51 protein-coding genes (2 of these 51 cut by a window edge) are annotated in these 57,671 nt (G+C 52.4%); 16 read left to right on the top strand and 35 right to left on the bottom strand.

Annotated elements, in window-relative coordinates; genetic code table 11:
• The 5 genes in view from D7Z26_RS16505 to D7Z26_RS16485 are tightly spaced (at most 29 nt apart) and all read left to right on the top strand, a layout consistent with a single transcriptional unit that may run on beyond the window.
• On the top strand, positions 1 to 896 hold the 3' portion of the coding sequence (locus D7Z26_RS16505; protein ID WP_120978094.1) for a dihydrodipicolinate synthase family protein. Its footprint begins 178 nt before the window's first position; 896 of the gene's 1,074 nt are visible here — the last part of the coding sequence; the start codon falls outside the window, past its left edge; the stop codon is at positions 894 to 896.
• A gap of 29 nt (positions 897 to 925) precedes the next feature.
• Entirely contained in the window at positions 926 to 1,606 is a 681-nt protein-coding gene (gene sdaAB / locus D7Z26_RS16500; RefSeq protein WP_120978093.1) for an L-serine ammonia-lyase, iron-sulfur-dependent subunit beta, read from the top strand.
• Positions 1,603 to 2,496, top strand: a complete 894-nt coding sequence (gene sdaAA / locus D7Z26_RS16495) for an L-serine ammonia-lyase, iron-sulfur-dependent, subunit alpha (protein WP_120978092.1) — start codon at positions 1,603 to 1,605, stop codon at positions 2,494 to 2,496. Before sdaAB ends, sdaAA begins: the two co-directional genes overlap by 4 nt.
• Positions 2,489 to 3,682: a M20 metallopeptidase family protein gene (locus D7Z26_RS16490; RefSeq protein WP_120978091.1), complete on the top strand. Its 1,194-nt coding sequence runs from the start codon at positions 2,489 to 2,491 to the stop codon at positions 3,680 to 3,682. Before sdaAA ends, D7Z26_RS16490 begins: the two co-directional genes overlap by 8 nt.
• An 18-nt stretch (positions 3,683 to 3,700) precedes the next feature.
• Positions 3,701 to 5,050 carry a GTP cyclohydrolase IIa gene (locus D7Z26_RS16485; protein WP_120978090.1) on the top strand — a complete coding sequence of 450 codons (1,350 nt, stop codon included), beginning with the start codon at positions 3,701 to 3,703 and terminating at the stop codon, positions 5,048 to 5,050.
• A gap of 60 nt (positions 5,051 to 5,110) precedes the next feature.
• Here D7Z26_RS16485 and D7Z26_RS16480 read toward each other — a convergent pair whose 3' ends face one another.
• Together D7Z26_RS16480 and D7Z26_RS16475 are read right to left on the bottom strand one after the other, a co-directional pair.
• Positions 5,111 to 6,283 carry an MFS transporter gene (locus D7Z26_RS16480; protein WP_233566983.1) on the bottom strand — a complete coding sequence of 391 codons (1,173 nt, stop codon included), beginning with the start codon at positions 6,281 to 6,283 and terminating at the stop codon, positions 5,111 to 5,113.
• 80 nt (positions 6,284 to 6,363) lie between these two features.
• On the bottom strand, positions 6,364 to 7,488 hold the full coding sequence (locus D7Z26_RS16475; protein WP_120978438.1) for a serine hydrolase domain-containing protein: 1,125 nt from the start codon (positions 7,486 to 7,488) through the stop codon (positions 6,364 to 6,366).
• A gap of 196 nt (positions 7,489 to 7,684) precedes the next feature.
• Here D7Z26_RS16475 and D7Z26_RS16470 point away from each other — a divergent pair, with 196 nt between their 5' ends.
• Entirely contained in the window at positions 7,685 to 8,146 is a 462-nt protein-coding gene (locus D7Z26_RS16470; protein WP_120978089.1) for an Lrp/AsnC family transcriptional regulator, read from the top strand.
• A gap of 330 nt (positions 8,147 to 8,476) precedes the next feature.
• On the opposite strand, the gene D7Z26_RS16465 is transcribed toward D7Z26_RS16470, so the two are convergent.
• Positions 8,477 to 9,421 (bottom strand): helix-turn-helix transcriptional regulator, encoded by a 945-nt coding sequence (locus tag D7Z26_RS16465; RefSeq protein ID WP_120978088.1) that lies wholly within the window; start codon positions 9,419 to 9,421, stop codon positions 8,477 to 8,479.
• 102 nt (positions 9,422 to 9,523) lie between these two features.
• Between D7Z26_RS16465 and D7Z26_RS16460 the strand changes: the two genes are divergently transcribed.
• Positions 9,524 to 10,714, top strand: coding sequence for an MFS transporter (locus tag D7Z26_RS16460; protein WP_120978087.1), 1,191 nt, complete (start codon positions 9,524 to 9,526; stop codon positions 10,712 to 10,714).
• Positions 10,715 to 11,007: 293 nt separating this feature from the next.
• Here D7Z26_RS16460 and D7Z26_RS16455 read toward each other — a convergent pair whose 3' ends face one another.
• Both D7Z26_RS16455 and D7Z26_RS16450 read right to left on the bottom strand, forming a co-directional pair.
• Positions 11,008 to 12,213: a DUF6575 domain-containing protein gene (locus D7Z26_RS16455; protein ID WP_120978086.1), complete on the bottom strand. Its 1,206-nt coding sequence runs from the start codon at positions 12,211 to 12,213 to the stop codon at positions 11,008 to 11,010.
• Positions 12,214 to 12,633 carry a hypothetical protein gene (locus D7Z26_RS16450; RefSeq protein ID WP_120978085.1) on the bottom strand — a complete coding sequence of 140 codons (420 nt, stop codon included), beginning with the start codon at positions 12,631 to 12,633 and terminating at the stop codon, positions 12,214 to 12,216.
• Positions 12,634 to 13,140: 507 nt separating this feature from the next.
• Here D7Z26_RS16450 and D7Z26_RS16440 point away from each other — a divergent pair.
• Positions 13,141 to 13,335: a hypothetical protein gene (locus D7Z26_RS16440; protein ID WP_120978083.1), complete on the top strand. Its 195-nt coding sequence runs from the start codon at positions 13,141 to 13,143 to the stop codon at positions 13,333 to 13,335.
• Positions 13,336 to 13,970: 635 nt separating this feature from the next.
• Here the strand turns inward: D7Z26_RS16440 and D7Z26_RS16430 are convergent.
• Both D7Z26_RS16430 and D7Z26_RS16425 read right to left on the bottom strand, forming a co-directional pair.
• Positions 13,971 to 14,909: a hypothetical protein gene (locus tag D7Z26_RS16430; protein ID WP_120978081.1), complete on the bottom strand. Its 939-nt coding sequence runs from the start codon at positions 14,907 to 14,909 to the stop codon at positions 13,971 to 13,973.
• Positions 14,910 to 15,090: 181 nt separating this feature from the next.
• Positions 15,091 to 15,801 (bottom strand): hypothetical protein, encoded by a 711-nt coding sequence (locus tag D7Z26_RS16425; protein ID WP_120978080.1) that lies wholly within the window; start codon positions 15,799 to 15,801, stop codon positions 15,091 to 15,093.
• 691 nt (positions 15,802 to 16,492) lie between these two features.
• On the opposite strand from D7Z26_RS16425, the gene D7Z26_RS16420 reads away from it, so the two are divergent.
• Positions 16,493 to 17,077 carry a hypothetical protein gene (locus D7Z26_RS16420; RefSeq protein WP_120978079.1) on the top strand — a complete coding sequence of 195 codons (585 nt, stop codon included), beginning with the start codon at positions 16,493 to 16,495 and terminating at the stop codon, positions 17,075 to 17,077.
• A gap of 18 nt (positions 17,078 to 17,095) precedes the next feature.
• On the opposite strand, the gene rlmH is transcribed toward D7Z26_RS16420, so the two are convergent.
• From rlmH to D7Z26_RS16405, 3 genes are all read right to left on the bottom strand, one after another.
• A complete protein-coding gene (rlmH, locus tag D7Z26_RS16415) occupies positions 17,096 to 17,575 on the bottom strand; it encodes a 23S rRNA (pseudouridine(1915)-N(3))-methyltransferase RlmH (RefSeq protein ID WP_120978078.1) in 480 nt (159 codons plus the stop codon).
• Between the two features lie 169 nt (positions 17,576 to 17,744).
• Positions 17,745 to 17,957, bottom strand: a complete 213-nt coding sequence (locus tag D7Z26_RS16410; RefSeq protein ID WP_120978077.1) for a YwbE family protein — start codon at positions 17,955 to 17,957, stop codon at positions 17,745 to 17,747.
• Positions 17,958 to 18,073: 116 nt separating this feature from the next.
• Positions 18,074 to 19,276, bottom strand: a complete 1,203-nt coding sequence (locus D7Z26_RS16405; RefSeq protein ID WP_120978437.1) for a YhgE/Pip domain-containing protein — start codon at positions 19,274 to 19,276, stop codon at positions 18,074 to 18,076.
• Positions 19,277 to 19,453: 177 nt separating this feature from the next.
• Between D7Z26_RS16405 and D7Z26_RS16400 the strand changes: the two genes are divergently transcribed.
• Complete coding sequence (locus D7Z26_RS16400; RefSeq protein ID WP_120978076.1) at positions 19,454 to 20,077, top strand: TetR/AcrR family transcriptional regulator; 624 nt, start codon at positions 19,454 to 19,456, stop codon at positions 20,075 to 20,077.
• Positions 20,078 to 20,175: 98 nt separating this feature from the next.
• Here the strand turns inward: D7Z26_RS16400 and D7Z26_RS16395 are convergent, their stop codons facing one another.
• The 3 genes from D7Z26_RS16395 to D7Z26_RS16385 form a co-directional block, all read right to left on the bottom strand.
• Positions 20,176 to 22,077, bottom strand: coding sequence for a DEAD/DEAH box helicase (locus D7Z26_RS16395; protein WP_120978075.1), 1,902 nt, complete (start codon positions 22,075 to 22,077; stop codon positions 20,176 to 20,178).
• A 314-nt stretch (positions 22,078 to 22,391) separates the two neighbouring features.
• Positions 22,392 to 22,826: a hypothetical protein gene (locus D7Z26_RS16390; RefSeq protein WP_120978074.1), complete on the bottom strand. Its 435-nt coding sequence runs from the start codon at positions 22,824 to 22,826 to the stop codon at positions 22,392 to 22,394.
• Between the two features lie 10 nt (positions 22,827 to 22,836).
• On the bottom strand, positions 22,837 to 22,941 hold the full coding sequence (locus D7Z26_RS16385) for a hypothetical protein (RefSeq protein WP_267901012.1): 105 nt from the start codon (positions 22,939 to 22,941) through the stop codon (positions 22,837 to 22,839).
• Positions 22,942 to 23,131: 190 nt separating this feature from the next.
• On the opposite strand from D7Z26_RS16385, the gene D7Z26_RS16380 reads away from it, so the two are divergent.
• Positions 23,132 to 23,287: a DUF1540 domain-containing protein gene (locus D7Z26_RS16380; RefSeq protein WP_120978073.1), complete on the top strand. Its 156-nt coding sequence runs from the start codon at positions 23,132 to 23,134 to the stop codon at positions 23,285 to 23,287.
• Positions 23,288 to 23,414: 127 nt separating this feature from the next.
• Here D7Z26_RS16380 and D7Z26_RS27320 read toward each other — a convergent pair whose 3' ends face one another.
• The 8 genes from D7Z26_RS27320 to D7Z26_RS16340 all read right to left on the bottom strand — a co-directional run bounded on the left by D7Z26_RS27320 (position 23,415) and on the right by D7Z26_RS16340 (position 32,749).
• Positions 23,415 to 23,591: a hypothetical protein gene (locus tag D7Z26_RS27320; protein ID WP_158602346.1), complete on the bottom strand. Its 177-nt coding sequence runs from the start codon at positions 23,589 to 23,591 to the stop codon at positions 23,415 to 23,417.
• Positions 23,592 to 24,574: 983 nt separating this feature from the next.
• On the bottom strand, positions 24,575 to 25,648 hold the full coding sequence (locus tag D7Z26_RS16370; protein ID WP_120978071.1) for an ABC transporter substrate-binding protein: 1,074 nt from the start codon (positions 25,646 to 25,648) through the stop codon (positions 24,575 to 24,577).
• On the bottom strand, positions 25,645 to 26,451 hold the full coding sequence (locus tag D7Z26_RS16365; protein ID WP_120978070.1) for an ABC transporter permease: 807 nt from the start codon (positions 26,449 to 26,451) through the stop codon (positions 25,645 to 25,647). Before D7Z26_RS16365 ends, D7Z26_RS16370 begins: the two co-directional genes overlap by 4 nt.
• Entirely contained in the window at positions 26,448 to 27,254 is an 807-nt protein-coding gene (locus tag D7Z26_RS16360) for an ABC transporter permease (protein WP_120978069.1), read from the bottom strand. Before D7Z26_RS16360 ends, D7Z26_RS16365 begins: the two co-directional genes overlap by 4 nt.
• Positions 27,247 to 28,392, bottom strand: a complete 1,146-nt coding sequence (locus tag D7Z26_RS16355) for an ABC transporter ATP-binding protein (RefSeq protein WP_120978068.1) — start codon at positions 28,390 to 28,392, stop codon at positions 27,247 to 27,249. Before D7Z26_RS16355 ends, D7Z26_RS16360 begins: the two co-directional genes overlap by 8 nt.
• A 113-nt stretch (positions 28,393 to 28,505) precedes the next feature.
• The gene (locus D7Z26_RS16350; protein WP_120978067.1) at positions 28,506 to 30,530 is read right to left on the bottom strand and encodes an ABC transporter ATP-binding protein; all 2,025 of its coding nucleotides are present in this window, start codon (positions 30,528 to 30,530) and stop codon (positions 28,506 to 28,508) included.
• Positions 30,531 to 30,608: 78 nt separating this feature from the next.
• Complete coding sequence (locus D7Z26_RS16345; protein WP_120978066.1) at positions 30,609 to 32,360, bottom strand: ABC transporter ATP-binding protein; 1,752 nt, start codon at positions 32,358 to 32,360, stop codon at positions 30,609 to 30,611.
• 203 nt (positions 32,361 to 32,563) lie between these two features.
• Entirely contained in the window at positions 32,564 to 32,749 is a 186-nt protein-coding gene (locus tag D7Z26_RS16340) for a hypothetical protein (protein ID WP_120978065.1), read from the bottom strand.
• A gap of 165 nt (positions 32,750 to 32,914) precedes the next feature.
• On the opposite strand from D7Z26_RS16340, the gene D7Z26_RS16335 reads away from it, so the two are divergent.
• Positions 32,915 to 33,640: a TrkA C-terminal domain-containing protein gene (locus tag D7Z26_RS16335; RefSeq protein ID WP_120978064.1), complete on the top strand. Its 726-nt coding sequence runs from the start codon at positions 32,915 to 32,917 to the stop codon at positions 33,638 to 33,640.
• Between the two features lies 1 nt (position 33,641).
• Positions 33,642 to 35,081 (top strand): hypothetical protein, encoded by a 1,440-nt coding sequence (locus D7Z26_RS16330; protein WP_233566981.1) that lies wholly within the window; start codon positions 33,642 to 33,644, stop codon positions 35,079 to 35,081.
• A gap of 399 nt (positions 35,082 to 35,480) precedes the next feature.
• Here the strand turns inward: D7Z26_RS16330 and D7Z26_RS16325 are convergent, their stop codons facing one another.
• The 8 genes from D7Z26_RS16325 to D7Z26_RS16290 all read right to left on the bottom strand — a co-directional run bounded on the left by D7Z26_RS16325 (position 35,481) and on the right by D7Z26_RS16290 (position 48,524).
• Entirely contained in the window at positions 35,481 to 37,322 is a 1,842-nt protein-coding gene (locus tag D7Z26_RS16325; RefSeq protein WP_120978063.1) for a beta-galactosidase, read from the bottom strand.
• 22 nt (positions 37,323 to 37,344) lie between these two features.
• The gene (locus D7Z26_RS16320) at positions 37,345 to 39,330 is read right to left on the bottom strand and encodes a beta-galactosidase (protein ID WP_120978062.1); all 1,986 of its coding nucleotides are present in this window, start codon (positions 39,328 to 39,330) and stop codon (positions 37,345 to 37,347) included.
• 126 nt (positions 39,331 to 39,456) lie between these two features.
• Positions 39,457 to 42,147: a carbohydrate binding domain-containing protein gene (locus tag D7Z26_RS16315; protein WP_120978061.1), complete on the bottom strand. Its 2,691-nt coding sequence runs from the start codon at positions 42,145 to 42,147 to the stop codon at positions 39,457 to 39,459.
• A gap of 23 nt (positions 42,148 to 42,170) precedes the next feature.
• The gene (locus tag D7Z26_RS16310; RefSeq protein ID WP_120978060.1) at positions 42,171 to 43,862 is read right to left on the bottom strand and encodes a GxGYxYP domain-containing protein; all 1,692 of its coding nucleotides are present in this window, start codon (positions 43,860 to 43,862) and stop codon (positions 42,171 to 42,173) included.
• 49 nt (positions 43,863 to 43,911) lie between these two features.
• Positions 43,912 to 44,751 (bottom strand): carbohydrate ABC transporter permease, encoded by an 840-nt coding sequence (locus tag D7Z26_RS16305; RefSeq protein ID WP_120978059.1) that lies wholly within the window; start codon positions 44,749 to 44,751, stop codon positions 43,912 to 43,914.
• Entirely contained in the window at positions 44,751 to 45,656 is a 906-nt protein-coding gene (locus D7Z26_RS16300; protein WP_120978058.1) for a carbohydrate ABC transporter permease, read from the bottom strand. Before D7Z26_RS16300 ends, D7Z26_RS16305 begins: the two co-directional genes overlap by 1 nt.
• Before the next feature lie 72 nt (positions 45,657 to 45,728).
• Positions 45,729 to 47,084: an ABC transporter substrate-binding protein gene (locus tag D7Z26_RS16295; RefSeq protein WP_158602345.1), complete on the bottom strand. Its 1,356-nt coding sequence runs from the start codon at positions 47,082 to 47,084 to the stop codon at positions 45,729 to 45,731.
• A gap of 159 nt (positions 47,085 to 47,243) precedes the next feature.
• The gene (locus D7Z26_RS16290; protein ID WP_120978056.1) at positions 47,244 to 48,524 is read right to left on the bottom strand and encodes an ABC transporter substrate-binding protein; all 1,281 of its coding nucleotides are present in this window, start codon (positions 48,522 to 48,524) and stop codon (positions 47,244 to 47,246) included.
• A 97-nt stretch (positions 48,525 to 48,621) separates the two neighbouring features.
• Here D7Z26_RS16290 and D7Z26_RS16285 point away from each other — a divergent pair, with 97 nt between their 5' ends.
• Complete coding sequence (locus D7Z26_RS16285; RefSeq protein ID WP_120978055.1) at positions 48,622 to 50,409, top strand: sensor histidine kinase; 1,788 nt, start codon at positions 48,622 to 48,624, stop codon at positions 50,407 to 50,409.
• Positions 50,410 to 50,427: 18 nt separating this feature from the next.
• On the top strand, positions 50,428 to 52,041 hold the full coding sequence (locus D7Z26_RS16280) for a response regulator (protein WP_120978054.1): 1,614 nt from the start codon (positions 50,428 to 50,430) through the stop codon (positions 52,039 to 52,041).
• Between the two features lie 67 nt (positions 52,042 to 52,108).
• Here the strand turns inward: D7Z26_RS16280 and D7Z26_RS16275 are convergent, their stop codons facing one another.
• Both D7Z26_RS16275 and D7Z26_RS16270 read right to left on the bottom strand, forming a co-directional pair.
• Positions 52,109 to 52,276, bottom strand: coding sequence for a CxxH/CxxC protein (locus D7Z26_RS16275; RefSeq protein WP_120978053.1), 168 nt, complete (start codon positions 52,274 to 52,276; stop codon positions 52,109 to 52,111).
• Positions 52,277 to 52,322: 46 nt separating this feature from the next.
• Positions 52,323 to 53,648 (bottom strand): S1C family serine protease, encoded by a 1,326-nt coding sequence (locus D7Z26_RS16270; RefSeq protein ID WP_120978052.1) that lies wholly within the window; start codon positions 53,646 to 53,648, stop codon positions 52,323 to 52,325.
• A 235-nt stretch (positions 53,649 to 53,883) separates the two neighbouring features.
• Here D7Z26_RS16270 and D7Z26_RS16265 point away from each other — a divergent pair, with 235 nt between their 5' ends.
• Complete coding sequence (locus D7Z26_RS16265) at positions 53,884 to 54,084, top strand: hypothetical protein (protein ID WP_120978051.1); 201 nt, start codon at positions 53,884 to 53,886, stop codon at positions 54,082 to 54,084.
• Between the two features lie 17 nt (positions 54,085 to 54,101).
• On the opposite strand, the gene D7Z26_RS16260 is transcribed toward D7Z26_RS16265, so the two are convergent.
• The 4 genes in view from D7Z26_RS16260 to walK are tightly spaced (at most 58 nt apart) and all read right to left on the bottom strand, a layout consistent with a single transcriptional unit that may run on beyond the window.
• Positions 54,102 to 54,908 (bottom strand): MBL fold metallo-hydrolase, encoded by an 807-nt coding sequence (locus D7Z26_RS16260; protein WP_120978050.1) that lies wholly within the window; start codon positions 54,906 to 54,908, stop codon positions 54,102 to 54,104.
• A gap of 58 nt (positions 54,909 to 54,966) precedes the next feature.
• Positions 54,967 to 55,734, bottom strand: coding sequence for a two-component system regulatory protein YycI (gene yycI / locus D7Z26_RS16255; RefSeq protein WP_120978049.1), 768 nt, complete (start codon positions 55,732 to 55,734; stop codon positions 54,967 to 54,969).
• Between the two features lie 27 nt (positions 55,735 to 55,761).
• The gene (locus tag D7Z26_RS16250) at positions 55,762 to 57,105 is read right to left on the bottom strand and encodes a YycH family regulatory protein (protein WP_120978048.1); all 1,344 of its coding nucleotides are present in this window, start codon (positions 57,103 to 57,105) and stop codon (positions 55,762 to 55,764) included.
• Positions 57,102 to 57,671, bottom strand: partial view of a cell wall metabolism sensor histidine kinase WalK gene (walK, locus tag D7Z26_RS16245; RefSeq protein ID WP_120978047.1) — the 3' end only. The gene runs 1,260 nt beyond the window's last position; the window shows 570 of its 1,830 coding nt (coding positions 1,261–1,830); its start codon lies off the right edge, out of view; its stop codon occupies positions 57,102 to 57,104. Before walK ends, D7Z26_RS16250 begins: the two co-directional genes overlap by 4 nt.

The raw sequence follows: 57,671 nt of genomic DNA, 5'->3' as shown, positions 1-57,671 counted from the left end.
ATTCGACGCAATTCGAAATCCGGGAACCCGATATCGGGCTGTACGAGCCCGTATTGCGCTTGGCAGCCGAAGAAGTCGACCGAGCTCGCTTGACCCGGCCTTTTTTGAAGATCGCGGGCGTATGCGGACCGACGGAGCAAGCGATTGCCGAGACCGAATTGGCCGCGGGGCTCGGTTACGATGCCGTGCTTCTCAGCATGGGCGGTTTGTCCGATTGGTCGGAAGATAGGCATTTGGAACGCGTTCGCGCAATCGCGAGCCGCGTCCCCGTCATCGGGTTTTATCTGCAGCCTTCCGTAGGCGGACGCGCGTTCAGCTATGCATTCTGGCGCGCTTTCGCCGAAATCCCGGGCGTCGTAGCGATCAAGATCGCTCCGTTTAATCGTTACCAAACGATCGATGTGTTACGTGCGGTATGCAACTCCTCCCGTGCGGACGACATCGCGGTGTATACCGGCAACGACGACAACATCGTCAACGATCTGCTCACCGTGTACCGGTTCCCGGTCGGAGATCGGATCGTGGAAAAACGGATCGTCGGCGGTTTGCTCGGTCATTGGGCGGTTTGGACACAGAAGGCCGTCGAGCTGCTGGATCAGATTAAACAGATTCGCAACGGCGCGCGCATCGAGGCTTCCTGGCTTACCCGCAATATCGAGGTGACGGATTCGAACGCGGCGTTCTTCGACCCTAGCCATCAGTTTCACGGGTGTATTCCCGGCATTCATGAAGTGCTGAGAAGACAAGGGCTCCTGGAGGGCACTTGGTGTCTAAATCCGAACGAGCAGCTTTCCGAAGGCCAATCGGAAGAAATCGACCGCGTTTACGAAGCTTATCCTCATTTGAACGACGATGCTTTCGTAAGGGCAAGCCTGGAGACATGGCTATCCGAGTAAAGCATGGTATTCCTGAAAGGGGAATGCGCATGAGGTTTAAAGACGTATTTTCGATTATGGGGCCGATCATGATCGGCCCGTCCAGTTCCCACACAGCTGGCGCCGTCCGCATCGGGCGCGTTGCGCGCCAAGCATTGGCCGACGATCCTCGTTTGGCGGAAATCGTTTTTTACGGCTCTTTCGCCGAGACTTATGAAGGTCACGGCACGAATCTGGCGCTGCTGGGCGGCCTATTAGGCTTCGATACCGATGACCTTCGGATTAGGGAATCATTTGCGATCGCCGCCCAAGCCGGTTTGGCGTACGCTTTTACGAAAGGCAAAGGAGCCGCCCCTCATCCGAACACGGCAGTCGTGCGGTTGACATCGGCATCCCGCCAAATCGAAATCGTCGGTTGCTCCATCGGCGGCGGAAACATCGAGATCGTGCAGGTGGACGGCTTTCAAGTGAAATTCACCGGGGCTTACCCCGCGCTTTTGATTACCCATCAAGACCGACGCGGCCTGTTGGCACAAATTACGCAGACGCTGTCGCAAGCGGGGAGCAACATCGTTTCGATGCAGGTCGAACGCAAAAGCCGCATGGGAGATGCGATGTCGGTCATCGAGACCGATCATCCCCTGCCGGGAGCCGTCATTGAAGAAGTCTCTCGGATTACGAACGTTCACGTCGTTACAAAAATAGACCTGCTGGCGGAGGTTTCGAAATGAGATTCCACACGCTTGCCGAATTAGCGGCTCTGGCCGAAGCCGAGAAGAAAACGATCGGAATTCTAATGTTGGAAGACCAGGCCGAGGAATCCGAGATGCCGCCGGATGAAGTGTTCGCGAAGATGGCTGAATATTACCAGGTCATGAAAGAGGCGATCCGCAAAGGGTTAACGGAAGATACGAACTCTCGTAGCGGATTTACGGGCTTGGATGCGCAACGGGTCATGAAGCGCCTTTCGGAATCGGAAGCTTGCGCCGGGGAGCCGGCGGATCGGGCGATGGCTTACGCGCTTGCCGTTTCCGAAATCAACGCCTCTATGGGGCGCGTCGTCGCCACGCCGACCGCCGGTTCTTGCGGCATTATTCCGGGCGTATTCGTCAGCAGCCAGGAACGCTTTGGCTGGGAGGATCGCCGCATGGTCTCCGCTCTATTCTGCGCGGGCGCAATCGGGTATGTCATCGCGAATCATTCCTTCATCAGCGGAGCGGAAGGCGGTTGTCAAGCCGAAGTCGGCTCCGCGATCGCCATGGCGGCGGGGGCGATGGTGGAGCTGCGCGGGGGGACGCCCATGCAGGCGGTCCACGCGGTCGGGCTTGCGCTTAAAAACTCGCTCGGATTAATCTGCGATCCGGTCGGCGGCTTGGTGGAAATCCCATGCATCGTCCGCAACGGATTCGGGGCGGTTACCGCATTGGCAGCAGCTGATATGGCGCTTGCCGGCGTACGAAGCGTCATTCCTTCGGACGAGGTAATCGGCGTGCTGCGCGAAGTCGGCGCCCAAATGCCGGAGATCTATCGCGAAACCGCGCAAGGCGGACTCGCTCGAACGCCGACAGGAAAAGCGATCATGAAAGAACTGAAGCAAAATAGGGGGCGTGGGGGTGGTTAACGTAAGCAGCAATTCGCTATTATCGGATGGACTTCATCTTGCGGACCGATTGATCGAATTACGCCGCGATCTGCATTGTTATCCCGAGTTGAGCTTCGAAGAGCAGCGCACCTCGTCGATCGTCGCTTCATATTTGCAATCGCTCGGTTTATCCGTTCGTACGAACGTCGGCGGATACGGCGTCGTGGCCGATCTGCACGGGGAAACATCCGGACCGGTCATCGCGCTGCGTGCCGACATGGACGCCCTTTCGATCGAAGAAGAGACCGATCTGATCTTCAAATCGCGTGTCCCCGGACGGATGCATGCCTGCGGGCATGACGCGCACACGGCCATCTTGCTGGGCGCGGCGGAGTTGTTATGCAATCGAAGAGAGCAGCTTCGGGGAACCGTTCGGCTGCTTTTCCAATCCGCGGAAGAAATCAACGCGGGCGCGAAGGCGATGGTCGAGGAAGGCGTGCTTCATGGCGTGAAGGAGATTTACGGGTTGCACAATCTCCCGACGCTATCGGCAGGGAAGCTTGCGACCCGGTTCGGCCCGATGATGGGCTCCGTAGACCGGCTAGAGATCGTCATTGAAGGCAAAGGCGGCCATGGCGCCATCCCCGATCAAGCGATCGACCCCATCGTCGCGGCTTCGGCCGTCGTGCTTGGCTTGCAAACGGCGGTCAGCCGGGAAATTTCCCCATTCGAACCCGCCGTCGTGACGATCGGAAGCTTTCAAGGCGGGGAAATGAACAACGTCATTCCGCAACGGGTCCGATTGACGGGCACGGTACGAACCTTCTCCCCTGAAGTACAGAGAACGATAGCCGACAAAATCGAACGTCTCGTACGGCTTATTGCCGAAGGCTACCGTTGTACGGCTAACGTCGCCTACATCGCGCAGGTCCCCGTTCTCATGAACGACGAACAATGCCTGCAGGCGGCGAATCAGTCGATCGCATCGTTAATCGGGTCGGATAACCTCGTCGAAGCTGCTCCTACGCTGGCGGGGGAAGATTTCTCCGTCTATCTGGAGCGGATTCCGGGCAGCTTTATTTGGCTCGGGTCCGGACCGAAGGAACGATCGGCAGCGGCATACGGCCTGCATCACCCGAAATTCGAGATCGATGAATCGTGCATCCCGCTCGGCGCTTCGGTGCTCGCTTCGATTGCCATGGATCGGTTGTCCTCGTTATACTGAAAGCATGGAGATGATCACATGGTGCGTTCCATCGAAACGACGACCATAAGGATCGGTGTCGTCGCCCCGGTTCCTTACCTACCCAAGATAAAGTCGCTCATGAAACGTTTCCCGACGTTTGCTCCGCAATGGTGCGGCTACGAACATTTGTCCGAGATCTCGACGCGGGTAAAGCAACTGATGCCCGAAGTCGAAGTGCTTTTCTTTACCGGTCTGATCCCCTACCGGATCGCGCGGGAATCCGTACCCTTTACGATTCCGGCTCATTACGTTCCCTTGACCGGGGCCGGCTTATACCGGTCCCTTCTGCAATTGCGGTTAAAAATGGAACTTCAATCGATTTCTATCGATACGCTATCCCTTGAATCGACTGAACATCCGCTGCGGGATCTGGGCGAGCCGATCATTCGCTTCATCGCGCCCGACGAGACGATGCCCTCGGAGCCCGATTCGTTATTCCGATTCCATCTGGCGCAATACCGCAGCGGGAAAAGCCAAGCGGCAATCACGGCCGTGCATGACGTGTCGGAAAGGCTTCAATCGGAAGGGGTGCCCGCCGCCTGGCTGTTCCCCGTCGATCAGGATGTGATCGTGTCTCTGGAACGCGCTTTACTATCCACGGAATCGAGAAGAAGCAAAGAGGCGCAAATCGTGCTCGGATTCATACGGGTAGACGAATTTAACCATCAAATCTCGCGTCTGGGTTCGGAGCATGAAGTTCAAAAGAGGCGAATCGAAATTTCGATGCTCCTGCTGGATTATGTGGAGACGTTAAACGGGCACTTAACTCACTTCGGCGGCGATGAATATTTATTCGTGACGACGCGAGGCAGCTTCGAACGGGAAACCGGAGGCTACAAAACAATGCCTCTGGCGGCCGACGTGCAGAAGCGCTTCGGGTTGACCTTGAGCATCGGCATCGGATTCGGACAATCGGCCGGCGAAGCCGGTTCTCATGCGCGCTTGGCGCTGCGGCAAGCGCGGGGGGCAGGAGGGAACCTCTGCTATATCGTCCGGGAAGACGGCGGCGTGATCGGCCCCTTGGAAATGACGCGCCCCAAGCCATTCGATTTATCGTTGTTCGATCCTTCGATGCTGGAGCGGCTCGAGCGAGGCGGTATGTCGACAGCTTACTTAATGCGTTTGATCGCGCATGCGGCCCACAAAGGACAGGTACAGTTTTTTGCAAACGAATTGGCCTCGATCCTCGGCGTTACCATCCGTAGCGTCCATCGTTGCTTATCCTTATGGCTGGAACAAGGACTGATCGAAATATCCGGCGAAGACCGAAGCGGCGGCAAAGGTAGACCCAAGCAACAGTATCGCTTTCCTTTTTTGGCCGATCGCCTCTATTTCCGCGACGAGTGAAATAACCCCGCGCGTTATCAACGATGCAAAGTTATGCTTTCATTCATAAGATGGGCTAACCTATGTCTTTTGTTTAAAGATGAAAATTTTTATTACAATACAAACGAGGGCCAATACAATAAACAGCAAGCCGCTCCATAGGGTCCCTTTCATGCCTAATAAATCAATAAACAACCCTCCTGCCGCCGAACCGATGAAAACGCCAAGATTGATGAAAGAAATATACAAGCCTGTAGCAAATTCAGGCGCTTCCGGAGCCTCGGATGTTATCCATATCTGCGTTATAATGAGTCCGCTGGTGTGGACCGCTCCCCACAAGATCATGATTAAAATAATAGGCGCTATGGACATTTCCCCCAAGTAAAGGAAAAAGTAAGAGGTCGCTAAGACAATCGGTTGGAACACAGTCGTTCTAACCCTATTGATTCCAATCAGTCTCCCCGCAAGCAAGTTGCCGGCCACCCCCCCGACACCGAATAGGACAAGCATGACACTAACGGCCTTACCGCTCATACCCATCACTTGTTCCAAATATTCGGCAGAATAACTATAGACTGAAAACATTGCCGCAAATATAAAGGTTGCGGCGCCAATATTGATCCAAAGGGGGGCTTTACGCAATATACCAAGCTGCTTCCCGTTAGACCCTTTGCTCGCTTTCGGCGGTTTCGGAAGCACGATGGCGATCCCGACTCCAGCAGCGATGTTGACAAGGGTACAGAATATAAAAGCGGCCTCGAATGAGAATTGATGCTGGATATAGGCCGTTACCGGAATTCCAAGCACCATACCCATACTAGTCCCAACAAATGCTTTGGCAGATGCTTGTGTCGCTTTTTCCTTAGAATACAGTGAAATAGCCGTCACAAAAGCCAAGGAAAAATAGACGGGATGGAATAAAGCCGGGATCATCCGAAGTATCAGCAAAACATAAAAATTCGGAGCGTAAGCTGATAATAAACTGCTTCCAGCAAAAATGAATAAACACGCTATTAACACCTTTTTACGGTTAACTTTGGAAAGCAGCAATACCATAAAGGGACCAAAAAACGCAATGACAATGGCAAATACGCCAACGAGCATTCCGGCCTGAGATGTACTGATGGTATAACGTTCAATTATCGCCGGCAGTATCCCGACAACGCCGAACTCGATTGTGTATACGCCAAATAAACCCAGAGCAATGAAAAATACAGGGTTAATGGCCCTTTTAACAAAACTGAATCGAACCAACCTTTCCACTCCTTTGTATCTATTTTGTCAAGTCAAGAGCCTGGTCCGGATCATACCGCACCAGGCTCTTATGTTCGTACTTATGGCTTAATTCCTTCATATACAGCTTTGCAGAGATCAACGGTAAACTGGCCCGACATGCCTTCCAGCGCGGTATTGGTAAATGCCACAACGCTGAGCTTCCTCTCAGGATCAACGAACCATGAATGGCCATAGGTGCCGCCCATACGCCAGGTGCCCGGTGATTCCGGCGTGCCTGCAGCTGCAGGATCCTTAAGCAGCGTAAATCCCAAACCGAATCCTCTGCCCGGCCAATAAGCCATCGGCAGATCGCCGATCTGGTTGGTCGTCATTTCGCGAACCAGACTCTCCGGCAGCAGGGGCGATCCTCCCTTGCGCAATGTTTCCAGCAGCTGCACAAAGTCGCCTGCGCTCCTGACCATTCCCGCTCCGCCAGAAGGAAAGGCCGTTTCATCAAGCGCCCGGCCGGGGGCAAGTCGGAAGCCCGCCGTACCTTCTAAGAACGCCAAGCTGTCGGGGTCATGTATAGGCCGCGGTACTGGAACATCATTGGCGTAAACCGTAGTCAGTCGCTCTGGGTCAACGGCAGTAAACCCGGTGTCAATCATGCCTAGCGGTTTCAGGACCAATGAATGTATGGCTTCTTGAAGCGGCATTTCAGTAACTTTGGCGATTACGGCGCCCAGCACATCTGTCGCGATTGAATATTTCCACTGAGTGCCTGGCGTGTAAAGGAGGGGAACAGAGGCAATACGGTACAGGTTCTCCTCCAATGAGATACCGGTCTGATCCATCCCATCCGATACCTCTGCTCTGTGATAAGAACCGTTCTCTTCCTGAAAGAAGCGGTAGGTTAACCCCGCCGTGTGCGTTATTAAATGCCGAATCGTGGGCTGCGCGATATCGCCGTTGGGCAAACGAGGCTGGAAGTATGGAAGCCATCGATCAACACGATCATCCAGTTGGAGCCTGCCTTGCGACACGAGTACCACGGCCGCCGTTGAAACGATTGGTTTCGATACGGAGGCAAGCCTAAACAAGGCGTTTTCTTGCATCGGTATGTTTCTCTCACGGTCGGCAAAACCAGCAACACGGTTATAAGTCAGAACTCCGTCTACCGTCACTTTAACAACAGCGCCAACTAGCCGGTTATCGGCAAGAGTACGCTCGATGACTTCATCCATGCTTGTACCTAAATTGTTACTCAACTTTCTTCATCCTTTCTCAATAGTTAAAGTCATGATTACTTTACTAATGTGAGTATATTATAATAATTAAGTCGCATGGTTTACATAAGGCATTCAAGTTAGTTCTATCCTAGAACAAAGGAAAACAAGTTAGTTGCTAAGATAATCCTTAAAAATAAAGGAGCCGGATTCGATGGACCATATTGATAAGCAAATCCTATACTATATTCAAAATCAGGCGAGAATTTCAATGACGGAATTAGGCAAGTGTGTCGGGTTATCGCAACCCGCAGTAACGGAGAGAGTAAGGCGATTAGAGGAAAAAGGAATCATTGAGGAGTACCGCACCATGATTTCCCCTGAAAAAATCGGGAAACAAGCAGCGGCCTATATCTTGTTTCGTACAAGGGATTGTCATGCATTCCTTGATTTTTGCCGCTCCTCTCCCGATGTCATCGAATGCTACCGCATAAGCGGAGAACACAACTACTTATTAAAAGTAATGACCGACTCCACACGTTCTCTCGAAGAGTTCGGGAATCAATGCGATAAATATGGAACCTACACGATTCTCATCGTGATGTCGTCGCCAATCGATCCTAAATTTCTCATTCCTTCACTGGAAGAAGCTGGCGTGCAGACTGAGTTAGCTTAAAGTTAATCGGCATTAAGAAAAACCGTCAGGGGAGTTTCACCCTGACGGTCCTTTCTACGAGTAGGATCACATTCTTCACAGCTATACTGAGGAGCCGCGTCGACTAGAACGATGGCCAAGCAAACCCCCTTCGGCGTACCCAGACGCCATAGTCGCTTTGCGGAGGAACGAACGACCTCGCTAGACACTTTGTATGAAAATTCGTACGCTATTTATGATACGGTTCACCATATCACTCTAACGGCGAATCATGAAGGCCGCGACGTGATCAGACACCTAATTCTTGCAGGTGTCTGATTTTCGTTGTAGGGGCTCAGCGCGGCGAACCGTTCATTGGTATCGGGCTAACATCTCGGAGAGCCTCCGCCGGATCGAATCCTTCAATTCCGCAGGCTCCTTCAGCTCCGCTTCGTTTCCTAGTCCGATGAAGAACTCCGTGTAAAAAGGGATATCGCCCCGCGACACGTCATTATCGATCGCGCCGCTTCCGTCTTCGCGCACGTCCAGCAGGGGGGCCAGCCACAATTCGGATTCGCAACGTTGGACGCCGGCACGACTGAGCTCCGCCCGAAGGCGTATAGGCTCCCTAGGCTCAGCGGACGCACGCCGGCTAAGACTTACGTCGCCTAGATCGAGCGGCTCCGTGCCGGATGCGTCATATGCCGCCTCGCGAATCCGGTCGCACCTGAACACGCGGAGACCCTGGCGCAGGAAGCAGTAGGCCGTACAATACCAAAAGCCGTTGCTCGCGTAAATGCAAACCGGCTGAATCCGGCGGCTGCCCGCCTCCTCTCCCTTCGACTCATATTCGACGACGAGCACCTTCCGATGTACGGCAGCGTCAAGAAGAATGGTCAAGCAAGGGGCATCGCCCCGCCTTGTCGGGGTAATGAAGTCGACCCGGTTCTTCATGCCGTCGATCCGGTCCCGGACGTCTCCGGGCATATGAAGGTAGAACTTGCTCAGCGCCGAAGCGGATTCCGCTTCGAACGGCAACGAGGAGTAATGGCGCAGGGCATGCACCGCAAAGAACATCGCCACCGCTTCTTCCTCCGTAAATGCGATCGGAGGCAACACCCGCTCCCTAATGACCTGATACCCGCCATGCGGACCAACTTCCGAGTAGAGCGGCACCCCCAGCTCGCTAAGCTCCTGTAAATCCCTTAGAATCGTACGCTTGGAAACGCCGAATTCGTCGGCAAGCTCCTGAACCTTGAACCGCCGCTTCCGGTTTACGGTCATCATTAGTTCCATCAATCTTTTGGATTTGGGCATTCCGACTACCTTCTTTATCCGATGTATTAATGACATGTTCTGTCACTATTATGATTTACGATAATGACAGCAAGCGACACTAACCAATAGGAGTGATCGACCGTGAGTAAGTATACCGTACTCTTCTTCCTCATCATGTTCATGATCGGAACCGATACGTTCATTATCTCTCCCTTGCTCCCGACGCTGCAAGAGCAATTCGGCGTGTCGACGGGGGTCGCCGGATGGATGCTTGGCGCCTACACGCTCAGCTCGGCCGTCTTCGCCTTAATCGCCGGGCCTCTGTCCGACGGCTGGAACCGGAGAACCGTTCTGCTATGCGGCTTACTCGGATTCTCCCTCTCGACGGCTCTATGCGGATTTGCGGATAGCTTCTGGACGATGTGCCTGTTCCGTTTCCTTGCCGGCATTAGCGCGGCGTTCACCGCTCCGCAGGTGTGGGCTTCCATCCCCGCCGTCGTAGCTCCAGCCAAAATAACGAAGACAATGGGCATCGCCTTCTCGGGACTCGCCGCATCCCAAGCGCTTGGCGTGCCGATCGGAAGCTGGCTTGCAGCCTCGAACTGGTCCGTTCCGTTCTGGACGATCGGAATCGCTTCGTTGCTGCTCGTCGTCTTCGCCTACTTCTTGCTGCCCGACATGAAGCCAAACGCAAACAAGGGCGAGCAGGCGTCGATCCTTAGTCGATATGTCCCGCTGATCACGAGCAGCAAAGCGAGGAGCGGCTTCCTCGCCTACCTGCTCCTTCACTTGGCCGTTGGTACCTCGTTCGCCTTCTTAGGCAAGTGGATGGCCGATCGCTTCGTGCTTCCCGTCGGGCAAATCGGCACAGTGATGATCTTCCTCGGCTTCGGCAATCTGTTCGGAAGCATGATTAGCTCGTATTTCTCTCGAAAACTAGGCAATGCGCACACGATTGCAACAGGTATGGTGCTGCTCGTAGCGTTGTACGCGGTCGTGCCCCAACTTACGAGCGTTACCGGCGTGAGAATCGTCTATCTAATCATTTTCACGACGCTCGGGATCGTCTTCCCGATCGTTATGGGCGCGCTCACCTCGCTTAACGCTTCCATCCGGGGAACGATCTCCAGTCTGGCCAACTCGACGATGAACGGCGCGAACACGCTCGGCGCGTGGGTTGCCGGCTTGCTCTATGTCCAGTTCGGCGGCTATTCGTCGATCGGTATCTTCTCCGCGGTCTGCATGGCACTCTCGCTCGGAACGTTCATGTTGGGCGGCGTCTTCGGGAGAAAAGAGGTTCGTTCAGGCACGGAATCGACTTCTGCTACTTAAGCGAAAGCAAGGGGCCGGCGTTGACTCCGTGTTGACTTCGGGGCATTAAAAAATACATCGCCTGGGAATACAAGTCCCATGGCGATGTATTTTTTGAGTCAGTACTGCTATCCGTCCTTAGCCATATCGACGAATATATGGCAAATGAATATTACCCGATTTTTTCGCTGTCACTTATGATACGGTTCAGTTTAACGGGTCTATCGGCGAAAATGCTAAAGGAGCTGTCACGGCGCGACAGCTCCTACAATTCTAAACCAATAAAGCGCGAGTTCTATTTGCCCACGTCGTTTTCATTTACTGTCTGAATCATTTGAGTACACATCCAACAAAGTAAAAACCAGGTTTTCAGCACTCGTAGCTAGGTTCATTCTGACTTTAACTTCAATAAGAGCCTCTACATTCATTGGAATATGAAAAACATGTCCTTTTTGAACAAAGTGTTGAATATCTTCTGATAATCCACCAGAATATTCATTACCATCTTCACCCTCAATGAAAAAAGTGTTTCTTTTTAAATTTACAGCGTATAATGTGCCTTTTACCGTTACTTGGTATACTGTTTCTTCAGTTTGCTTTGTAACTTCATAAGCTAAATCTACCTGCTGTTTTGTTAAACTAACTGAAAGTGTATCTTGGTTTGGCGCTGCCCATTCAGCCTTTAGTGATGAACCCGTTCTTTTTACTGTATGCAACAACTTTTGATACCATAGAACAGCCCTTGGATTAATTGACTTAAGCTTGATCTGAAGCCGATCTGTGTCAGAGCTATCTTGTAATAATTCTGCAAATCCTCTAAGAGCCTTTGATGCTGGTGTTACACGAAAAATATCTGCCGACCGTTTAGATTTTATTCTAATACCAAAGGATGATTGGAATAAAGTTGAGACATTAACAATATTGTCCTCTACTACAGAAATAGGTGGCTTCTTACTACTCGACCAACGTTCATCTAATGAAAATACCGTATACTGTATGTTTATTAATGTTTCTCCAAAAAGCGCACTTTCCATTTCATACGGATCGTCAGACATATCTAAAGCAATGTCAAAAACATCTCGCGCACTTTCTCTGGCCTCATCCACTGCATTAGTTTTTTTCTGTGGAAGATCTGAGTAATACTGTATGGTTGAATCTTTCTGACCTAATATGTATGAGTTTTCCTGTGGCAAGAATCCCGGTGGAATTTCCGATGTTTTCATCGTCGCTATCGTCGCTTCATATCCACCGACTAATGGTAGGAAAGCCTGAAATACTATGTCACCCTCAGCATTCAACAAAGCTTCTCTAATAGAAATAAGCCCGTTTTTGATCTCTTGAATTCGTATGTTTGTTACTGGAACAAACAGCCAATGATCTGACTCTTCTAATTCATCCACCAAAAAAGCAAGATACTTTGTGACACTATTGGAACAAGTAAAAATTCTAGGTCCATCAAAGGAAACAAGAACATCAATAATGTTCAAGCTTCCCAATGGTGTATGAATTATTCCAGCCATTTAGATATCCACTCCAATCTGGAGCACATTATTAAAAAAAGTATGTGGCTGGATACCATCATATGTCCACCAATTAATGTGGGAGTCCCCAACGTTTTTACTCTTATCGAATGAAACCCTACCACTATCTTTTGTTATGATACCAACTGCCACTTTATCTTTCTTTGATAGACCCATCGATGAAAAGAATCTATATGCCATTGGAATATCGTCTTTTGAGCCCAGAACCGATAACGCCAAGGCCTCACAGTCGCCCTCCAAGTAACTTCGTTTACGTATACCAGAAGGGATGAATTCTTTCGCCTTAATCGTATTGGATTCAACAAGTCGATAAACCGGTTCCACATCGACTTCTTTAGAGTCAGTTGGGCAATTGGAAGGGAAAAATCCCGGAAATGTTCTATTAATAATAGTAGACATAAATTACACCTCATAACCAACAAAAGCCAATTATATTTAATATAATTCAGTCCAGAATGTAACACAATATTATATACTAATATATTCTTTTTCTTGAAGATGATTCAACGTTAGAAAAGAACCTTATTCTCAGGGAAAGCCCCGCATACGATATCAGGCTTGTTATTTATCTGAACAATCACGGTCTTTCAGAAGAAAACACCAGCGACATGTGCTCGCTGGTGTTTTCATTAGTTGGGACTGAATTACTTAGGGTCTATTGCCTTAAAAATATCTCTGCTAATCTTCGTAATCATATTCACTTCATCTATACTCCTGCTATTTATCATGGCCATATGTTCATCAATTGCTTTCCTCTTATGTTTATCCTCGCTCTTTTCAGGTTCATATAGAAAGAGCTCTCTAGCTGGCACCTGCAAGGCCGCAACCAAATATTTTGTTCCCCTCGTTCTACTCCACCTATACAACTGTAATGAAACATTTTCGATATAAGGAGGATACACAATCTTGGAACAAGAGAAGACACTACTCGACGAACTAACGAAGGAACGCGAAGGCTACGTCATGAGGAATCCCGAAAACGGAATTGAAATAAAGTGCACTGAAGAATACGTGAAAGTCTGGGAAAAACGGGGATTCATGATCGTCGGAAGAGGCATGTTTCGGCTGATAGAGGAAGAAAAGGATGCGGAACGTGTATGACTGACAACCCTAACCTCACGTTTGCGGACGAAGCGGTTCACCTAATCGAAGTCGTATCGGACAGACAAACCTCAAGCACACAAGCGACCAAGACTCTCATTATCGAGAAAAACAGTAAGAAATATATTGCATTTTCAAAAATGGTGGAGAGAATCCGAAAACAAACCGTGGCGGGAAGGTAGAGGGTTTCATTTTGAACAGTCGGACGCTATGGTGGCTATCAATGGCTTGGAAAAGGCGCTGTATGAGTTCTGCATATGAGCGGGTGAGGACGAACAACTATCGCCAGCTTAATAGCAAAAGGCACTTTGAATCGCTTTCTACTCTTTGCCCTACTTGGAACTTCCTTGTTACTGTCATCTTGCTCAGCTTTAACCGGTGGAGACAAGCCAATAGGCAACGTCCAATTGGACGGTTACACCGGATATTTTAAGTCAGGCGTGACGGAAGGCGAAATCAAGAAGATTATTATGTACTTGCGCAGCCCCTTCCGCTGATCTAACAATGGAAGGGGTGCAGTTCATTTGCTGGAAAGTCCCTAAGCTATCGCAAAACCTTGTAATCACATTATGAAAATAAAATATTCATTATACGTCCAACTGTAATTGGTATCCTATCTCATTCCACTAACGAACTTAAACATCATACGTAACACCAATGTATAGTCTGCCATCAGGTAAGTCACTAGGATGAATGCCTACATTTTCCCAAGAAGTTAAAACGGTATTTGCTAACTTCTCAAATACCATATGATCGTCCCATGATCCATAATTAGTATATAACTTTTGTAATTCTAAAGGAATTACATCTATTACTCCTTTAAGATATGGGACAGACTCAAGAATCTCTTTATACTGCTCCTCTGAAAAACTCTCATTTATACTGTGGAAATAGCCAAGGAAATATGCATATGTTTTTAGGAGATATGAAATATGACCTTGAATTTCTCTAAAAAGCTCCCCTACGTCTAAATGTCCTTGATATTCTTCTTTGGCTTTTTTACAGCGGTCCAGTGTCTCAGGAATTGCTTCCAGAAATGATTCAACATACATATGATGATCAGATGGTTTAGAAGTTGATGATAATCTAGTTGCTATGTACTCACTCCAGATAAGATCTGCGTGTATATAGGATACTTGACGAACAGTACCGTTTTCCCCAGCATACAGATCCTCTATCTCAGCCACATGGAACAGATCAAATTTTAGAATGTCGTCATGCACATGACACAACTCATGATGGAAAATATGTACCGCATCTGAACTCGTTTCCTCGTTAAACATAGATAAAACAATACCAGGGTGAATAACAATGTTGCAAACAAGTATTTCATTTTCGACATAGGTAAGCATCTTGGCTACTGCAAGTGCCAAACCATTGTCAGTATATCCGGTACGCAATCCATTCTTCTTTTGAAAATCAATTAACTCTACACCGAAATCATGTGGAACGAGTATGAGCTTGAGTGAATCTAACTGAAGTACAGGTCTAACTGAATCGACTAATTTGGTTATTCCCTCCCGAATAGTAGCTTTCTCTTCATCAGTCCATGGATAATTAATCTGTATCTCCATAACAGTCACCTCTTTCACTCCTAAATTGGTTTATTCATTTTCTTGAGAATTGTAGTAAAGATGTATACCAGATTTTTTGCCGTCACTTATGGCACTATTCGCCCGATACACCTGCTCCCTCAGCAGAAACACCCGCATCAACCGACGCGGGTGTTTCATGCGGCCGAACTTTACTCATGCCCTATTTGGATTTGTTCATCGCTTTATAGAACGCTATTGTATTGTCTAGTTTTACTTTTACATCCCATGTATCAATTCTTTTTTTATGCATTTTGAATACCATGCCAAAATGTTGTTTTCTATAATTGATAAGGCTGGGATCACTTGCCCAGTTAATTACATACTGTTCCTCAACTTTTCCGTGCTTTTTGGGAACTTGATACTCCGCTATTAGTTTTTGATTCAAAGCAAGCTCTAGTGGCGACTCATCCATACTATTCATATACTCAACGCACTGAGAATCGACCGTACACCCCGACCACTGCTGATCTTTTTCAATCTTATATGCTTGTGTTAAGGCATTTCCAAATACATTTACATGATCAGAATGTCTTTTGACCGAAAGTTCTCCCATTGAAATCCCACCTCTCAACGGAACACCTCGTCTAAGGAAATTTACCATCAGCTCCCGGACGGAGCTGATTAGATATAATATCGTATACTCGCTTATCTCGGGAATCCAAAGAATAATACTATCCGAAACCTGTAGAACGTGTATTTCTGGAAGCAGATCAATAAATCCCTCATTGACCTCTCTAATTTTATTCAAGCTTTCTACTTTCGGAGTCAGTTTAGTGTCGTAAAGTTTTGATATATCATCGAGTTTATTTTTTTCAATCATCTCCCTAAACCCGAGAATATCCATGAATGCAACAACTGCATTGGTTGTCATTGTACTACCACCTTGCAACATAATATTAGGGTCATAATTCCTAAAACATTTTCACATATCTATATCCCACTTCTCGTGCTGACAAATATTATTACTTACGCGGTTTGTTAAATGGTAATTCAAATGTTTGTACTTTCGGATCCTTCTACTTACCACAATCATACCACGGATATGGAAAACATTTTCGTATTTGGTCACACAAAAATCCCCCTAGAACGAGTCTCAAGGGGGATTTATACGCACTTTCTTCACCATTTCCTCAGTTCTCTTGCCCCATCTATACTCAGAATTTTTCGCCGTCACTTATGCACCGATTTTCCCAATTAATCTGAGATGCCCGGTAAACCTGCTCCTTGGTGCGGATAGGTCGTGCGGCCGAAGGAGAGCTTCTTGTCGGCGCTGGATAGGACGGCGAGCAATTTCCTCTTTTAACAGAATCACGCTTGAGGATAGCAAGCGCGTCCGCAGCGTGGAACTCACCTTCAAAGAGGAGACCGAGTAGCATTTTTTAAGTGTAGCCCCTTCCACGATATCGGAAGGGGCTTTTCCTTGGTCAGGAAAAGCCCTAATGTTAAATTACCAAATCACTCTAGACGTTTGAATCTATTCCCATATACAGAACGCTTGTGGCAATAACCGGATGCAGGGTACAATCGAAAATGTAACGATTGTAATTAAGGAGGCTCTCGTGATGGGACGGACTAGAGATGTTAAGCAAGAGATTACAACGATACTTGCACAACTAAAGCGTCTGGATGAAAACTTCGAAGATAGAATGGATGAATTCAGTAAGGACATCCAAGTTTCATCTGCAATAAAAAACAAAAAGAAGCGAATCTTAAAACTTGAAAGACTACGCGATGAATTAAGTGGATACTGCACTAGAATATATCAAGCAAATCAAAGAGCTGAAGGCATGTATAAACGTAATTCAAGCCCGACGAAAAGCCTGCAGGAGTTGAAAGAAGCGCTAGAACGCCGTTTCTACAATGACGAACAGGAAGAACATCTAAAGAGCTTGAAAGAATGTAGGGACAACTCTGCCCATCCTAACCCGTACTGGATACCAGTGAAGTTTCTTGGAGAGGCCAAAAATCATCTGGGGTTAATTAAAAATGCCATCCAGCATTTAGACTCTTTAAATCTAACAGATCAGGTCAGTATTAGAAGAGAAGTAGCAAGTCAGGATTCATTCATTGACAGAAAAGTTACTTCAATACAAGATATTTTCAATGAGCTTAATGAATTACTTTCCGTAAAACGCGCTAATGAATAACAATTCAATTTTTCGCCGTCACTTATGGTACGGTTCCCCCCGGTTAATCTTAAAAGCCCGATAAATCTGCTCCAGAAGCAGAACCCTCATTAATTGATGAGGGTACGTCATGCGGCCGAAGGAAAGCTTCTTGTCGGCGCGCGACAGAACGGCAGGCGACAAGCCTAGCGAGCCTCCGATGACAAAGGCGATGGAGCCGCCGCCGTATACGGCTTGGCGCTCCAAGTGAGCGGCGAGCTGCTCGCTCGTCCATGTCTCGCCGTCGATGGCAAGCGCGACGATGTGCGCATCGGGCCTTAGCGCCGATAGGATTCGCTCTCCCTCGCGCGCGCGAACTTGATCTTCCTCCGCCGGGCTCATCGAATCCGGCGTTTTCTCGTCCTGCAGCTCGCGAATGTCCAGCCGAGCATAGGCGCCGAGGCGTTTGGCGTACTCCTCGATCGCTCCGACCCAATACTTCTCTTTAAGCTTGCCTACGCATACGATCTGAATTTGCATTCCGACATTCCCCTTCCGATGCACCATTTATGTTTCCAAGCTTACCCTATTCCCGCCTTCCCGTGCAAAAGGGCGAGATCCGACAGTGCCGTCAACCTATAACGAATAGCCCTGTTCGCCATTCGAACAGGGCTATTCGCTTCAACCGTTTCTCGCAATACCGTCGTTCCTACTCGCTTGCTCCGCCGATAATATTTTTCACGCGGCCAACTTGACCGTCTTGCAGCCTCACCTTGATCCCATGCGGGTGCTGTGGGGAATTCGTAAGAAGATCCTTCACGATGCCTCTCGTCGTCTTGCCCGTGCGTTGGTCTTGCTTTAATACGATATCGACTTCAAGCCCCGGCTTTACGTCGGCGCGAATACGTCCGTTTCCTGCCATATTACATTCAACTCCCATGCGTCATGCTCAATCTATCCGCTTATCGTAACATAAACGCCGAAGAACCAAAAACCGGTCGAGTCTCGGAAAAGAGCCGACCGGTCGCGAGTTAAGCTTTATTTGATCGGAACCGTCGTCGGATTGGACGCAGTTGCAGCTGTAGTTGCTTGGTGAGCTTTGTCCTTTTTTAATCCGGCGGCAACCAGGAGGACAAGAAACGCTCCGCTAATAGACCACAGAATGGTCGCATTGTCGCCGGCGGCATCCCATCCACCGAAGTACATAACTTCTCTCAGCCCGACGGCTCCAAAGCGCAAAGGCGTCCAAGAATAGATCCAATCCCGGGTCGTCTGAGTCAGGAATTCAGGCGCCATGTTAAGAAGCGGCATGGAGAAGAACATAAGAAGAACCAAGATCGCCATCGCAGGGAAGCCGATCCAATTCAGCAACGTGGATTGAATAAGGAAGAACGTCGCCCCTACCAGCCACAAGAATAACCAAGTTTCCCCGGCTTGCGCGAGCTCCATTCCGTACCAAGAAGAAGCCATCCATACGAGAAATCCGGATGCCGCGCCCACGAGCGCGATTCCGCCGACGGGCTGCCAAGCCAGCGTCGCCCATTTGCGCGCTCCGGCTTTCATCGCCGCCCCTCTCGCCAAGAACAAGATGACGCCGGCAACCAAGCTACCCATCCACATGATCTGGGCAAGCAATCCCGGAGCATTGCCGGTAGCATTGTTCGTTCCCACCGCATGCACCGTCTCATCATGCACGTTAATCGGGGAGAGCAGCGCTTGCGCGACCGATACGGGGATCTGCTGCGTCTGTTGGCCCAATTGTTCGAGCATCGTCTTGGACAGTTCCGCGTTGACCATTTTCATCGCTTGACCGAGTCCCTGCTTCACGACGGTTGCGGCCGGGGAATTAAACCCCTCGTTGGCGATAATTTGAACGGTCGCAGGCTTCGGCGAAGGACCCGTAAGCGATGCGACTCCCGCGCTAAGATCGGCCGGCAAGATCAATGCTCCATAGTACTCCCGGCTATCCAGTCCGGCACGCGCTTCTTCCTCCGATCCGACGACCGTCCAATGGATCGGCAACTGCGTATTCGAAGTCAGCTTCTGCTTCATCATCTCTCCAACCGCGAGCGTCGCGCCATTCGGGAGATTTGCCGGTTGATCCATGACGACAAGCGCCACCGGAACGTCCCTCGGCTTCGTCCCCAACATCGAACCCATCATCGCGGCTCCGAATACGATCAGCACGACCAGAACCCCAGCCGTTCCGATCCATAATATTTTTTGTTTGAAAATCGACATGATTCCCATCCGCTCCTTCTCTCTGATAATGAACAAATTGTTGATTAACGTTCATGTTGTTCATTATAATGAGAAGGTGAAAAACTACAATAATCACTTCAGGCGGACTGTGATCATTACTCATCAAGTTCGCCGGATTGTGTTCATTAACTCGATAAATAGGAGCGAAATTTCTTCATGACAGAGAAAATCGACCGCCGGCAAATCCGTACGAAACAGCTTCTCTACCAAGCACTCATGAGCCTAATCGAGGAAAAGGGCTTCGAGAACGTCACCGTCACGGATATCGCGAACCGCGCGGAAGTGAACCGGGGAACGTTCTATCTCCACTACCGGGACGTTCCGGACATGCTTCATCAATTGAAGGAAGAAGTGTTCGGATTTATTCAGAATGCCGTCCGTACACTCAATCCCCTGGAAGTCAGGGAATACGCCTATAAAGACGAACCTTACCCCAAGTTCATCGCCATCTTCGAGGAAGTCGGCCGCCATGCCGAATTCCTCAAGGTGATGTTCGGCCCGAAAGGCGATATCTCCTTCGCGATCAAAGTTCGGGAATCGATCGCGTCCCAAATCTACAACAAATGGACCCCCTTTCAGCAGCAGGACATTGATACCAAGCTCTTGATTCCTAGAGACTACCTAATCGCTTACATGTCCTCCGCCAACATCGGCATTCTGATGCATTGGCTCGCTTCCGGCTTGAATTATACGCCTTACCAGATGGCCATGATGATGACCCGGATCGTTAATCACGGTCCGATCGTCGCTTCCGGACTTATTGATGGGCTGACCCCGTAACCGATCCATGGTTCGCAGCTATGCCAACCGCCGGAACGATAAAAAAGCCTTCAAGCGACGCTCCGTTCAGGAGTCCGCTTGAAGGCTTTGCTTAATGATTATCTGCCGCGAGAAGCCCCGCGACCGCCGCTGCGTCCGCCGCCAGCCGGGCCTTTCGGCCCTTTGAAGCCGCCGCCAGAACGACCGCCGGACGATGGACGTCCGCCGCCGAAGCTACTGCCCCCGCTACTACGCGAATCGGACTTGCGTCCGCCTTTGGAGAATCCAGCGCCTGCGCTCGGACCCTCCGACCGACCACCGCGGCCGCCACCGAACCCTGCGCCGCCGCCAGAACGACCGCCGCGTTCCTCGCGACGCTCGAACCCGCCCTTCTCGCCCACACGCCCGGCTGCCAGCCGCTCGGTCGAGTTCCTACGGCTCGCTCCGCCGGCGCTTTTGCCGCCGCGCGCAGCGTCCGAGCTACTACGCTCGGCCTTCGCCGCTTCGCGGCTCTGCCATTGCTCCACGTACTCGCCCGCTCTCGACGCTCGCGAGCTAGCTCCCGCCGGTCTCGCGGCCGCCGAAGCCGGCGCTCCGCGCCGCCCTTCTCCAGCTCCGCCAAACGCCGTCGCCCGATCGCCGCCACGAGCACCGCCCGCGCTACTACCGCGTCCTCTACCAGCTCCGGCTCCCGCTCTTTCTCCTGTCCCGGCTCTAGAACCTCCCGTCCTAGAACCTACGCCCGCCGATCTCGAACCCGCGGACCTGGAACCCGCGCCACTCGCGCGACCTCCCGAACGTCCGCCGCCTTCGCCGCTTCCGCCGCGCGAACGCGGAACCTTGCCGCCCGGTCGGCCCAGACCGCCGCTGCTGCGCGGGCCTTCCAAGCCCCCGCCGCCAAGAGGAGCGCCTTCTTCGCTTCTGCGTTCCATCGCCATCTGGATGCCGTTCTCGATATCCGCGAACTCGCGGCGATCTTTAGGCGCGATTAACGTAATCGCGAGACCTTTTTCGCCCGCACGTCCCGTCCGTCCGATCCGGTGAATATAGCTCTCCACGTCCAGCGGCACGTCGTAGTTGAACACGTGCGTTACGCCTTCGACGTCCAATCCGCGCGCGGCCACGTCCGTCGCCACGAGCAATTGCAGCCTAGCGTCGCGGAATCTCTTCATGACTTGCTCCCGCTTCATCTGCGACAAATCGCCGTGCAACTCGTCGGACGAATAGCCCATCTCTTGCAGCGCCTCGTTCAACGTGCTTGCCCGGCGTTTCGTCCGGCAGAAAATAATGCTCAAATAAGGCTGAGTCGTCTCCAACAGCTTCACGAGCGTATCTTGCTTCGCACGGTCGGAAGTCTCGACGACCCATTGGCGAATGTCTTTTACCGTGACGCGTTCGGTCTTCACCGTGATATGCTTCGGACTGCGCAGAATACGTCCGGCCATCTCGCGAATCGAAGGCGGCATCGTCGCGGAGAACAGCATCGCTTGTTTCTTGTAAGGCGTCTGATTCAGAATCTCCTCGACGTCTTTAATGAAGCCCATGTGCAGCATTTGATCCGCTTCGTCGAGTACGAGCATTTTCACTCCGCCCAGCGTGATCGTCTCTCTCCGCAAGTGGTCGAGCAATCTGCCCGGCGTCGCGACCACGATGTGCGTGTCGCCTTTCAGCTTATGCAGTTGCGCTTCCACGTCCTGCCCGCCGTATACGGCCAATACCTTGATTCCGTCCTCGCGGGTTAGCAGCTTCTTGATCTCCGCAGTAATCTGAATCGCGAGCTCCCGGGTTGGCGTCAAGATCAGCCCTTGTACCATCGCCGCGTCCGCCCTGATTTTGTCCAGCATCGGCAGCACGAAAGCAAGCGTCTTCCCCGTCCCCGTCTGCGCTTGGCTGATGACGTCATAACCTTCCTTGACGACCGGGATCGTCTCCTCTTGCACCGGCGTCGGCGTCACGATTCCATTTTCCTTAAGAATCGCCACCCTGCCTTCCGATACTCCCAATTTTGCGAAATCCGTCATATGATCCACTCCAATATTTTTAGGCTACCCAAACCAAACAAACTCGGCAGCACCGTCACTCGACACAACGATCCAATCCATCCGATTCCTTTAGCCATTACCCTCTATCCTACCACATTCCGCCGCCCTGCATGTAAAATAAACAATCCCCGCCACTCCTTGAGGGAGGATAACGGGGATTTTACTGTTGTAACGAATGTCTCCGACGGGTGTCCAATGCCGCAACCATCCTGCCGGACTTGATCAAATACTTCAAATCTTGCTTCACGTTCCTCGCGCTATGGCCAAAACAATCCCTTGCTTATGTAATAAATTTAATATCCGGCACCTGACGACGAATAATCCTCCTGCTTCTCCGCATTACGGAAATAGAGCATCATTAAGCCGAGTACGATCCCGAATATGCCTAACGTAACGAGATGAATGAAACCGTAACATAACGTAGATACATTTAATCCCACCGAGAACAACAGGATCCAAGCGACCACGACAAGAAAATAGATTCCGCCCACCGTAATCAATCCGAAGTATCCGGGGATCATGCTGCGGGAACGCGAACTGTTGCTGATGTATTGCAACGTGGCTCCGTATAGGATCGACTCGGCGAATATCAACGCGCCTAGGGACAGCCAAGTGTGCCCGGCCCTCGCAAACGGCAGTCCGACGAGAAGCACGAGCGCCATCGTAACTACAATCGCAAGCGCGTATATTCCGGTAAAGATGCGGGCGTACAGCCTTTGATCGCTCATCGGACGCCTCCTATTCGATTCGTTTGTTCCCGCATTCCAAGCAGAACTTCTGCCGGGCCTTCACGTCATGCTGACACTGCCCGCACTTCAAAATCATGCTTGCTCCGCAGTTTATGCAGAACTTTCTAATACTATTTTCCTATTCTATGTCCAGCAAAATTCTCCTTTGAATATTCTGTAAGAACATAAGATTTCTTTCGGCACGCCAAATAACCCGCTCCCCCTCTCGCGAAAGGTAACGGGTTGCCGCACGTATATAAAGCCGGCTATTTCGACCATCCTAGAGAAAGGAGGTGAGATACGCTATGGCTAAAGATGTAATGTGCGAAGTAAACTCCTGCAAGCATTGGGCGCCTGGGAACGCCTGCAACGCTTCTTCTATCTACGTCGTAAACAACCGCAACAAGTCGGCCTCCCATTCGGAAGAGACGGACTGCAAAACGTTCGAAGCGAAGATCTAAAGCCGGGGCTCTCTCATGCAGCCTGACGGGAACTCAAAGGCATCCCTTGAGGATGTCTTTTTTGTTTGGCTTTGGTATCGGCGCTTTCTTCGTCGGCATTGTTAGTCGGTGTCGTTAGTCAGTGTCGTTAGTCAGTGTCGTTAGTCGGCATCGTTGTTTGTCGGCATCGTTGTTTGTCGGCATCGTTGTTTGTCGGCATCGTTGTTTGTCGGCGTCTTCGTTTGTCGGCATCGTTGTCTTCGCCGCCGGAGTCCGCGCTTTCTCCCACGCCTTTATTGTAACCTACATTGAGAACAATTATCACTTATGTAACCCCAATTTTCTTCTTTATGCGAAGAAACTTTTGTCTCTCAACGTTTCCGCGACCCCTCCAGTAAAATAACGACGATATTCAACTACTTCCCCGGAGCCGGTCATGCACAATTCGAAAAAGCCACCCTACGGGGTGGCTCCATGATTATCAAACTTCTTATCAATCTTGCCTGCTGGCTATTAGGGCTAGCTGGCACTCGTGACTCCTGCGAAAGCGTGCCGAGCCCTCATATTTCCACCAATCCCCCGACTGCGAGATACCCAGCACTTCACCAATTACTTGTCGCTTAATTCCACTTATCCTCCACCAATTTCGCGCTCTGCATTTATCCAACTAACTAACCGCTTACTCCTATCAGCCTCATCTAATAGGGCTTCCTCGCTAATCAGGTTTTACCCCACTGCGCGCCTCCGGAAGCTGCCTTTGCAAAGCTGTAAGTGAAATTGTGCAGAATGTTGGCTGCAGTACGCTCACAGCGTACTACACGAGTGAAAACGAGCGGAGTGTTGGCTGCAGTACGCTCACAGCGTGCTACACGAGTGAAAACGAGCGGAGTGTTGGCTGCAGTACGCTCACAGCGTGCTACACGAGTGAAAACGAGCGGAGTGTTGGTTGCAGTACGCTGACAGCGAGCTACACGAGTGAAATCGAGCAGGATGTTGGCTGTAGTACGCCGACAGCGTGCTACAAGAGTGAAATTGTGCAGGATGTTGGCTGCAGTACGCTGATAGCGTGCTAACTGTCAGGTTTTACCCCACTGTATGCCTCGAAGGTTACCTTTGCAAAGCTGTAGTTAGGTTTTACCCAACTACGCGCCTCGAAAGTTACCTTTGCAAAGCTGTAGTCAGGTTTCACCCAACTACGCGCCTCGAAAGTTACCTGTGCATAGTTGTAGTCAGGTTTTACCCAACTACGAGCCACGAAAGTTACCTTTGCAAAGCCGTAGTCAGGTTTTACCACAGCGCAACCCCCGATTATTTCCGATGCATCTTGAATTCAAGGAACAGCTCGTTATAGTGGGAGAGCATCTTCTTCCCGAGATTCTCGTACACCTCGAGCTTGTTGGTGAGCTCTTCCTTCGGGTAGAAGCGTTCGTCCTGCGAGATCTCCTCCGGCAGCAGCTCGCGTGCCTTCGCGTTCGGTGTCGCGTAACCGACGTATTCGGCATTCTGGGCGGCATGCTCGGGGTCGAGCATGAAGTTGATGAACTTATGCGCGCCCTCGATGTTTCTCGCCGTCTTGGGAATGACCATGTTGTCGAACCAGACGTTGGAGCCTTCCTCGGGAATGACGTAGTCGAGCTTGTCGTTCTCCCCCATGATCTCCGCCGCATCTCCGGACCAGACGACACCGACGGCTGCCTCTTCTTGGGCGAGCAGCATTTTGATCTCGTCTCCTACGATCGCTTTGACGTTCGGGGTCAGCGTACCCAGCTTGCGCTTCGCTTCCTGAAGGTGATCCTCGTTCGTGTCGTTGAGCGAGTAATGCAGGCTGTTCAGCCCGAAGCCGATAACCTCGCGCGCGCCGTCCACGAGCAGAATCTGATTGCGCAGGTCCGGACTCCACAGGTCGTTCCAGCTCTTGAACGTCTTGCCGCCAAGCAGGTCCGAATTGTAGATGATCCCGACCGTCCCCCAGAAATAGGGAATCGAATATTCATTGTCCGGATCGAAGCTTAGATCCAAGAACCGAGAGTCGATGTTGGCGAGATTCGGAATTTTGGAGTGGTCGATGGGCAAGAGCAGATTGTCTTCTTTCATTTTCTCGATGGCGTATTCGGACGGGATACTGATATCGAACGTCGTGCCGCCCTGGGAAATCTTCGTCATCATCGCCTCGTTGGAATCGAATGTCTGGTAAATGACCTTCAGTCCGGACTCCTTCTCGAATTCGGCAATAAGCTCGGGGTCGACATAATCGCCCCAGTTGTAGATCGTTAGCGTATTGGAGCCGGAATAGCCCTCCGAGGAATTCAGATAGGACGTAAAGTACATCAGGCCGCCCGCAACGATGAACACGGCGATGAATAAGCGAACGAGCTGCTTCATGGCTGCTGTACCCCCCACTCCGGCCGACGGTTGCCCCGACGGGTCAGGAAGTAATAACCGACGACGAGAATCATCGTAAACAAGAAGATAAGCGTCGACAATGCGTTAATCGAAGGCGAGATGCCGTGGCGAGCTCGGGAATAGATTTCTACCGACAGGGTGGAGAATCCGTTGCCCGTAACGAAGAACGTAACGGCGAAGTCGTCGAGCGAATACGTGAGCGCCATGAAGAATCCCGCGAAAATGCCCGGACGAATGAACGGAATCACGACCTTCGTCACCACGCCCCATCCGCTTGCACCTAAGTCGCGCGCCGCGTCGAGCAGCGTCGGGCTCATTTCCTGCAGCTTCGGCAGCACCATCAGCACGACGATCGGTACGCTGAAAGCGATATGAGAGAGCAGCACCGAGACGAAGCCCAGCTTAATGCCGATCATCGTGAAAAAGATCAAGAACGAGGCGCCGATGATAACGTCCGGGCTCACGATGAGCACGTTATTCATCGCGAGGAGCGCGTTACGCGGCTTGCTTCGGCGAACCCGATCGATCGCGAGGGCGCCGACAACGCCGAGGATCGTCGAGATGGCCGACGAGAATAGCGCGATGACGACCGTGTTCAAGACGATAATGAGCAGTCTCGTGTCATGGAATACTTCGTCGTACCATTCTAACGTGAACCCCTCGAAGCCGTGCATCGTGCCCGCGCTGTTGAAGGAGTAATACATCAGATAAAGAATAGGCGCATACAGCACCAGGAAGACGACGACCAGATACAGTTGGGATAGCTTGTTGTTTTTGCTCATCGGATCGTATTCCTCGCTCCCCGGTTGCCGGTGGCGATCATGATAACCGCCATGACGATAATTAATAAAACCGCGATCGCGGAGCCCATACCCCAATCCTGCGTAACGAGGAAATGTTGCTCGATCGCCGTACCCAGCGTCACGACCCGGTTACCCGCGATCAGACGCGTAATCATGAAGAGCGAGAGCGCGGGGATGAACACCGCTTGGCAACCCGCCTTCACCCCTCCCAGCGTAAGCGGGAACACGACGCGCCGGAACGTCATCCACGGGGATGCGCCGAGATCGCGGGACGCGTAGAGGAGCGAGGGGTTAATCTCCTCCAAGGAATTGTAGATCGGCAGAATCATGAACGGGATAAAAATATACACCGACACGAACACGAAGCTGAAATCGGTAAATAGAATTTGCTGCGTACCGATCCCCACCCAATCGAGGAACGAATTCACGAATCCGTAGGTACCGAACAAGCCGATGAAGGCGTAAGTTTTGAGCAGCAGGTTAATCCAGCTCGGCACGATGATGAGCAGCAGCCAAAGCTGCTTATGCTTCGTGCGCCTGAGCCAATAGGCCGTCGGATAGGCGACGAGCAGCGAGAATAACGTGATTAAGAACGCGTACCAGAACGAATTGAAGGTCATCCGTAGATAGACCGGCGTCAGGAACTTCTGGAAATTACCCCAAGTAAAATGCCCCTCAACGTCGAAAAAGGAATCGTACACGATCAAAATGATCGGGGTAGCGACGAAGAGCAGCATCCAGGCGATATACGGGATGAGATACAGATTCCGCGTCTTAGTCATTGCGGGCACCGCCGACCGTCGGAGTCGGGACGCTCGAGTCCGGCTCGTGGCCGGCGTAAGCTTCCAGCCTGCGGTCGAACTCCTCTTCCGTCTCGCCGAAGCGCATGACGTGGATCGCCTCGGGGTCGAAGCGAAGACCGATGCTTTCTCCTACGATCGCCTTCTTCGTAGAATGCACCAGCCACTCGTTACCCGCTTCGTCATAGCCGCTTATCTCGTAATGAACGCCGCGGAATAGTTGACTGTCGACTTTAATGAGGAGATCGCCGAGTTCCGTCGACGTGATCTCCAGATCCTCCGGGCGGATCATGATCTCGACCGGCTCGTTAGGCGAGAAGCCTTGGTCGACGCATTCGAACCGCTTGCCCGCGAATTCGGCCTGGAAGTCTTGGATCATGCGACCCGGCACAATGTTAGACTCCCCGATGAAATCGGCCACGAAACGGTTGATCGGCTCATCGTAGATGTCCGTCGGAGTTCCGCTCTGCTGGATCTCTCCCTGGTTAAGGACGAAGATTTCGTCGGACATGGCGAGCGCTTCCTCTTGGTCATGCGTGACGAATATAAAAGTGATGCCCAGCCGCCGTTGCAGCTCCCGCAGCTCGTATTGCATCTCTGTGCGAAGCTTTAAGTCCAGCGCGGAGAGGGGCTCGTCCAGCAGCAGAATTTCCGGCTCGTTCACGATCGCGCGGGCAATGGCCACGCGTTGCCGCTGACCGCCGGACATCTCGGAAATCTCGCGGTTCTCGTAACCGTTCAAATTGACGAAACGAAGCGCCTCCATCACCTTCTCGGCGATGGCGGCGTTTTTCATCTTCTTGATGCGAAGACCGAACGCGATATTCTCGAATACGTTCAGATGCGGAAACAGCGCGTAATCTTGAAATACGGTGTTTACCTGACGCTTGTCCGCCGGTACGTCGTTGATGATTTTCCCGTTAAAGGAAATCGTCCCTTCCGAGGGCTCGATGAAGCCCGCGATCAACCGCAAGATCGTCGTCTTCCCGCATCCCGACGGTCCGAGCAGCGTGTAGAACTTGCCGCGTTCGATCTCGAAGCTGACGCCGTTCAGTACCGTGTCGTTGTCGTATTTTTTCGTTACGTTCTCGAAACGTATGATCGTTTTGTTGTCTGTCATCTCCGTTTGGCTTCCTCATTTCGGGCCATTTCGCCCCTAGTGTCGTTGATCTTATTATACATAAAAAAAGAGAACCCCGCGCCAAGGCGCCGCGGATTCTCCTCCCCTATGAATTACGCCACGATTTCCACGCCGCCTTGCTGCAGCTGGTACATCGCGTAATACTTCCCGCCCTGCTGCATTAGCTCGTCGTGACTGCCGCGTTCGGTAATCCGGCCGCGATCAAGCACGAGAATCTGGTCTGCCGCGCGAATCGTCGACAGCCTGTGGGCGATGACGAACGTCGTACGGCCCCGCTTCAGCACGTCGAGCGCGCCTTGGATGATCGCTTCCGTCTCCGTATCGATGCTGGCCGTCGCTTCGTCCAGAATGAGAATCGCCGGATCGAAGGCGAGCGCTCGGGCGAAGGAGATGAGCTGCCGTTGACCTGCGGACAACGTGCTGCCCTTCTCGATAACCGGCTCATCCAAGCCTCCCGGCAACTGCATGAACATGTCGTAAGCGCCGACGTCGCGCAGCGCTTGCTCGACCTTCTCCCGCGAGATCGTCGGGTCGTCCAGGCTAACGTTGGAGGCGATCGTTCCGGTGAACAGGAACGGATCCTGCAGCACGATGCCCATATGCTGGCGAAGCTGCTGCTTGGTTAACTCCCGCACGTCGATGCCGTCGATCAAGATCTTGCCCCGCTCCACGTCGTAGAACCGGAACAGCAGGTTCAGAATCGAGCTTTTGCCCGAGCCCGTATGGCCGACCAACGCGACCGTCTCGCCTTGCCGCGCGCGGAACGTGATGTTCTTCAGGACATCCTCGCCCGGCTTGTAGCCGAAAGTGACGTCCTCGAAGGTTACGTTGCCTTGGTACCTTTCCATCTTGCTATCCGACACTTCGATGCCCGGTTCGTCGAGCAGGGAGAACACCCGCCCCGCGGATACGCGGGCAACCTCCAGGTTCGACAATTGGTTTACGATCCCGACGATCGGCTGCATCATCCGGTTCATGTAATCGATGAAGGCGTAGAGTACGCCGACCGTTACCGCCGCTCCCAGCCAATCTCCCGCGAACATCCAGATCACCGTAATGAACAGGACGTTGCGAAAAACGTTAACCAAGTTGTGCGAGGTAAGAGAGTTCAGAGTCAGCATCTTGTTCTGATACTTATAATAGTCGTCGTTCATCTCGTTGAACTCGCCCATCGTCATTTTCTCTTTGCGGAACGCTTGGATGATCGGCATCCCTTGGATCGACTCGTTGATCATCGCGTTAATGTCGCTGAGACGCGTGCGAATAACGTGGTTGTATTTGGCCGCGTATTTGCGGTACACGACGATCCAGACGTACAGGATCGGAATGAACGGCATCGCGATGAACGCCAGGTTGGTGTCCAGCAAGAACAACGCGCCGATAATGGCAGCGATGTAAATCATGCCGGAGAAGAAGTTCGCGAGAACCGATACGTACAGCTCGCGGATCGCTTCCGTGTCGTTCGTCACCCGGGCGACGACTTTACCCGCGGGCAAAGTATCGAAATATTGAACCGGCAGGCGTTGGATATGCCGGAAAACGTCGTTGCGCATCTTGCGAACGATGCGGTTGGCGGATACTTGAAGAAGCAATCTCTGCCAATACGACAGCACCGCGCCGATCAGAAGCAAGCCCACGTAACTGATCGCCAGCAGGATAATGCTGCGGAACTCCGGCTTATAGAACTCGTAAGTCTCGCCTTTGGTCATCTGCACGGCCGGGTATAGCTGCGAGCTGCCGTCTTCGTTCTTGATCGTCAGCCCGCCGTTCCCGAAAACGCGTTTGCCCGTCGCCGGAACGCCCGGGGCATCGACGAAGAAATACTTGCGATCGGCCTGCAAAATACGTACCTCGCGGCCCTTCGTCTCGCCGTCTTTCCAGTGGTCTTCCCGTTTGTACCAACTGTCCCCGTAAGCTACCGCGTATTTCTCGTCTTTCGTCGTCTCGTACCACGGCTTCTCTACGCCCATAATATTCGTATCGATCATCCGCTTAGCCAAGAACGGACCGACCAACTCGACGCCTACCGCCAATAGCAGCAGGACGAGCGCCAGGATAATCGGTTTTTTATAGAAAAGAGCATAATGGAACAATCTTTTTCCGATGTTGTTACCCATTGGTTAATGTCACCTACGTTTCATCATTGAATCTTCGTATTCCTTTGTTTCCAAGCCCATATCTCTTCGTCCTATCAACTACGCTTCCACGATGGAAACGAGCTGCTGACGGTCGTATTGCTCCTTGTACCAGCCGCCCAATTGCAGCAGCTGTTCGTGCGTGCCTTCCTCCGTAACGCGGCCTTCGTCAAGCACGACGATCCAATCCGCATGCTGTACGGCCGTTAGCCGGTGCGTCGTGATGATCGTCGTCTTGCCTGCGCGCTCCGTCCGTATGCCTTCGAGAATTTCCGTCTCTGTCTTGGCATCTACCGCTGACAGCGCGTCATCCAGCATCAGAATCTCGGGATCGGCGATGACCGCTCTCGCGATGCTTACGCGTTGCTTCTGTCCGCCGGACAGGGCAACGCCCTTCTCCCCGACGAGCGTCTCCAAGCCTTCCGGCAAGAACGCGACGTCCTTGCGGAACGAAGCCAGTTCTAACGCGCGGTTCAACCGCTCTTCGTCCTTCGCCTCGTCCGAAGCTCCGAACCAGATGTTCTCGCGGATCGTCTTGCTGAACAAGATCGGTTGCTGCGGCACGTAGCCGATCCAGCTTTTTAACCTTTCGCGTTCCAGCTCGGCCAAAGGAATTTCCCCGACCGTCAAGCTTCCGTCGCCCATCGGATATTCGCGCAGCAGCTGCTTGAGGAGCGTCGTTTTCCCGCTTCCCGTCCGTCCGACGACCCCGAGCGTCTGTCCCCGTTTCAGCTTGAAGCTGATGTCCACTAGATTGTCGATGGAAGACGAAGGGTACCGGAACGTCACGCGATCGAAGGCAATCGATTCGGGAACGTCTATGTTTACCGGAGCTTCGCTCTCTAAGACGTCTTCCTTCGATCCGAGCGTCTCGTTGATCCGGTCGAGCGAGGCATTACCACGTTGCATGATATTGATCAGTTCGCCGATCGCGAACATCGGCCAGATGAGCATCCCGAGGAACATGTTGAACGAAACCATCTCGCCCAGGGTAATTTCTCCCCGGAACACCAGCACGGCTCCGTAACACAAACCGATCAAATAGCTCATTCCCACCAAGATTTTTACCGTCGGCTCGAACACGGCGTCGATCTTCGCGACCTGTATGTTTTTGTTGAAGACGTCGTCCGCCGTATCGCTGAACCGCTTGCGATCCGCTTCCTCTTGCACGAACGCCCGCACGACGCGAACGCCGGATACGGATTCCAACACCTGATCGTTGAGGTCTCCGAAAGCATCCTGCGATTTCATGAACCGTTCGTGGATTTTCTTGCCGAAGTGTTTCATGAGCAGCGCCATGATCGGGAGCGGCAGCATCGCGGCAAGCGTAAGCTTCCAGCTGATCAATCCGGCCATGACGATCAGGATCGTCGTCATGAACAACGTCGAATCGATAAGCGTAAGGATACCGAAGCCCGCCGTGACCGATACCGCGCCGAGATCGTTCGTCGCCCGGGCCATCAGATCGCCGGTACGGTTACGCTCGTAGAACGTCGGGGTCATTTTCAGCAAATGCCGCATCAAGCGCGAACGAAGCGTTCGCTCCAGCACGAATGACGCGCCGAACAACTGCGACCACCATACGATCGTGATTAAATAACCCACGACCGTAAGTCCGCCCCAGAACAAGAGTAGCTCCGTCAGTTTGCCCGAAGTCAGCGTGTCTTGCTGGATGCCGTCGACCGCTACGCCGATAAGCTTGGGAGGTATGACGTCCATGACTCCCACGAGCGTTAACAGGAACACCGCGATCGTGTACCTTTTCCAATGCATTTTGAAAAACCAACTTAATTTCTTCAGTACGATAAACATATCTATGAGTTCACACCCTTCTGAATCGGCTAGATCCTATCGGATCCTACTTCCTTCCTCTACCTAGCCGCACGTTACAAACGTATGCTATCGTCCTTGGGACGACAGAACCGTTTTACTTGATGAAAGAACAAAAAAGGCATACCGCCGTAAGCGATACGCCTCGCAGAAGATGGATAACCATCCTCGCCCGCACTCGTCGCTTAAGCGGCCAATTGCCGCCAAAGCTCCCGATTGCGATAAAAAAGGCGCACGATTACGTCACCGTAACCATGCGCCTCGCCACGTCTTGCCGGAGATTCCGGAATCTCCAGACCGTTAGCGATTGTTCGCGAGGGGGTTACGTACAACGATTGCGGCAACATTGCCATGAGGCATATCGAATCCATCGAATCGACCAGCTCCGTTAATCATCTTCGTAACCCCCTTTCCGTTCATCAAAGTATATTTGCAACTTTAACATCGTCACCCAAATGCTGTCAACGGGTTGGAAAAAATTTTTCAGGGTAATACCTTAAATACAACCGTTCTGAATTCCGGGGGAGCTGAGGCTCGTGTGGTTCATCGTCACTTACATTGCAATCGTCCTGCTAGTCATCGAGATTGCCGTCGTCCTCATGCGCTCCACGGGTTTGAAATACGACATCGCCCGTTTCCAGGTCATCTCCTTGCTTACGAGCACCGGATTTACGACTAGAGAATCCGAGCTCATCCTCGGTCATCCCGTTCGCCGTCGCCTGGGCATGTTCCTCATTTTGTTCGGAGTGTTCTCGCTTGCGGTCATCATCTCTTCGATCAGCAGCATTCTGGCTCCCGAATTCCGGATTTCCGGGCTTGCCGTCATCCCTGCTCTGCTTGCCGTCATTTTGTTGCTGCTAAAGCTTCCGGCCGTGGGGCCGCTGCTTCAGAGCAAGTTCGCCATGCCCCTCGAACGCAAATTCGAGGTGGACGAACTGCCGATCAACGATGTTCTCCTGCATTGCGACGACGATACGTTCATCGATATTCCGATCGGGGCGGACTCCGCGCTAATCGGACAAACATTGGATAAACTATGGCTAAATCATTCCGACGCGGATATGAACGTCCTATTCATCGGGAGAGGCGCCGAGACGGTACGGAAAAATCGTATGACGACGAAGCTGGAGCAAGGGGATGTCCTCTACCTCTACGGCGAGTCGGGCCATATCCGGCGAGCCTTCGATATGGAGCTTCGGGCGAGAGAACGAATACCCGCCGACGAGAGAAAAGCGTGGTCTTGGATGGAAAGGGGGAGCTGATATGCTCATTGCCAAGAGCGAAGATCCGACGCTTACCAAAGCGGCTTTTCAGTTCCTCTTCCCCTTCTCGCTTGAGCGCGACTGCCATGATCGATTGCGAGACAGCTTAATTCAGCAAGGGTACCAGCCTTTTGAGTTGGGGAATCTAGAGCTTGAAAATCGATTTTACGGACCGGATAATCGCATATCCCACCGGGATATGGAAAGATACTATTTGCCCTTCACGAACCACGTGCTGTTCCCCGGCTCCAACGACCCGGAGGCTTTCCGCCGGTTAACGAGAGCGACCGATTTAGCGGCGGTTCTGCATTTCTTCAACCGGAGTATCCGGTTCACGATCCATTCCGCGGACGTCGTGCTCTGCCCGTTCCATACCGGATTTCTCACGCTACGCGCGGAGATCGACGCCGAGCAGAGCGTTAGCTTCAGCGAAGCGCTGGAATTCGGCGACCGCATGCGCCACCTTCAAGACTCGAATACGCTAGATAGGGCCGCATTCGTCGAATGCGGCGACCAACGGTTCATGGAGATCGAGAAGTTCGTCTTCCAAGCGATCGTCCCGCACCTCTTGCCTTTCTTGGACCGTTCCCCGATGGAGGGCACGTATTTCGAGAAATTGCCCTTCTTCATGGATCAGCGGATGTTCGTGATCGGCTTCTGCGCGTTCCCCGAGGATACCGACATTACGCTGCTGCACCGCTATCGCGCGGGAAGGCTGGACGGCTTGGATCCGGAAGGCAACGCAAGGATCAGCGCTAGTCATAAGCCCTACATGGAGCGTTACGCCGACAACTTCGAATACAACCGCTGGGCGCCGAATACCTACTACGTCACGGACGAGACCTGCTTCATCTGCCTGACGCGGGAGAAGCTGACTACGGCTAACCGGCTAGCCAATCAGATGTATGGCGAGTATTATTACGGGCTGCTTCTGAACCTTTTTCACCGGATCGTGCTGCTGAAATTGTCGGTCGCTTATTCGCGCGTCCAATTGGAGCGCAAGCAAGAGCATACGGAAGACCTCATCCGGGACATCACTTGTTTCTCCGCCAAGTATTACTTCGTGGAAATCGTCGCTCAGACGCAAGGGAGGGAAATCTTCCATCAGCTCCGCAACGTGTACGGAAACGACAAGCTGTTCGAGGACGTCAAACAAACGTTGAACGACCTGTTTAAATACCAGGAAAAGCATGCCTCCAAACAATCGGGCTACTTGCTCACGATTTTGACGATCTATACGGTCATTAGCGGCATCTATGGGATGAACCAAGTCATTGACGACCTTGAAGGCGACTATTCATGGTCGTTCCTCAACGATTATTCCTTGTTCCAGTGGATCGCGTTCGTCGTTACGTTCACGGGCCTTACCGTCGCTTTCCTGCTCGTCATCGGCGTCCTCTGGAAATGGGGGAGAGATTTCATTCGGCGGCAGCGGAATTAAAGCGGCTAAAGCGATTCGGCGGGGGTGGAGTTCGGTTTCGCCGGACTACAGCTACTCAGTGGTGATATTGGAGGCTTATAGTTGGGTTTTACCTGACTACAGTTGCTCATCCGCTACTTTCGAGGCACGCAGTTCGGTTTCGCCGGACTATAACTTCCGCGAGGCTGTTTTCGTGGCACGTAGTTCGGTTTTGCCGGACTGCAGCATCCGCGAGGCTGTTTTCGTGGCACGTAGTTCGGTTTCGCCGAACTGCAACTGCCCCGATATTACTTATGTACCAGGCACGCAGCCTACAAGTTTCTCCACGAAAGTCCCATCAACAGCAAAAGATGCCTTCGGAACGCTATGTAGATAGCGAAACCGAGGCATCCTCCAACTATAAACCAATGCGGTCTTCCCTTACGCTATCCCTACAGACAAGGCAGTCCCCAGAAGCGCCGCAAACGCGGGCTTATCCTCGTCGGACAGTTTCCCGTATAATGTGCCGGCATCAAAAGCTACGAAAGCTACGGATAAGCCACCTCTCCGGATGACCATAGGCTTTCCTTGCGAGCTGCGCAACAAGACCTCGCCGTCGGGGACAAGCCTCAGCTCCGCGACCAGCACGTCCAACCGAGGCTCGGTATGTCCTTCGATGTTAGGTGCCTTATCCGTCGGCAAGATATCGAAGCCGACGAGTCTGGCACCGAATATTTCAGCAAGACTATCGGACGGCCCCCTAACGGCGACGGCACCGTGCTCGTTGAAGTAGCCGGTCCCGAAGCCGCCGACAAGCCGTACTCCCCGCGCAGCCGCGCGCCTCATCGCCTCTAGCACGCGCTCCCCGGCAACCGTCGTATAAGGGAGCACGCACACTTCTCCCGAAGTCCACTCCTTCGCCGCGAATTGTTCGTCATCGAGGAATTCAACTCGATAACCCCATTCGAACAACAGCGAGTGCCAGCCTCTCAGCGCGGTGTCCATCGTCGGATCGGGATCGAAGCCCGAAGCCAGTAACAAGCTGTCCCTGGAGTAGTGAACGTAAGCGATCGGCCTGCTTAGGAGCCTGCCTTGTTCCGCTCTGCCTTCTTCCAGAATTCCGGGAAGAGCTTCCGTCAATTCATGCGGAGAACCGTCGAAATCGACCAATCCGTTCATCCCGATCTCTTGTCCGCCGGTTAACGGCCTCCACAGGAAGTAGAGAATCCGTTCAGCGCCGTGGGCGATGAACGTCTTGGTGCTTTCGCGCAGAAACTCCGGTCCCCACATTCCGCCGACGAACGTCATTCTCCAAGGCAGCCGGTGCGGTCCCGCCTGCGTCTCGCTCACCCAGAATTCCGCGCCTCCCGCAGCTGCTGCCGAACGCATCAAGTCGCTCGAGAAAGCGAGCGCCCTCCGCTCCTTGCCCGCATCCCGCTGGAATACGTACATATCGATTCCCGCGTAGTCCAAGCCCTCGCATTGATGCCAATAATTTTGGCCTAACCAGCAGCTCTCGACCGTGCCGACTTCGGGGATGTTCGTTCCGATGGCGATGTCCGCCCGAATCGACTTCAGCAGATCCCGCTGCCAGCGGATTTGCTTGGTCACGTTCCAATCCCGGAACCGCATCCAGGCTAGCCAGAGACCGGGGTTTCCACCCGGAGAACGGGGAGGCTCGATTTCCTCCCACTCCGAATAGCTGCGGCTCCAGAAAGCGTTGACCCAAGCGGTATTCAACGAGTCGAGATCCGAATATTGCTCCCGCAGGTACGCTCCGAAAGCCTTAACCGTCTCCGGATGATAGTCGTAGATCGTCTCGCTGCCCAGCGATTCCCCCGATGTCGGCTCGTTATCGATCTGCCAAGCGACGAGCGCCGGATGGTCCTTATACCGGTCAGCCAGCTTCGCGATAACCCGTTCCGCCAAACGGATTGCTACCGGATCGTTATAGCAGATCATATGTCTCCCGCCCCGATGCGGCTGTCCGCGCTGATCGAGGAGCCTGACATGCGGGTACCTATGCAGCAGCCACGAAGGAGGCGCCGCCGTCGGCGTGCACAGAATGACCTGCAGCTCCAGCTTCAAAGCCAAATCCATAAAACGGTCGTAAGCGGCAAACTCGAACGCTCCTTCCCGCGGCTCTATCCAATGCCATGAGAACTCCCCGAACCGGACGATATCCAATCCGCTTTGCTTAATGAGACGCATGTCCCTTTCCCATTCTTTCTCTGGCCAATGGTCAGGATAATAAGACACGCCGCCTAATATCCGTTTGCTCATGATGTTCGTCCTCTCCCCCTGCTTAATTTCGAATCCACTCGAACGTTCCGGGCTGCACGACCGTCCGCTCTCCCGACCTCTCGTTCACGAACTCATAACTTTCCCGGCTTTGGTTCAGCACGAAATATCCGACCGGCTCGCCCTGGCTATCGTGCATCCGCATGCATTCCACTTGTTTCGGCAGCTCCCGCGTCTCGATGCCGATCGTTGGCAGGTCGTCCGCGAACAGCCTTCTCTGGAATGCCGCTTCAGCAAGCGTATGAATCATGACGAACTTCCCTTGCCCCTGTCTGCTCTCCGTTACCGCGGACGTTCCCCGTTCGATCGCCGGCTCTTCGACTTCCGCCAACACGCGCGTCCGATCCGCCGATCCGTCTCCATCCCTTGCCGTCTTGTTAAAATAACCCTCGTACGAGTAAGACTGTCCCCGATAAGAGAAGAGATAAGGCGCTTGCCCTTCCTGCGGCTTCGGCACGAACAACAGCTTCTGGTGCCGAACTCCCGTCAACGAGTTGATCCGGTCGATCGTCTCCCCGTATGCCCGCCAGTTATCTTCCGTCTTATGCATGAAATCGCCTGTCGCGTATACCGTTCCGCCCGCTTCCACGTAAGCTTCTACCTGACGAAGCCCCTCTTGGCTCATCAGGAGATGCACGGGGATAACGACAGCCCGATATCCGCTCATTGCGGCAAAATCATGAATAAAGTCGACACCGACGCCGAGTTCGAACAACGGAACATAGAACCGCTCGTAAAGCGCCTTATGATAATGCGTAGAGTTAAACATATGATTCACGTAGTACATCATCGAAGAATCGTAGGAATGCAGAATCGCTACGTCGTTCTTCGTCTTGAGATCCTTGAGAAAAGCCCCGTCTCCCCGAACCCATCCCACGACGTCTTTTAGAATGTCGTAGGTATCGCCGGGCGAGCCGTCATGCTCTACGACCCCGTAAAAATCCTGCTCGACCCCGTAGTTGATCTGTCTCCAGCTAAAGTAACAGACCAGTTCCGCTCCGCGTACGATCGACTGCACCGTTTGCGCGATAATGTCCCGCTGATCGGCTCCGAAATCCCGCAATCCGGTATGCTGTTCCAGCACCCAATGTTTCGCCTCCGGCTGGATGGACCGGTAGAGATCATGGTGGAAGGCCGCCAAGGATAGTTCCAGATCGTAGTTATCGAAAGCGACAACGTCCATCTCCCGATCCATGCGAAGGTCGAACTTGTCCGTCCAGAATACCGTAAAGCGGTTGGTCGTCACGGGAATATCGCCGAGATGCCGCTTCAAGATGCGATATTGCGACATTAGGAAGTCCTTCATCGAATCCGAATAGAAGTGCAGGTAGTCTTTTTTCATCGAAGGGTTGAAGAAGTTGACGTTGTGCCCGATCGGAAGAGGAACTTCTCTCCACTCCGTGAACTCCAAGCTAAAGAACGTTCCTCCCCATCGCCGGTTTAACTCCTCTACCGTCTTATATTTATTGAGCAGCCAGGCTTGGAAGGCTTTTCTGCAATAAGCGCAATAACAGATAAACTCCTCCCCGCCCAGCTCATTGTCGATTTGCCAGGCGAAAATGTCCGGGTGACCCGCGTAATGCTCCGCCATACGGGTGGTCATCCGGTCTGCGTAACGTCGGAAGTCGGGATTGTTGAAGCAATAATGCCTTCTCTCTCCCGGGCCGAAAGGCTTGCCTTCTTCCGTAACCGGAACCATGTCCGGATGCTTGTCGTACATCCACGGCATCGGAGATGCCGTCGGCGTGCACATAATGGTCTTGATTCCGTGGTCGGCGAATACTTGAATGGCGTCGTCCATCCATGTGAAGGCGAATCGTCCGTCCTCCGGCTCGAACTTGCTCCAGGCGAATTCGCCCGTGCGAATGAAATCGAATCCGATACCGTTCATCAGCTTGGCGTCTGCCGGCCACCTGCTCGCGTCCCATCTCTCGGGATAATAGGAGGAGCCCAGCCTTGGCGATCGTTGCGATGCATTCTCGTTTTCCATAGCGCTCGTTCCCTCGTTTCATGGCAGAGGATCCGGTAATCGGGCCGAAGCCCGTTCGCGGATCCTCCCTATCCATCGTATTCGATGCCTTCGTTTCGTTCGGTAGTTCGGTAGTCGGTAGTTCGGTTAGTTCAGCGTGACGTCGTCGAACCAGGCGGTTCCGGTTCCGTTTAACCTGGCGGATATCGTAGCCGTGGCCGCGTTGGCCGGAGACGTTACCGTGACCGACACCAACGACCAGCCTTGCGTTCCCGTTATCACGTTCGTGTACGTGCTTCCACCGAGCCAATTACCCGCGTTATCGGCAAAGCCGATCGCGAAGTATGCCCCTTCGCCGGCCGGCGAACTCACTCCGTTCGTCTTCACCCAACCCGTCAAGGTGTAGGAGGTGTTCGCCGTAACGGGAATGCGGCTGCCGTCTTTGTTCGCGCCCCCGAACCCGTTGGATGCGGACACGACTTTTAACGAACGGGTTCCGCCATGCTTGTCGTCGGTCGCCCACGTGATTGTCGGCGATCCGGACCAAGTAAACGTATTCCACCCATTCGCGTTGATCGGATTCAATTCGAAATCGCCATTCGGAATGGAGGTTCCCGTTCCCGTCACGAGCGAGACGTCGTCGTACCATACGGTTCCGGTGCCGTTCAAATGAACGTAAAAGTTCATGTTCGTCGCGTTAGGAGCGGCGGTGAAAGTATAGCTTACTTTGTTCCAATCGTTCGTGCCGAGTTGCTTTGCGCTATCCCATCGGGTGGCGCTAATGACGTTGCCTAACGAATCCAGTTGCTCCGTCCATACCCAAGCTCCCGTTCCCGTAACGCCGTTCGTCTTCATCCAAGCGCTGAGCGTATAGGTCTGTCCCGGCCCGATCGAGATTTTGCTTACGCCGTCCCTATTGTAACCGGCGTTAATTCCCGTTCCGTTTACTTTGGCGGAATAGGTTCCGCCGTGTTTCTGATCCGTTGCCCACGTAAACGTTGCATTGTTGTTCCAGTTTTGCGCGCTCCATCCGTTCGCGTTGATCGGGTTGAGCTCGAAATTGCCGTTCGAGATCAGGTTGCCTCCGCCCCCGCCGCCAGTGCCTCCGCCATTGGCGTATTGCTTGTACGTCGCGGCCATGTCCTTGGCGCCAACGAACTTGTAATTCCGTCCGCCCGAGTTCGCTTGAAGGGCATTTGCAACTTCTTTGGCCTTATCATAGTAGCTTCCCGGTTCGCTGAATGGAGCGCCGATCGTGATCATCATGAATACCGGCGTGCCCGCGTTCTGCGCGACGTGGGATTTAATGCCGTTTACGATATCCTGCGCGGGCGCATTATAACCGAAATTCCACGTTCCGACCACCGTCGTGTCTTGGCGCAGAGTCGCTTGATGGATCGGAATCTGGCTGTTCGTATATCCGATCGTGATTCCGTCCCAACCGACCAGATCCGCCCGTTGGGAATTTTCCTGGGAATGGACCGTCCAGATCGTATGGATATCCGTCAGGTCCGCGTACTGCTTCCAGTGGCTGGCTTGCGACGCCAACCCGGAATCGTTCGCCCCGTTCACCTTGTCCGCCCAACCGATCGTCAGATCGCTTCCGGCGGGAAGATTTTTGGCAAAGAAGTTATAGATCGGGGGCGCCAGATTGGCAAGCTGCGGCGCGATCGACCACGTGATCGGAACTTGTCCGAAGGTCGAAGTTTTTTCTTTAGTGAATTCAGAGAACATGCCGCGGTAAACGCAATGAAGCGCGTCGCCGTCCGTCAACATGAAACCGATATAGACATCGTTGCTGCTCACCGGACTGGCCACGGCGGCAGGCAAGTTTATGTTGCTATCGGAGAACGAACCGTACACGCTGAAGTTCGACAATCCGTTGCCGCCAAGAACGTAATAGGATGTTCCGTCCAGAATGGCCGGGGCTTCGCCCGTTCCCGTACCGCCCGGATGCGTAGGTACCCATCCGAGGATCGCCGTCTTGCCGTTCGTATACTTATTCATCAGTTTCATGAGAACCGTGTCGTCGTTGGCATCGTTCATATTGATGTTGAAGGCGAAACCTTTCGTCGCCACGGCGTAATCGATCGGACCTTCGTTAAAGGCGTTAATATCGTAGTAGCTGTCCGAGCCCAAGGAGAATACCGCCCGCATGTTGGCATTGGAGGTAGCCCAATAATTGTCGATGCTCCAATTCATGACTTGATAGTCGTTCTGGAAATTGTTCGTTCTCAGATCGACCAGTACCGGGAAATTAAAGCCCCAGCTTACCAACTGGTCTTTCAAGGCCGGAGACACGGCCAGCGCGTTCTGCTGCGCCGCGATCGTGACCGCCGCCCCGAAGGTGGCGACGTTGACGTTGTTGACCGTTCGCGGATCCCAGACGACCAAACCTTGAACGTAAGAAGAATATTGATTGATCAGGCCATGCAATCCGCCGTCCGTTCCGGAAGACCGGGTCAACGTCGTTTTAGGAAGATTCTTCAATTCGTCCGTATTCGTAATCCAATCTTGTTGCGCGTTCCAATTTTTTCCGCCGATTTCGTGAAGCGCGTCGATGGCATCGTTGTACAGATAGATTTTGTTCGTGGCCGTGCGGTTGACTAAGCCTTGCAACACTCTTGCCGCCGCGATGGCGTCCTTGGAATCTCCTCCGGCGTACTGAACCTGCATGTCCATGACCGTTAAAGCCGTGGCTTGAGGCACCTTCGTGAATAGCGGCTCCGTCAATCGGGGCGTCGCCGCGCTCGCGGGCAACCCTTTAAGGTTCGGAACCAAGCTTAGGACAACCGCGCATGCCAATAGCAACTTCCATGCTGCTTTTCTTTGAAACATCAATCGCAACTCCTCGCTTTTTTTTATTTTTGCAAGCCTTCGACATAACCTTTGTAAGTAGCGGCCATGTCACGGGCATTGACAAACTTGTAGCGAGCTCCATCGGGTCCATCGAAAAGGCGATCCGCGATCATACGGGCTTGAGAATAGAAGTCGCCGCTCTTATCGAACGCCGCCCCAAGCAGTATGGACATAAATAACGGTTCGTTCCCTTGTCGCTCTTCCGCGCATTGCCTGATTCCTTCGACCGCTTCGTCGATGACGTGCTCGCCGAAAGACCAAGTTCCCCAGACTGCCGTCTTCGGATTCAGCTTGGACAGCTTCGCCTCGACTCTGCTATTGCTGTACCCGACGATAATGCCGTCCCACTCATTCTTATCGGCAAGCTGCGTCTCTTCCGCGGAGTGAACGGTCCAATTAATCCCGAGATTCGCCAGATTTGCATGCTGCTTGATATTGCGGGTAACCTCCGCCAGCGCGGTATCGTGTACCGTGTGGACCTTGTTCGCCCAAGCCGCCGCGAGATCGCTCGTCGGCGGCACTTGGCGGGCGAAGAAGTTGTACACGGGCGGAGCCAGATTCGCGAGAATCGGCGAGATCGTCCATGTCATCGGAATCCTGCCGAAGTTCTCGTCCTTCCGAGTCGTGAACGCGGAGAACATGCCGCGATAGACGCAGTGCAAGGCATCTCCGTCCGATGCGAAGAAATTAACGAAAACGTCGCCCGCCTGCGCGGCAAGAGCTTTTCCTTCCGGAAACCCGACGTTACTATCCGGGAAGGAAGCGAATACGCTCATGTTCGAGAAGCCGTTGACCCCCGCGACGAAATACGACGTTAAGTTCAAGCAGGTAGGCATCTCCGAGAAACCATAGACGAACGGGTGCGTCGGAACCCAACCCAAGATCGCGGATTTGCCTTCCGGGTATTTCCTTAACAGCTTTAACAGCGCGTAATCGTCGTTCCCGTCCATCATGTTGATATTGAAGGAGAAGCCGTTCACCGCCACGGCGTAATCGATCGGTCCTTCATGGAACGTGTCGTTGCTCAGCCAATTATCCGCCCATTCCGTCACGGGCGCCCATCCGTCCATGCCTAGGGAGAACACCGCCCTCAGCTCGCGATTGGAGCTTTCCCAATACCGGTCGATGCTCCATTCCAATGCCTCGTGATCGCTCTGGAACCGATAGGACCGCAGATCCTCAAGCACGGGGAACCGGAAGCCCCAGCCTTGGATTTGTTCCAATAAATCCGGGGACACCGCCAACCCTTCCAATTGCGAAGCAACCGTAACGGCCGCGCCGAACGTAGCCATGTTCACCTTGTTGTGAGGATTCGGATCCCAGACGACGAATCCGCGGAGCTTGTCCGAGTAGCGTTTAAGCAAGGCGTGAAGTCCTCCGTTAAGTCCCAGCTCCCGCTCCAGCGTTACTGTCGGCAAATCTCTTAACTCCTCCGTCTGCCGCTGCCACTCCAGTTGCGCGTTCCATTCCCGTCCGCCGATGTCGTGGGTGGAATCCGTGCAATCGTTATAGAGGTACAGCTTGTCCTTGCCGCTCCGATTAACGAGTCCTTGAATGACTCTGGAGCTGGCTATGGCATCCGTCGTGTCGCCGTCCCCGAATTGTACTCGCAAATCCAATATCGTGAGCGCCTCCGCCTGTCCGGCTACTTTGACGAACATCGGCTCGAATCGCGAATTCCGTGTCTTTTCCAACTTTCCGTCTCTCCTTTTTGGTCCAACCTCTTGATGCCTTTCGATTCGCTTACCCTTTCACCGCACCCGCCGTAAGTCCGCTGATCAGTTTATTCGAGAACAGAACATAGACGAGAATGACCGGCAGAGTCGACAAGGAAATCGCCAATATTTTCGCCCCGTTATCGGTGGAATAAAGCCCGTTGAACAGCGTTACTCCGAGCGGTAGCGTATATTTGTGTACATCGTTGATCGTTAGCAGCGGCACTAGGAAGCTATTCCAGGACCAGATGAATATCAGCAGACCAAGCGTAACGATCGCAGGGGATATAATCGGGAAAATAATGTTGAAGAAAATGCGTACCTCGCCCGCGGCATCGATTCTCGCGCTCTCCATAATTTCCGTCGGCACCGTATCCCGGATATATTGCGTCATCCAGAATACGCCGAAGCCCAAGCAGAGCGAGGGCAAAATCGTCGGAACGAGCGTATCGTTCAGATGCAGGACGCGCATTTCCCATACGTAGGCGACCAACCCCAATTGGTACGGGACCATCATCGTGAACAGCACGAGACGATTAAGGGAATCGCGGCCCTTAAAGCTGAATTTCGCGAGCCCGTATCCGCACGCGGTGCAGATCAGCACGCCGAGAGAGACCGCTACCGCCGACACGATGAGGCTATTCGTGAAGAAGTCCCCCATCTCCGGCACCTTCATGACCGTCTTCCAATTCGCGGACAAGTAATTCGAAGGTAACCCGTCGAACTCGAATAAGCGATAGCTATCGTAAGTCCCCATAATGAACATGCTATAGAAAGGAATTAACGTGAATATCGCCAGCAGAACGAAGACGATATACGTTAAACCTTTGATTGCAAAATTAGCGTCGGATCTTCTAGAAGCATGCATTAGGCTTTCTGCCCCCTATTCACGAACCGTATGCTCATCCATGACGCGACGACGATGACCAAGGTCATCAAATACGCGACGGCTGCCGATCTGCCCGGACGGAACAAGACAAAACCTTCCTCGTATACGTAAGACACTAGCGTATACACCGATTTCTCCGGTCCGCCTAGCGTATTGGAAATGCTGCTACTCGAATCCGTGCCGACCATTAGTAGTGCCGGTTCATCGAATATTTGCAGTCCCCAGATGACCGTCGTGACGATGACGAACAGGGAGATCGGACGAAGCATGGGCAATGTGATCGCCAGGAATCTTCGCCATAGGTTGGCGCCGTCGATTTCCGCCGCCTCGTATAGTTCGTGAGGAATCGTCTGCAAGCCCGCCAAATACAAAATCATGTTGTAACCGAAGCTTTTCCATACGACGATCAGAGCCACGATGCTCACCACGTATACGGGTTTGGCCATCCAATAGATCGGTTCGCCGAGCAGTCCGCTCTTCTGCAGCAAAATATTAATAAAGCCTAATTGGTAGTTGAACAACAAGCTGAACAATACGCCGACCGCGACCGGCGTCGTAATGTACGGAAGAAAAAACGCCGTCCGGAAAAAGGAGCTCATCTTCGTCATTTTCTCGTTAATCAGGAAAGCCAATCCAAGAGACAGCACGAGGCTGACGGGCAACGAGATGGCCATGATCAGCAGCGTATTGTAGAGGGACTTGAAGAATAAGCCGCCCTGCAAGACGTCGATATAGTTCTTTAAGCCGATAAAATGCATGTTCTCGAATTGATCCCAGTTCATGAAGCTAACGAAAAGGGTGAATAGGATCGGGACGAGCGAGAAGCAGAAAAGAAAAATAAAAAACGGCGAAACGAACAAATAGCCGTATTTCGAGGAGTTCATCGTCGTTGCACGCTCCCTATCGGAAGGAAGGACGGATGCGATCTCCGTCCTTCCGCCTATGGATGTTTGGATTTACTGGATGCTGGCTTTGTCCTTGATTTCTTTGGCCGCGTTGCTTAGAGCCGCATCCGCGGTAATGCCCGCTTTCTGAATCGCGTTGGCTTGCGTCTTAAGCGCGTCCTCGATGATGCTGTCGTTCTTGCCGTATTTCGCGGGCGGCATCTTGGAGAGCCAGTCATAGTAGAGAGCCGTGAGGTCTACGCCGTAGAATTCATTCACGCCGTTCGTGACTTTGTTGTCCACGAAGCTCTTAACCGCGCTCACGTTGCCGTACTTGAAGTTGATTTTCATGCCTTGCTCGGTGTAAAGGCTTTGCTTGATGAACAGTGCCGCCAATTCCGCTTTGGCCGGATCTTTCTTGTCCACGATCAATTCGGCCGTACCGCCTCGGAAGTAGCTTCCGCCCGGAGGCACCATGACGCCCCAACGGCCTTTGCCGTCCTTGTCCACGTTCGGAATGAAGCCTTCTCTCCAGCCTGCCGACGGGAAGAAAACAACGTTGCCTTGCGACCATGCCGCATCCGCCGCCGGTCCTTCAAGCTTGCCGATCGTGCCCGATTTCAAGCCTTGCTCGACGTATTGGAACGCCGGTTTCATATTGTCCAACGTAAGCATATCTCCGTCTACATAGCTTTTACCCGATGTTTTCAGAGATCCGATGAGCGCTTCGATCGAGTCGGTCGCGTTCGGCGTCAAGAACACTTTGCCGCCGCTTTGGCTCTTGATCGTATCGCCCGCTTTGAAAAAGTCGTCCCATGTGGACAATTTCGCGGCAAGCTCGTTCGCATCGTCCGTACCCAGATACTGCTTGGCCAAATCCTTGCGATACCAGATCGCTCCTACGCCCAAGCCTTCCGGAATCGCCACGAATTTACCTTCCTGGTTCACGACCGCTTCCGACGCCGACGCGACTAGATCTTCTTTGTTAAAGCCTACGGTGCCGAGGTCCAAGAATATATCTTTATAGCCGAGCATCTTGCCCCACCAGTAAGATTCCGCCAGCGCCACGTCGGGCAGGTCTCCTCCGGAAGCTTTGGTCGCCTCGAATTTCGTCAGATAGTCGCCCCAGCCCATTGTCGTGAGATTAACTTTGACGTTAGGGTAAGTCGCTTCGAAATCCGCCACGCGCTCTTTGAAGTAATCGTTATTCCATGTCCAGACCGTAATCTCGCCTTTATAATCCTCCGGCTTCTTCTCTGTGTCCCCTGTCGATTCCGATGGCGATGCGCTAGCGCTAACGCTCGGCTCCGCCGATGGCGAAGGAGATGCGTTGCCGTTAGCCGAATTGTTGTCTTTGTTTCCGCAACCCGCTAGCAAACTTACGACGATTCCTACGAGAAGCAACAGACTAGTGCTGCGTTTCTTCACGGTATAAGCCTCCAGTACCTATTCGATGTGTAAGGCTCAGGTGGTCTGCGGCCGCATGTTCCCTGGCTATGAACCCAGTATAAAAAGAAAAAGAACCCGTTAGAATTCGAATTCTTCGGGTTCTCTATCGTAATCTTCAGATGTATTCACGCTTGTCCGCTATTTAATCAGAATCTTGCCTTTCAGCTTGGATTCGATCTCTTTTCTTGCGTTGTCGATCGCCTGCTTGGCCGTAATGCTAGACATCATCATGTTATAGGCTTGAATCCGGAGCTCCATTTCGATAATGTCGTCATACTCCCCGTAACGGACCGGTTTGCGAATTTCCTTAGACCAATCGAATATTTTCTGCTGGATGTTCTCCTTGAAGTAAGGATCCGTCGTCCTCAGAATCGTATCCGTGAAGGCGTTGCGATACGCGGAGAACTGATTCGTGTCCATTATGACCGCCTGCGACCCTTGCTGGGAGAGTACGAACTCGATCCGTTTGGCGGCAAGCTTCTTGTTTGCCTGATTGCTCTTCTTCGGTATGGCATATCCATAGCCGCCGCGAACGAACACTTCTCCCGGCGGCTTCATGACCCCCCATTTGCCCGTTCCGTTACGGTCCACGCTCTTGATATAATCGCTCCGCCAATCCGCGAACGGATAGAACATGACATTCCCTTGAACATAAGACCGGTCCAGGTCCATTCCCTTGTATTTCGCGATATATCCCTGCTCCAGCATCTTCTGGATCAGTTCGAACTGGGGAAGAATCCGGTCCGTTAAGAGCAATGCATTCCCGTCCATGTAATCCTTATGGGAAGCAATCAAGAATTCTTCGACCGACATCGTGTCTGGGAACAAAAACTCTTTGCCTTGGCTTTCTTCCTTGATTCGGCGACCTAGATCCAATAACGCATCCCAAGAGGTCAACTTCTTCTCCAGCGAGTTCGAGTCGCCGAAGCCGTAATATTTCTGAGCGAGATCCTTACGGTACCATATACAAGCGATTCCGGTCGCGACGGGTACGAACGCAAGCTCCCCATCCGGTCCTCGGATGAGCTCCGACGACATTTCGTTAATATCGGCTGCCTGGATGCCGTAGAGGGATAAATCTTCGAACACGCTTTTTTTCTGCTGCCATTTTCCCCACCAGTAGGATTCCACGGTCACGATATCCGGAAGATCCGCGCCGGTGGCTAAGGCGATCTGAAATTTGCGGTCATAATCGGCCCAAGGAACCGGAATAACCTCGACCTTGATTCCCGGATAGAGCTGGTTAAACGCCTTATTGATCTTCGCCTCATTGTCCGTGGCGTACGACCAGATCGTTATCGTTCCCGTCAAATCGTCGTTCTTCGAAGCCCCCGACGGCGTTTTGTCTTTCCGATCCAAGCAGCCCGTCAGCAATGCGGCGATCATGATTACGCTGAATATGGCTTTCATTCGTTTCATGTCGGACCTCACCAAATTTCGACATATTTATTATCTCCTTCTTAAACTATACTAAGCTGTGAGACGATTCAATAACGGATGTGGGTGACTCTAATTCATGAGATCGATTCTGAGATGGAACTTAACGATCAACCGCAAAATATTGATCGGTTTTCTGGCGGTTATTTGCATATGCGTAGCGGCCATTACGACCATCGCTTATGAGCAAATCTCGCGTATCGTGGAGAATAAGATTTCCCTCTACAATCAACAAGTCGTCAATAAAAGCCTCGACAATGTCGAGTTTTACCTTCAGGACGTCGCGGAACTCGCCAAGAACATTTCCGTCGACGATCAAATTCTGGACGATATCCATACGATAAAGGCAAATGAACAAGACTCCAAAACGAGGCAGTTGCTGGATAACGCCGTCAAAAAATATCAGTTTCTCAAATCTTATATTACGGATATTTCGTTGTTCGAAGAAAACGATCGTATCGTCTATAGCTTCGACTACGATTACAAGAACGTATTCTTCCAAGATGAATGGTATAAATCCTACGAGCAATCCTCCGGAGACAGTTACTTCTCCAGCATTCATACTTCCATTATCCGCGGGACAAGCCTAGAAGGCATAGAAACGCTCACTTATATCAAAAAGGCATACGACCTAGCCGACCCTACGCAATACTTGTTCACCGTTGCTATCGAGATGGATGCCAAAATCTTAAACAACGCGCTTAGGCAGCTCGACTCCTCCGACGACTGGGGAACCGTCGTTTATAACAGCAATCGGCAGATTATGCTGCAACAAACCGAGCTATATCCGCAGATCGACGTAGCCAAATTACTGCCTTCCGTGACGGACAATGATTTTCGACATGACTCTATTCGCCTTCAAGGGCAACGGTATCTCGTCTTGAAATCTTCCATGTCCAAGTACGACTGGCAATTGATCAGCTTTGCGCCCTACGACAAGATCATGTGGGAGGTATCCTCCCTGCGTTATTATTTGATCATCGCCGGCATCATTTGCATCCTGCTCGCCGCCGTCATCTCCATTTTCATATCCAAGGGAATCACCGTTCCGCTCGCCAAGCTAATGAACGTCATCCGCGAGATGGAGAAGGGTAACTTCAAAGTTCAAGCCGATATTCGCAGCGGGGATGAGATCGAACGGCTCAACGGAGTTCTGATCCGCATGTCCAACGGAATGGAAAATCTGATCGAGCGGAATATCCAGGAGGAGAAACTGAAGCGAAAAGCCGAACTAACGGCGTTGCAGGCCCAGATCAATCCCCATTTCCTATATAACACTTTGGAGTCGATGAATTGGTTTGCCGTTAGGAAAAAAGAGATGGAGATCAGCGACGTCTTGACGAACCTCGGAAAGTTTTTCCGGATTAGCTTAAGCAATGGAAGTCCGTTTATCCCGCTCCATCAAGAAATCGAGCATATCCGCAGCTATCTCAACATTCAGAAGTTCAGATATTCCAACCGGTTCGAATCGGAGATCGAAGTCGCCCCGGAAGCCTTGAATTATTATATTCCTAAGCTGATCTTGCAGCCGATCGTCGAGAATTCGCTTCTTCACGCGTTCAAGGATCAAGGAGGCAAAGGAAGCGTCCGCATTAGCGTGGCCGAACAAGGTAACGACATCGCGATCGTCGTCGCCGACGACGGCTGCGGGCTGAACGAGGAACAACAAAGCAAGCTGCGGGAATCCTTAAGCGGCTCGAAGACGAATGATCCCGCCAAGGGTTACGGCTTGCGGAACGTTCACGACCGCATCCAGCTTTCCTTCGGCGTTCTGTACGGCCTATCTTTCGAAAGCACCCTCGGCGAAGGCACCGTTATCCGCCTTCTCCTGCCCCAAGTCGAGCAACCCCCGTTGGAATTAACTTAGAGCCAGGAGGCGTTATCCATGAAAATCATGATCGTAGACGACGAAGAGAATATCCGACTCGGCATCGCGGAGGGCTTCGACTGGGACGAGCTCGGGCTTGAGGTCGCGGCGCTGGCCGAAGACGGCAAGGAAGCTCTCGAGCTGGCCCTGCTGCATCGTCCCGACATCATACTTCTGGACATCAATATGCCCCGGATGAGCGGTCTCGAGTTCATGAAGGCATCGAAGGAAAATCTGCCCGACGCCGTGTTCATCATTTTATCCGGTTACGACGAATTCCAATATGCCCAAGAAGCGATTCAGCTCGGCGTTAACGAATATCTCTTGAAGCCGATCTCCCCTCGCGAGCTCTCGGAAGCCGTGCAGAAGGCGGTCCTCCGCGTGAGGGAGCAGACGGATCAGACCAACTTCATTCAAAAACTAGAGAAGAATATCGAGGAAGCGATGCCTCTGCTCCGTGAGAAGCTGGTCTCCGACTTACTCCATCAACGTTATTCTCCATCGGATGTCGATCGAAGAATGGAGTATACGGGAATTCGGTTCCCTTCGTCCAAATTTGCCGTACTCCATATCGGTCTCGAGCAGTTCTTAACGAGACCCGGCACCGAAGAAGCCAATCGACAATTATCGCTATTCGCCGTTCGCAACGTGTGCGACGAGGTTCTTAACCGGGAACATTGGGGAGTATCCGTAGTTGCGCTGGAAAACACGCTGGAAGTATTGGTTTCGTTGAATGAGGGTGACCCGGAGCCCGCGGATTTGAAAAAAGTTTGCTTGGAGCTGGCCGCGGACATTAAAGATAATATCAAGCGCTACTTGAATTTATCCGTCTCGATCGGAATCGGAAACGTCTATTCCGGGATCGAGCAGATTCACTATTCTTGCAAAGAAGCACACGCCGCCATTCGATTAAGCGCCGTGCTGGGCAAGAGCAAACTCATCGACGCCTCCAGCTTGGAGTTGCCGCCATCGTCCGATCAGGCCGTAGGTTACGCTTACGAGAAAGAGCTGCTGTGGGGACAATATCTGCGCAACGGGGACGAACGCGCGCTTGATGTGCTTGACGAATGGTTCGATGCTTCCGGGGAATCCGGTTCGGATCAAGCCTACGCCATGATGAAGTCAACGGTTCAACAATTGCTGCTGACCGCCTCGAAAATTTTCTCCGCGTTGAACTTAAGCCTGCTCGATACCGGTTACGACGAGCTCTACGATAAGCTTCATACCTATTCGGATTCCATCCGGTTAAGGGATGCGCTTCGTTCTTTCGCCGAAATCAGCCTCGAGCGGATCAACCGTTCGAAGAGCACAAGCTACCGCAAGGAAATCGAACAGGTCAGAAGTTACATCGACGAACGCTTCGGGGAGGAAATCTCGTTACAGCGTCTATCTACGGAGGTGTATATGAACACCAACTATCTGTGCACCTTGTTCAAGTCGGAGGTCGGAGAAACCATTCACCAATATATAACGCGGGTACGAATGGACAAAGCCAAACAATTGCTTCAACAAACGGATCTCAAAATTTTCGAGGTGTCCGAGATCGTCGGATTCTCGAATACCAGCCACTTTAGCCAAGCGTTCAAGAAATATACCGGCTACTCCCCCGTCGACTACAAATCGGAGCATTAAAGCTCAATACGAATAAGGCCGCAAGCTTCCTCCTTCCGGAGAGCCTGCGGCCTTCTATACGTCGCGACTATACCACCAAGATTTCCACCTTGTTACCGCACCACTCGCAATGCTCGGGCGGGTGCCAGGCCGAGAATGTCGTCGTCTGCAAGTTAACCAGATCGGGCGCATCCTCGTATTCGTCCACGAATTTATCGATCGCAAGCTCTACATGCTCGCGGCATACACAGTACATGGTCCAGTTCCCTTCTCGTTCGCTTACTGGGATGCTCGGATATTACTTAACGATCTTGCGGCTCTTCCGTTTTCTCTTGAAGCTTCACGTTAAGGGAAGCCTTCTTGCCGTCCCGATAGTAGGTTACCTTCAACGATTCCCCGATTTTTTTGCTATTATACAAATATTTGCGAAGATCCAGGGTGCTTCGGATCGGCTTGCCGTCGAGCTCCACGATAATGTCGTTGAACTGAATTCCGGCAGCGAGCGATGGACCGACCGCTTCCAATACGATGACGCCTTCATCCACGCCGTCGGGAACGATGGGATCGGCCGACTCCAGTGAACCGTCCGTCTGACCGTCGGCACTGCCATCGTTGCCGCTATCCGAATCGTCGGCGACATCCATCTGCAAGCCGTCCAGATACGTTCCCAGATCCATTGAATATAAGCCCATGTAAGGACGGGCGATTTTTCCTTTTTCCATCAGCGTCTGAAGAATCGGGATCGCGTTGTCTATCGGAATGGCGAATCCGATGCCTTCGACGCCGGTGTCCGCGACTTTCATGCTGTTAATGCCGACCAGCTTGCCGTTTAAGTCGACGAGCGCGCCGCCGCTGTTGCCTTGGTTAATCGCCGCGTCGATCTGGATCACTTCTTGCTCCCAGTCGTAATTGCCGTCCTGATTAAGGGATACCGGAATAACCCGCTTCTTGTTAGAGACGATGCCTTGCGTGAGGGAATCTCCGAAACCAAGGGGATTGCCGATCGCGATGACCATCTCGCCGTCGCGCAGCTTGCTTGAATTACCGAGCTCGACGACCGTATCCACGCCTTTATCGTCTACTTGCAGCACCGCCAGGTCGGTCACGTTATCTTTGCCGACGATCGTCGCTTCCTTCTTGTCCCCGTTGACCATAACCGCTTGAACCTTGGCCGCGTCCTGAATAACGTGCGCGTTCGTGATGATGTAGGCTTTTCCGTCTTTCTTCTGAAAAATAACCCCCGAGCCTAAGCTCGCGTTATATGGAATCTCGTCTTTGGACGCCTTATCCTTGGGATCTTGCGCGGCCAACGCTTCATTGGTTAAGTTGATTATGCTGACTACCGCGGGCCGGACCTTCTCGGAGGCGGTAATAATCCGTTCCGATGTTTCCACTAACGCCTGTCCTCCGGTCAGCGCGGGTTTCGCTACGGGCTCGGCAGACCCTCCGCCTCTTACGAAGGTGAACAAAAGCGCGACGACGATGGCGCTAGCGGCGGAAGAAAATAAAGCGACCTTGAGCGTGGAACCTTGGCCTCGCCTTCCGAAGGGACCGGAATCGGAACGCTTCTCGTTGCGAAGGCGCCTTTTTACTCGCGTGGAATAGAAATCATCATCGAACAAGCTCATGGTCAAGCACCATCCTTCTATTCGGGGACCCCTGGATCGTACCTGATCTGCAGGTCCTCGGCACCGCGGGTGTCTCTATTAAACCATCATAACTATTTATACGGTTTCTATACCGTTATTATCGTAAATAATAGGAATGTTTATTAAGGTTTTGACTAGAATAGTAATAGAATGAGAGAGCACTAGCAAGTACTTTCCCCTCATAATTCTCAGTAAAAGAAAGGAAGGATATCCAATGAGAACGACGGAGTACGGCATGCGGTTTCTTGATCTCGCTTCGCAGGTGTCCGATATGAAACACGACAATTACAGGCAGCTCTTGGCGATCAGCACTTTAATCGAGCTTCTCGTCGAGAAAGGCATCCTCACTCCCGACGATATTAGGGACAAAGCCTCGCAGATGGAAGCCGAGCTTAATCGCCAGCTTCTGTTATAACTTTCTCATTTAAACGATTATGCTTCTTTCACGATATCCCATAGAGTCGGCCTATCGTGATAAGTATCGCAAAGAGCGAATTCATTCTTATGATAGAAATGCCCGTTATTCTCCAATACCGAGCTCACGGTCAGCTTCGCCAAATCCATTAAGTTGTGTTCTTGGCTCAGATGGGCGAGATACACCCGTTTCAGGCTGCCCGTCAACAAGCTGCTTAACGCTTCCCCTGCCGCCTCGTTAGAGAGATGACCGGTATCGCCCAGAATGCGCCGTTTGATGTTCCAAGGATATCGGCCCATTCGCAGCATATTCACGTCGTGATTCGACTCGAGCACCATCACGTCGGAATTGTGCAGCTGCCGCATGACCTTGTCGCTCACGTAGCCCAGATCCGTAGCCAAGCTTAGCTTCGCCCCGTCCGCTTGGAAGCAATAGCCGACCGGTTCGGCGGCATCGTGAGAGATCGCGTACGATTCGATCCGCAGGTCCGCGATTTCGAGCACGCTATCGGAGGGCAATATTTTCCGCTGGTCGTCGGGAATATCCCCCACCGTCCTGAGCATCGCCGCCCATGTTTTCTCGTTCGCGTATACGGGAAGCTTATGCTTGCGCGCGAACGCTCCCAGCCCTTTGATATGGTCGGAATGCTCGTGGGTAACGAAGATCGCGTCCAGCTCTTGAGCGGCCACGTCCCGTTCCTTCATCAACTCTTCTATTTTTTTGCCGCTAAAACCGACATCGACGAGCACCTTCGCCGAATCCGTAGCTACGACGGTCGCATTGCCCGTCGATCCGCTGCTAAGCACCGTGAATCGAAGTCCCATGATCGTTTCCAGTTCCTCTCCCGAACGATATCCGCTTTCCCCATTGACCCGTCGAGAATCAATGATTAACCGCGGTATCGCCTTTCTCTGTCGTCACTTCCGCATTGATCGCGTTCACGTAATACACTTCTTCGCTGTTCTCCAGCAGGATCCTCCAGGAAGGCGCCGTCAATTGCGCTTCCGCGTCCTCGTAGATTTCCCCGTGGTAGCCTAAGCGAATTTCCTTGATGACCGACCCGGGCGGCAAATTCCGCTCGATGACCTTGGCCAATGCCTTCGTCGCGGACAGCACCTGCTGTTCCTTCGATCCGGTCGACGGCTTGATTTGAATTAGGTCTTGCGTGTACGCCCTAATCTTCTGTTCGCTATAGTACAGATTTAAGTTAATATCGAATATCGGCCATCCGCCCACCATTCGGTTAAAGACGAAGTACATGCCCTCGTGGCTCCCGGACGTATCCAGCTTATAATTGCCCATCTCGGGAATGACGTCTCCCAGAGCCTGCGTCAGCTCTTCCTCGAAGTAGACCACCCGCGTCTCCGGCGAAGGTTCTATCGGCTTGCGTTCAGATAGGTTAAGCCCCCCACGGTGCGTGAACGTATAGCTGAGCTCCTTCATGCTAGGCGTCTCCGTCGGAATCTTGGCATTGTCGTCGACTTGAATGTTGTTGTCCCGCATGAACTGTAACGTCTCGGGGGGAAGGGACGTCCAATCCACCGCCGTGTTCAACCGCTCGCGCCACTCCGTCCACAGCTGATAACCCAGAATGATGTTCAACATGAGAAAAGAAAAAATCAGCACGCTCTTGGCGCGTCTCCAGTCCATCCCGTTCCCCCCTTCCCCGTTCGTCGGTTATTTCGAATTGTTCAAGCTCTCGTTCGAGGTGATCGGCGACGAGTCCGCGACGATAATCACTTCGCCGCTCTTCAGCCTTGCGGCCCATACCGGTCTGAGCACGACCGAGTCCTTCTTCAGCACCGGTCTTACGGCCGGGAACAAGGCTTCGACGGTTTTTCCGCTTTTGCTCACGTCGTGTAAAATCGTGCGCAGTTGATCGCCGCCCGGCAGTTGCCTCACGTACTTATTTTTCACGTCGGCGCCGAGCACGGCAAGAGACCGGTTATACGACGATACGCCGCCTTGCTCCAACGTTAACTGCATGAAGCCGAAATTCATGACGCTACCCGACACGATCGGTACGTCCATGTAATATTGTTGGAAACGAATGGTCGAGCCGCCCGACCCCGAATCGGAGTCTTTGACGAGCAAATATTTGTCGTTCCATCCCCCATGCTGATTAACGAAGCTGACCGCCGCCAAGACGTTGTCGACGAGGTTGTCGTCGCCTTCGGTCCGGGCAACGGGGTCCGTATAGGACATCCATACGCCGTTCTGCTCGATTTTGAGGCCTTTTTTACTGTCGGTATAGAGTTTCGGACCCGCGCTGTTATCCTGGTCTTGTAACGTTTTCGTACTGCCCGGATCGAAAAACAAGCTCTCCTGGATCTGGTTCGTCGTATACTTGGTAAACGGAACCTCCATCTCCAGCAGCTTCGTATAAGGTTTCTCTGGAACGTAAACGTTGCCGTCGACGGTCGTATAAGAATCCCAGTATTGTCCGAAGCCGACGTAGCCTTCCACGTCCCCGATCGTTAAGTCCGCGCGCGTCGACTCGTAGACGTACCGACCGTCCGAACTAAAGAAAAACGTTCGCACTTCGTCTCGGCCCTTGCTGGTGTAAATCCAGATGCGATCAATGGAATCGCCGAAGAACAGGAAGTCCCTGTCGATCTTGAACACTTTCTGCAGCAACTCGAACGGAATCGCCCGACCGAAGCGCAGCTCGACTCCTTGGTCCTCCCGCCGGACTTGATCCCAATCGACCGCATCGACCTGGTCCCGCTGAAGCCCCTTGAATTCGCGCAGCTTGAGTTTTTCCAGAATCAAATTGTAATACGTTCTCGTGCTCGGATAGAATACCGTGTGCTTGTCGTATCCCCGATGAATAATGAGCTGCTCGGGGAAAATCAAGTCGCTGATCGCTCTCTCGTCGCCTAACGGCTCCGTCTTCACGTAATTGAGATCGGTCTTGACCTTCGCTTCCATGTAAGGCGTGCTGTACGCGAGAAAATAACTTTGCACGAGACTGGCCACGACGAGCAGGAACAGAAGCGCCGACTTACCCTTCTCGATCATGCGGTCTCACTTCCTTCCGGCAAGATCGGCAGCAGCACGGTAACCACGGTGCCTACGTTGCTCTCGGATTCCAACTGAATGGAGCCGCCGTGCGCCCTTACGATTTCCCGGGCAATGGACAAGCCAAGCCCGGTGCCGCCCATATTGCGCGAGCGGGCCTTATCCACCCGATAGAATCGTTCGAAGATGCGATTGAGATCCTTCTTCGGAATTCCGATACCGGTATCCTTAATGGAGATTGCCAGTTGACCCGCTTCGTTGCTCTTGGCGGTAATGTCGATAGCCCCTCCGTCGAGCGTATATTTAATCGCATTGGACACGAGATTATCAAGTACTTGGTCGATTCCGTCGCGGTCGAGCCATGCCGTCTTCTGCTTATGATCGACTTTGACCGTCACGGTAATGGCCTTCTGCCGGAGCTGGAAGGAGAATCGGTCGACGACCTCCTCCAGCATCTCCGCCAAGTCCGTCTTCTGACGGCGCAATTGATTGTGCCGGGAATCGAACCGCGAGAGATGGAGCAGATCGGTGACGAGCCGAATCATCCGTTCCGTCTCGCTGCGAAT

Source organism: Cohnella endophytica (genome assembly GCF_003628305.1).
Lineage (GTDB): Bacteria > Bacillota > Bacilli > Paenibacillales > Paenibacillaceae > Cohnella > Cohnella endophytica.
The sequence above is the reverse complement of the archived record's forward strand: the minus strand, read 5'-3'. Positions and strand labels throughout refer to the sequence as shown.

What these genes read in the sequence shown, in the direction of transcription:
- D7Z26_RS16275 (WP_120978053.1), bottom strand. Translation starts at nt 52,276, where the DNA reads ATGTACTGTGTATGCCGCGAGCATGTAGAGCTTGCGATCGATAAATTC.
- D7Z26_RS16390 (WP_120978074.1), bottom strand. Translation starts at nt 22,826, where the DNA reads ATGAGCGATCAAAGGCTGTACGCCCGCATCTTTACCGGAATATACGCG.
- D7Z26_RS16380 (WP_120978073.1), top strand. Translation starts at nt 23,132, where the DNA reads ATGGCTAAAGATGTAATGTGCGAAGTAAACTCCTGCAAGCATTGGGCG.
- D7Z26_RS16330 (WP_233566981.1), top strand. Translation starts at nt 33,642, where the DNA reads ATGCTCATTGCCAAGAGCGAAGATCCGACGCTTACCAAAGCGGCTTTT.
- D7Z26_RS16250 (WP_120978048.1), bottom strand. Translation starts at nt 57,105, where the DNA reads ATGATCGAGAAGGGTAAGTCGGCGCTTCTGTTCCTGCTCGTCGTGGCC.
- yycI (WP_120978049.1), bottom strand. Translation starts at nt 55,734, where the DNA reads ATGGACTGGAGACGCGCCAAGAGCGTGCTGATTTTTTCTTTTCTCATG.
- rlmH (WP_120978078.1), bottom strand. Translation starts at nt 17,575, where the DNA reads ATGCAAATTCAGATCGTATGCGTAGGCAAGCTTAAAGAGAAGTATTGG.
- D7Z26_RS16340 (WP_120978065.1), bottom strand. Translation starts at nt 32,749, where the DNA reads ATGGATTCGATATGCCTCATGGCAATGTTGCCGCAATCGTTGTACGTA.
- D7Z26_RS16350 (WP_120978067.1), bottom strand. Translation starts at nt 30,530, where the DNA reads ATGGGTAACAACATCGGAAAAAGATTGTTCCATTATGCTCTTTTCTAT.
- D7Z26_RS16455 (WP_120978086.1), bottom strand. Translation starts at nt 12,213, where the DNA reads ATGGCTGGAATAATTCATACACCATTGGGAAGCTTGAACATTATTGAT.
- D7Z26_RS16270 (WP_120978052.1), bottom strand. Translation starts at nt 53,648, where the DNA reads ATGAGCTTGTTCGATGATGATTTCTATTCCACGCGAGTAAAAAGGCGC.
- D7Z26_RS16485 (WP_120978090.1), top strand. Translation starts at nt 3,701, where the DNA reads ATGGTGCGTTCCATCGAAACGACGACCATAAGGATCGGTGTCGTCGCC.
- D7Z26_RS16365 (WP_120978070.1), bottom strand. Translation starts at nt 26,451, where the DNA reads ATGAGCAAAAACAACAAGCTATCCCAACTGTATCTGGTCGTCGTCTTC.
- D7Z26_RS16300 (WP_120978058.1), bottom strand. Translation starts at nt 45,656, where the DNA reads ATGAACTCCTCGAAATACGGCTATTTGTTCGTTTCGCCGTTTTTTATT.
- D7Z26_RS16400 (WP_120978076.1), top strand. Translation starts at nt 19,454, where the DNA reads ATGACAGAGAAAATCGACCGCCGGCAAATCCGTACGAAACAGCTTCTC.
- sdaAA (WP_120978092.1), top strand. Translation starts at nt 1,603, where the DNA reads ATGAGATTCCACACGCTTGCCGAATTAGCGGCTCTGGCCGAAGCCGAG.
- D7Z26_RS16305 (WP_120978059.1), bottom strand. Translation starts at nt 44,751, where the DNA reads ATGCATGCTTCTAGAAGATCCGACGCTAATTTTGCAATCAAAGGTTTA.
- D7Z26_RS16325 (WP_120978063.1), bottom strand. Translation starts at nt 37,322, where the DNA reads ATGAGCAAACGGATATTAGGCGGCGTGTCTTATTATCCTGACCATTGG.
- D7Z26_RS16420 (WP_120978079.1), top strand. Translation starts at nt 16,493, where the DNA reads ATGGGACGGACTAGAGATGTTAAGCAAGAGATTACAACGATACTTGCA.
- D7Z26_RS16290 (WP_120978056.1), bottom strand. Translation starts at nt 48,524, where the DNA reads ATGAAACGAATGAAAGCCATATTCAGCGTAATCATGATCGCCGCATTG.
- D7Z26_RS16465 (WP_120978088.1), bottom strand. Translation starts at nt 9,421, where the DNA reads ATGCCCAAATCCAAAAGATTGATGGAACTAATGATGACCGTAAACCGG.
- D7Z26_RS16370 (WP_120978071.1), bottom strand. Translation starts at nt 25,648, where the DNA reads ATGAAGCAGCTCGTTCGCTTATTCATCGCCGTGTTCATCGTTGCGGGC.
- D7Z26_RS16405 (WP_120978437.1), bottom strand. Translation starts at nt 19,276, where the DNA reads ATGTCGATTTTCAAACAAAAAATATTATGGATCGGAACGGCTGGGGTT.
- D7Z26_RS16345 (WP_120978066.1), bottom strand. Translation starts at nt 32,360, where the DNA reads ATGTTTATCGTACTGAAGAAATTAAGTTGGTTTTTCAAAATGCATTGG.
- D7Z26_RS16430 (WP_120978081.1), bottom strand. Translation starts at nt 14,909, where the DNA reads ATGGAGATACAGATTAATTATCCATGGACTGATGAAGAGAAAGCTACT.
- D7Z26_RS16395 (WP_120978075.1), bottom strand. Translation starts at nt 22,077, where the DNA reads ATGACGGATTTCGCAAAATTGGGAGTATCGGAAGGCAGGGTGGCGATT.
- D7Z26_RS16470 (WP_120978089.1), top strand. Translation starts at nt 7,685, where the DNA reads ATGGACCATATTGATAAGCAAATCCTATACTATATTCAAAATCAGGCG.
- D7Z26_RS16265 (WP_120978051.1), top strand. Translation starts at nt 53,884, where the DNA reads ATGAGAACGACGGAGTACGGCATGCGGTTTCTTGATCTCGCTTCGCAG.
- D7Z26_RS16315 (WP_120978061.1), bottom strand. Translation starts at nt 42,147, where the DNA reads ATGTTTCAAAGAAAAGCAGCATGGAAGTTGCTATTGGCATGCGCGGTT.
- D7Z26_RS16355 (WP_120978068.1), bottom strand. Translation starts at nt 28,392, where the DNA reads ATGACAGACAACAAAACGATCATACGTTTCGAGAACGTAACGAAAAAA.
- D7Z26_RS16285 (WP_120978055.1), top strand. Translation starts at nt 48,622, where the DNA reads ATGAGATCGATTCTGAGATGGAACTTAACGATCAACCGCAAAATATTG.
- D7Z26_RS16260 (WP_120978050.1), bottom strand. Translation starts at nt 54,908, where the DNA reads ATGGGACTTCGATTCACGGTGCTTAGCAGCGGATCGACGGGCAATGCG.
- D7Z26_RS16410 (WP_120978077.1), bottom strand. Translation starts at nt 17,957, where the DNA reads ATGGCAGGAAACGGACGTATTCGCGCCGACGTAAAGCCGGGGCTTGAA.
- D7Z26_RS16360 (WP_120978069.1), bottom strand. Translation starts at nt 27,254, where the DNA reads ATGACTAAGACGCGGAATCTGTATCTCATCCCGTATATCGCCTGGATG.
- sdaAB (WP_120978093.1), top strand. Translation starts at nt 926, where the DNA reads ATGAGGTTTAAAGACGTATTTTCGATTATGGGGCCGATCATGATCGGC.
- D7Z26_RS16425 (WP_120978080.1), bottom strand. Translation starts at nt 15,801, where the DNA reads ATGACAACCAATGCAGTTGTTGCATTCATGGATATTCTCGGGTTTAGG.
- D7Z26_RS16475 (WP_120978438.1), bottom strand. Translation starts at nt 7,488, where the DNA reads ATGGATGAAGTCATCGAGCGTACTCTTGCCGATAACCGGCTAGTTGGC.
- D7Z26_RS16280 (WP_120978054.1), top strand. Translation starts at nt 50,428, where the DNA reads ATGAAAATCATGATCGTAGACGACGAAGAGAATATCCGACTCGGCATC.
- D7Z26_RS16450 (WP_120978085.1), bottom strand. Translation starts at nt 12,633, where the DNA reads ATGTCTACTATTATTAATAGAACATTTCCGGGATTTTTCCCTTCCAAT.
- D7Z26_RS16320 (WP_120978062.1), bottom strand. Translation starts at nt 39,330, where the DNA reads ATGGAAAACGAGAATGCATCGCAACGATCGCCAAGGCTGGGCTCCTCC.